The sequence below is a fragment of the Pseudomonas sp. N-137 genome (assembly GCF_034555295.1).
Lineage (GTDB): Bacteria > Pseudomonadota > Gammaproteobacteria > Pseudomonadales > Pseudomonadaceae > Aquipseudomonas > Aquipseudomonas rhizophila.
Genome location: NZ_JAXUDQ010000032.1, coordinates 171,467 through 227,334 on the forward strand (window position 1 = coordinate 171,467; position 55,868 = coordinate 227,334).

The window sequence follows — 55,868 nt, forward strand, 5'->3', positions numbered from 1 at the left end:
AGGAACAGCTCCATATCGAATGGCTTGCTCATGCTCGTCCCCCGATATACGCCGATACTACGTCGATACGACCATGCCCGAGTTCATAGCTGATTTGGTCTCGGGCCGCCTGATCGAGGCGTCGGTCGAGCTGGTAGCAACTGCCACCGTTGATGGGCGCAGGATGCTGGGTGATTTGCTCATATCGTTCGCACGCATAGGCTGCCCGCAGTTCGTGGAAGCCTTTTAGGTTGTGCGCATGAAGGGTGTCCCGGGCTGGACGGACGATTCGCTTTTGGAAATCGAGGTAGCTTTCGTTCGGTGCAAGCAGGTTGCGGCTGCCGTCGGGCGAGACCTGATCGGCAAACTTCAGCGCGTCACGAATCTGATCATCTACCGTAATCCAACGAGGAGCTGATGCGCCCGAGCGGCCACCTTTGGTGCCGTCCTGAATGTTGATCTTACCGAATTGCTTGGCTTCACGTTTTAGACGGGGTAGGTCCGCCAAAATGGCCTCACGTAAGCGCATGCCGGTGGCTCGCGCTAACTGAGCGATGGCCGCGGCGCGCGGCTTCTGGTGTTCGTAAAGTACGTCGACGATCCGCTGCACGTGTTCGCGGTCTTGGCCTTGTGGAACTGTCGTGCGGATGGTGGTGCGCTGCATTTCCAACGCCTTGCTCGGACTCGGCACATTCACATACTGATCACCGCGAAGTGCCGCCATGGTTCGATTCACACTGGACAACCGGTTTTGCGCAGTGGCGATGGCCAACTCACCTTGTTCAACTTGTTGGCGCAGATGCTCGGCGTAGTCCAGTAAGGTCTGCCAATTAATCTGCCGCGCATCGTTAAACATCGGCCCTTCCTCCGACCGACACCAGCGTACAAACGCCTGCCAGCGATCACTGTGCGCCTTGACCGTGCCGTAATGCCCGCCACCAAACAGATCGCGCAACGCCTGTGGCCCGGCATAACTCAATTGCCGGCCATAGCCAAAATTCCGCCCATCCCGTCTGCCTACCAATGCCATGATCAATCTCCTCTCGAAGCCAAAACCTTTGAAACCTTCCCCACGTCATCCCGCCACGAATGTTGAGTGTTATCAGGGATCAAGGCCCCTGCGACCTGTGAGGGTTGTCCACTAACGCGGGATTGGCGGCTCTTTACGACCGGGAGCTTGGGCATCTCATGATCTGGCCTCCTGAACACTTCTGAGGAAGTGGGCGGGTGGAGGCTGCACTGGCTGACGAGACCGGCGCGGCGAGATCCTGAGTGAGAGAATGCAGTGATGCGATGACAGGGGCATGCCTGACTGTCAGTCAGGTGCAGTCCATTTCCTTGGGCTGCGGCACCATCATCTGCATCGCTGTTGCTGGTGACATTGGTGTTTGTCACGCCGATTGTCACGAGGGGGAATGCCGCAATGCCTTGTACGAGTTGGGCTGCAGCAGCGGTAGGAGCGCCCGTCTCTTTCCGGAAGAAAGAGACGGGCGCAGGTTGGCGCAATGAAATGGCCAAGCGGATAGGTTGCTGCAGGGCAGCTATGAAAGGGGATGAGTTGCCGCAGCGGGCACACTGGTAAAAGTAGGCATCCATCACATTGCTGTGACCGTGCGAGCCGCCGGACGCTAATCGCACTTTGGGAGAACCACCACCGTGTGGCGTAGCCTTAAAGGTTCTGGCTACCTGGGTTGCTGTCAACGACAGCGCTTTGCCTGATCTTTTCTACGCCTGTGGATAATTCGGGTCAAGGCTTGAATTTTCGGGAGCTCTGCGGCTGTGGATGAAATTATCCACCGGTGGAAATCAGTGGTTTTCCACAGACAGTTGCGTGGGCTTTAGATTTTTTTAAGTGAGGTCCATCCAAGCAGGGCGGCTTTGCAGCCCTGTTTGGATGGACCCGCGTGGCAGAGCAGATTGCGAGAGTCTTACGGATGTACGCTTGCTTTACTGCGGCACTTTAAAAGCCAAAGCAGTGTTAGCACCGTCGGCCAAAACAACGTGTTGAGAACGTCGTGAGCGCTTGCCTGCCAGCGCCAGTATCCGAAGCTTCCAATATCGTCTCGCCGATCTACCCACTCGCCAGCACACGCAATGATGAAAACAACCAGCCAGCCAAGGTATGGCCTGAATCGTCGGGTGCCAACGATCAACGTTAAATAGACCGCCATGCCCAAATAGACATGCAGCGCGTCTTTTGACAGTCCGGTTGCCGACACAATGGCGAGCTTGATGCTTTGTGCGGTTGAGATATCCATATCAATTCCTCCTCTCTGCGCCAATGCCAGGCTTCGCCTTTATCCGAGTAACGTTATCCCCAATCTGGTTCGCGAATTCGTGTGGAGTGACATGCTCCTGCCGGTTGGCCTCCAGGTACCGGCTCCACCAGTTCATGATCAGCCTGCGCTCCTCGATGAACTCGGCCTTGTGGATGTAAGCGGCGCGGACGTTGTTGCGCTCCTTGTGGCTCATCTGCCGCTCAATGGCTGTCTCCGACCACAATCCTGACTCGATCAGTGCGCTGCAGGCCATCGAACGAAATCCATGCCCGCAGATATCGGTTTTGGTGTCGTATCCCATCGTCCGAAGCGCGTTGTTCACGGTATTTTCGGACATGGGCTTCCAGGGTTTGGCATCCCCTGCGAAGACCAATGCGAATTTACCGGTGAGGGCGTGGATCTGTTCAAGCAGAGTCACCGCTTGCGGCGATAAGGGTACTAAATGGATATCCCCTGCCATCTTCGTACCCCTTGTGGAAAAGGGTACTCCCTCCAACGCGGGTCGAGTGTCCGGTATCTCCCAGGTGCCCCGTTTGAGGTCGAACTCGCTCCAGCGTGCGAAACGCAGTTCGCTGGATCGTACAAACACATGCAGCGACAGCATCACCGTCAAGCGGGTAAGTGCCCGGCCTTTATAGGTGTCGATCCGCTCCTGCAGTTCCGGCAGTCGCGATAAGGGTAGAGCGGGGCGATGCACCACCCGCGGGGCCTTGATCGAGCCTTCGAGGTCGTAAGCAGGGTTTGCGGTGATAAGCCGGAGGCGTTTTGCCTCGCGCATGATGCTCTGCAGGTAGTTTTGTACCCTTAAAGCGACGTCTATCGTTCCGCGCTTCTTGATCGCTTCCAAGGGCTGCATGAGGTCATGGGTGTCGAGGTCGACAATGGCGCGGGCGCCGATCAGCGGGAACACGTGGGTTTTGAGGCGGCTCATCACTGTCTTGGAATGGCCTGGTGCCCACTTGGCCGACATTTCCGTATGCCAGTCGAGCGCAACACTTTCAAAGGTTCGGCCTTTGATTACGGCTTCCGCCTTAGCTTGGTGCTTGGTCTCTATAGGATCAACGCCATCCGCCAGCATCCGCTTCACTTCCAAGCGCTTTCGGCGCGCATCGGCGAGGCCAATGACGGGGTAGTTGCCGAACGAGGTCAGTCCTTCGCGTCCGTCAGGTTTGACGTAACGGAGCCGCCAGCCTTTGCGGCCATTGGGTTGGACTAGGAGGTAGAGGCCATCGCCGTCGAAAAGCTTGTAGGCGCGGTCTGTAGGTTTTGCCAAGCGGCAAGCTGCGTCGGAGAGCGGAGCTGTGGTGCGCGACATAAGGGTACTCCCTTTTATCGAAGTGACCTGTATCCCAAACTCTACCCTTAAAACGGTTGGAATCCACCAGTTTCTGACGGAAACCGATGGAATGCCAAAACGAAAAAACCCGCCAAAAGGCGGGTTTTTCGGGGGTTCCAGAGATTTTGAAAGCTTTCTATGGAACCTTGGATGGTGCCGGCACCAGGAGTCGAACCCGGGACCTACTGATTACAAGTCAGTTGCTCTACCAACTGAGCTATACCGGCGTGTGGGCGACGATTATAGCGATTGGATGCGTTCTGTAAACCCCTGAATTCTGACTATTTTTGCAGGACCTCGGCTCAGGCGCGGCGCACGAGGTTGCGCACTTTCTGTAAGGTTCGCCAGGTACGGCTGTTTTGCAGGGCATGGAGTTGGGCTTCGGCCCGTTCGGCGCGTTGCAGGGCGGCGGTGAGTTGCTGGTCTGGTTCGCTCAGGGGGTGGCTGAATTTGTGGCCTTTGCAGAATTGGAACCCGTCGAGGTTGCACGGGGGGATGTCGAAAGCGGGTTTGAGCGCCAGGTGTTCTTCGGCGAGGTAAAAGGTGTTGAGGCCGTCGAACAGGATGGAGTGATAGCCGGCTTCGGTGACGAGGGTTTCCCAGGTCTGGTCGCGGGCCCATGGGGTTTCGATGAGGATGATCCAGGGGCGCCAGCGGGTGAAGTCCATGCCGCGCAGCACGGTTTCTTCGTGGCCTTCGACGTCGATTTTCAGAAAGTGGATGGGGCGGTCCTGGGCGTATTGCTCGCAGATCGAAGTCAGGGTGCGGGACTGGACGGTCTGCTTGCTTACCTTCATGCCCGCGTCGCGGTGCTGTTGGGCGACGCTGGCTTCGACGGTGGACAGGCCCGTGTCGGCGATGGTGTAGAAGGTCAGGCTGTCGGCGTTTTCGCCGGCTACGCATTGCAGGTTGATGTCGTTTGGCCGTTCTTGGCAGAGAGCGTCGTAGTAGGCCTGCACCGGTTCGATGTTGATCCCGTGCCAGCCGTGATCGTAGAACGCCCGGGTCACGGAATCATCTGTTGGATGATTGGCGCCTACGTCCAGATAAAAGCCGTTTTCCACCGATTGAAGGGCGCGCCACAGGCGTATGTCTTCGAAGTTCTGTGCGTAGGAAATGAACGTCACGGCCAGTCCTTGTGTGTGTCGGCATTGTGTCAATCACGATACGAAAGGCTGTTGTACTGCACAGGCGCGATGGGCGCAATTGCTGGCGTGTGGGAGCACTGAGTTCGGCGGTTATGTCGTTTTGCTTGAACGCTTATGCACAACGGGCGGGGTGGGGCGACTGCCATCTTGCGATTTTGTGACAGCTTTCTCGTTTGCTCGCAAATGCCTGTTTTAATGGTTTTTTATCCATATGAACAAAAAATGACCAGCCTCGCTTCCAGCAGAAAATCGCGGATTAATTGGATCCAAGACAATTTCATCAACAGAGTTATCCACAGGCTGTTTCATGTCAGCGACGTTCGGCCAGCAGCATCAGATTTCGCGGCGTGAGGGGCGTTTCGCAGAAGGTGCCGAGGTGGACGTGGTAGTTTTTCTGGCTGAGGAAAAGCGCCCGATCCAGCACCAGCCACAGCTCAAGAGGCCGCCGGAAAAGGCCTCGGACCAATTCCAGGTTGCGCACTTGGGCCAGACGTTGATGGCCGGCCGCTTCCAGTGCCGACCAGTCAGGCGAGCCGACTGTGGATAAGTCTTTCAGGGCTGCCAGATCGGTGCAGTACTCGATGAAGGATTTTTCCAGCCAGGCGCTGGGGAGCGAGGGGGTGGGCAGATAGTCGTCGCGGCCCCGGATCTGTCGTTGCAGCAGGTCAAAACTCAGGCGCCGAGCCATGGACTGGTCCCGTTGCCGCCGGATGCGGGCGCCGGCGGTGACGGTTTCGGTCAGTGGCAGGCTGAGATCATCGAGCGTTAGCTGTAGGACCGAACCCTTGGCGACGTCGGACAGCGGTTGATAACGTTCAGCACTGATGCGGTTGTAGCAGCACGGGGCGATTGCCAGTTGAGTGCAGCCAGCGGCGCTCGCCAACTGCATCAGGCGCACATGCAGGTCGCCGCAGGCGTGCAGGGCTACCGGCGTGTGTTCAGGGCGGATCGCCAGGCCTGCCTCTGCCGCCAGCACGTCTTGCTGCAAGTGCGTGGCGGGCAGACGGTGGCGTTGGCTTAGTTGCTGGCCGCTGGCGACCAGGGCTGGGTCGTATTCCAGGCAAGTCAGTTGTTGTTCAGCCTGCAGCAAGCGTCGGCCAAGATGACCTTTGCCGGCGCACCAATCGAGCCAGTGGGTCGGTTTGGTAGCGAAGTGCAGGCGGCTGGCGAAGGCTTCGATTTGCTGCCATTTGCGCCCTGGCACGTCGACGCTGAGGCGATGGGCGGTGGTTTCGAGCTCTTTGCCCGGCAGTTCTGCGACGACGCTCAACGCATGGGAAATGCCCGCCAGTTCTGGGAATGGCGCGGGTGCATGTTGAATCAGCCAGGGTTGGTGATGGTCGTTTTCCGCGTCTTCCAGCGAACGCTGGCGTAGCCATTGGGCCAGCTCAGGGTAGGACCGTTCCCATGGCAGCTGCAGATGGGTGAACGGACGCGGTTTCCACAATGCCTGGTGCGTTGTGAGAAAAGCATCCAGCGCGGTGAAACGGGCGAGTAACGCCTCGCCCGTCAACACGCCGCTGTCAGCGTCCTTGGCAGGCATCGACGCGCAACCAGCGCTCCAGCTGCTTGAAGCCCTGCACCAGCATGAACGCCATCAGCAGGTAGAACATGCCGGCCGCGAAGAAGATTTCCACCGGCAGGTAGGTCCGGGCAATGATGGTCCGGGCCATACCGGTCAGCTCCAGCAGGGTCACGGTGCTCGCCAGTGCGCTGGCCTTGAGCATCAGGATCACTTCGTTGCTGTAGGCCGGCAGGCCGATGCGCGCGGCGCGAGGCAGGATGATGTAGAACAACGCCTTGGGTCGGGACATGCCCAGGGCTCGCGCGGCTTCGATTTCACCACGAGGGATGGCCTGGATCGCGCCGCGCAGGATCTCGGCGATGTAGGCGGCGGTGTGCAGGGTCATGGTGGCCGTGGCGCACCAAAACGGATCCCGCAGATAGGGCCACAGCGAACTGCTGCGCACGGCGTCGAACTGCGCCAGACCGTAGTAGACCAGGAACAGCTGAACCAATAACGGCGTGCCACGGAAAAAGAAAATGTAGGCGTAGGGTAACGCCCGCACGTACCACAGGCGTGAGGAGCGGGCGATGCCCAGCGGAATCGCCAGCAGCAGACCGGCGATCACGGCGATGGCGACCAGCTCCAGGGTCAGTGTCGCGCCTTGGGCCAGTTTCGGCAGCCACTTGATGATGACTTCCCAGTTCATTGGGTGCTCCTGGCAAAGCCGCGAGCGGCACGTCGTTCCAGAAAATGCATGCCGATCATGGCGAGCACGGTAAGGCCCAGGTACATGAACGCGGCCACCATATAGAAGGTGAACGGTTGCTTGGACACGGTCACGCCGATTTGCGCGTGCCGCATGATTTCTTCCAGGCCGATCACCGACACCAGTGCGGTGTCTTTCATCAGGATCATGAACAGGTTGCCCAGCCCGGGCAGGGCGATGCGCCACATCTGCGGCATGATCAGTCGAGTGAAGATCCGCCACTTGGACAACCCCAGCGCCACGCCAGCTTCGCGATGGCCCTTGGGAATGGCCAGGATCGCGCCGCGAAATACTTCCGTGGCGTAGGCGCCAAAGCACAGGCCCAGGGCGATGACGCCAGCGGCGAAGGCGTTGAGGGAAAGGTCCGGGTTACCGAAGTATTCGCCCAGGGCACGCATGAGATTGACGGTGCCGAAGTAGATCAGCAGCACCCAGAGCAATTCGGGGATGCCGCGAACCAGTGTCGAATAAGTGCCGCCCAGCCATTGCAGCGGCTTGTACGGGGAAGTCTTGGCCAAGGCGCCGAGCAAGCCGAGCACCAGCCCCAGGCAGAGGGCCGAGAGCGCCAGTTTGACGGTCATCAGCGCGCCAGCGGCGAGCGCCGGGCCGAATCCGTAGAGATCGATCATCATGGGTGTGTGTTCATATCGCGGCAGGCTTTGCTAAGGGCCGGCGCCGCAATGAAGCGGCGCCGGCCAGGCACGTCAGTATCAATAAATGCTGAACGGGAAGTACTTGTCGTTGATCTTTTTATAGGTGCCGTCGGCAACGATTTCCTTGAGCGCGGCGTTCAGCTTGTTGCGCAGTTCGTCGTCACCCTTGCGCACGGCGATACCGATCTTGTCGCTTTCCACCACTGGGTCGCCTTTGAATTCGAAGGCGGCGCCGTCTTTGCTCTTGAGCCATTCGTATTGCACGTATTTGTCCGCCAGGATGGCGTCAACGCGGCCCGAGAGCAGGTCCAGGTAAGCGTTTTCCTGGGTATCGTAGAGCGTGACCTTTACGTTGTAGTCATCTTCCATGTTGCGGTCTTCCAGCCAGGTGCCGGCCAGCGTGGCGCGTTGTGCGCCAATGGTCTTGCCGCTCAGGTAGGCCTTGTCGGTCTTGAAGTCTTCGGTGGCCTTCGGTGCGATGAATTGCAGCTTGTTGGAGTAGTACGGTTCGGTGAAGTCCACGGCCTGCTTGCGTTCCTCGGTAATCGACAACGAGGAGATCAGGAAGTCGAACTTCTTGGCGTTCAGGGCCGGAATGATGCCGTCCCAGTCGGAGGTCACCACGCTGCATTCGACTTTCATCTTGGCGCACAGGGCGTCGCCAATGTCCTTGTCGAAGCCGACCACGTTGCCGCTGGCATCTTTGTTATTGAACGGCGGGTAGGCCGCTTCGATGCCCATCTTCAGTGTTTCCGCGGCCATGGCGCTGGCCGAGAAGACCAGACTGGCGGCAGCGGCCAGGAGAAATTTCTTGTAGGTCTGCATATGTACTGCTCCGTTAGCGGTTGCTGGACATGAATTGTTTGCAGCGCGCCGAAAGCGGGTTTTCGAAGACCTGCTGTGGCGATCCTTGCTCCTCGACCAAGCCTTGATGAAGGAACACCACTTCGCTGGAAACCTGACGGGCGAAGCCCATTTCGTGAGTCACCAGCAGCATGGTGCGGCCTTCTTCGGCCAGGGCGCGGATCACACTAAGTACTTCCTGGACCATTTCCGGGTCAAGGGCAGAGGTGGGTTCGTCGAACAGAATCACTTTAGGCTGCATCGCCAGAGTGCGGGCGATGGCGGCGCGCTGCTGCTGACCACCGGAAAGCTCGGCAGGGTAGGCATGACGCTTGTCGGCGATGCCGACCTTGGCCAGCAGGGCTTCAGCCACTTCCACGGCCTCGGCCTTGCTCTGGCCGAGCACCCGGCGCGGGGCTTCGATGATGTTGTCGAGCACGCTCATGTGCGGCCAGAGGTTAAAGTTTTGAAACACAAAACCGATTTCGCTGCGCATGCGGTTGATCTGTTTGCCATCGGCGGCCACCAGTTCACCGTTTTTCGCGGCCTTGAGCTTGAGTTCTTCGCCGGCCACCAGGATCTGGCCCTGGTTGGGATTTTCCAGCAGGTTGATGCAGCGCAGGAATGTGGACTTGCCGGAACCGGAGGAACCCAGGATCGAGATCACATCGCCGTCGCGGGCGGTCAGCGAGACGCCTTTGAGCACCTCCAGCTTTCCGTAGCGTTTGTGCAGGTTGCGGATTTCAAGCGCGGGCGTGGCCTGGGCCATGTGCGGTCCTCATGGTGTGTGCTCCCTTGCTGTTGGCGGCCTTCCTGGCGAGGCGGCCAAGCTAGCATAGCGTCCGAATGGCAGCCAACAGCGCTACGGGTGGTAAACCGCGAATGTGCGGCAGGTTGTCGCATCGGCGCAGCAGACTGTCGCGCCATCAACAACCGAACGGCCGTTCGAACTCTGTTTACCGGTAAAAATCCCGGGGAGTCGCGTAAAAAAAGGCGCGATGGTGCCAGCTTTGGCTGGGGGTTGGAAGGGTTAATCGGATGAGTGTTGCCGTTGTGCGTTTTTATCGTCCATAGGAAGTTTTAGCTGGCTGTCCTCTTCTCCGTGAGGCTGATCGCGTTCTATTCGCTGGCGGGCTCTTCCATCAACTGACGATAACGATCCAGCGCCTCGCTGAAGTCCTTGATGAACTCCGGGGTGCTGAGCCAGCGCTGGGCCGTCTCGCGATCCATGTCGTCGGCCCACATGCGGTAGTCGACCAGCATGTCCGCGGCCAGGTTGGTGGCGGCCATGCTTTCGTTCTCGGCGTTTTTCAGATCCAGCAGGCCGGGGCGTTCGCTGATCATCACGCTCAGGGACGCGAGCAGCGTGTCGAGCATCTCGCTGCGGCTGATGGCCTCGGCTTCGCGTAGCTTGGCGAACAGCTCAAGAACGTAGACCGGTGGCTGGGCGGTGGCGTGGGCCGGGTCGCCATACATGGGGATGGATTTACGTCCGCTCATGCGGATTTGCTTGGCTTTGTCTTTGGCACGCTTGGCGCGTTTTTGCTGTTTGTTCAGTGAGGCCATTGGGCTTCGGTTTCCAGTTTGTTAGGGGGCGATGCCCGGCTCAGTTGATTTTCGGCACGGTAAAGCTGAATTCGCTGCCCTTGCCTGGCTGGCTTTCGGCGTGCAGTTTACCGCCATGGGCCTGGACAATCCCCTTGGAAATATACAAACCCAGTCCGGTGCCGTTCGGGTTGCCTTCCTTGACTGTCCAGTAGCGGTCAAACACGTGAGGCAACTGCTCCGGTTTGATTCCTTCGCCGGTATCACGAACGCTGAACACGATCTCGTCACCCACCGACATCGCGCTGATGCCCACGCTGCCTTGCTGGGGGGTGAACTTGATGGCGTTTCCGATCAGGTTCGACAGCACCTGGAACAACCGCTCGGGGTCGGCATTGATCTTGAGATTGGGTTCGGCGTGGAACGAAATATCGATGGCCTTGGCGGTTGCCAGCGGCGTCAGCAGCGAGCAGGCGTCTTCGAATATCTGGCTGACGTCCAGCGGCTGGGGATGGATGGTGTAGCGCCCGGCGTCGATGCGCGAAGTGTCCAGCAGGTCTTCGAGCAGAACGTTCATGCGGCTGGCAGCCTGTTGCATGGTGTCGATGGCTGAAGCAATTCGTTTGGAGCTATGGGAGCCGTCGGAGCTGAAGGACTTTTGCATCATGCCGCAGAGCATGGATATGACCGTCATCGGGTTGCGCAGGTCATGGGACACCACCGCCACCAGTTCATCACGCGCCTGCACCGCCTGACGCTCCTTGTGGACTTGCCGGGCCAGATCGTTTTCCAGCGCTGAGCGGCGCAGGTCGTTGGCGGCAAACAGATCGCCGTGGGTCCATTTGGTACTGATGCCGGCCATTTCGACTTTCCAGATTTCGAAAGACGTTCGCGGTCGCAGGCGCAAACCTGTCTCGCTGCTTTCCAGGTCCAGGGGTTTTTGCGGGTCGCCGCTCCACTGGATGGTTTGCTTCACCTCGGGGCGGAACCACAGCACGCCATTTTCCACAGGCTTGGGCAGGTGGATCGCCAGCACACCGCTCGCCACGTCCTGATAGGCCTGGGCCGGAGCGAAAACGCTGCTCAGGTTGTGGTGGGAGAAAACGGGCTGGTCGGTCTCCAGCATCCATTTATGCAGCTCGCGGATCTGCTCCGCTTCCGGGCACTGGCCATGGCGGTGCAGCTTGTTGTCCTCGAGGATCGCGACGCCGGTGGCGCCGGTCAGGTCCATCAGCCGTTGGGGTTCGTGGGACAAGCCGTCAAAGACATTGTCGCTGGACTCGGCCATGGCCGTGGCGAGAACCTTGAGGTCCTCAAGCTTGGCATCCCGTTGACGGGTCAGATCCAGTGCTTCCATGGCGCTGATCTGCAGCGACAGCACTTGGCCGATGGTCTGGCAGGCCATGCGCATTTCATGGGGCACGAGCAGGGGTTGACGGTTGCCGCAACTGATCAGGCCCCACAGCCGGTCGCCTTCTATCAGGGAAATACTCATGGACGACAGCACACCCATGTTTTTCATGTATTGGCGGTGGATCGGCGAGACGCTACGCAGGGTGGAAAAGCTCAGGTCCAGGGGTGTCTGAGTGTCGGGACGCAACTGCGGGACCAGCGGTACCGGCGTGTAGTCAGCGTTGGGGATGATTCGCAGCCAGTTGGTGCGATACAGCTCCCGGGCCTGTTCAGGGATATCCGATGCCGGAAAAAACAGGCCTTTGTAGAGCTCCATCGACGGCGCGCTGGCCTCGGCGATCACCTGGCCGTGGCCTTCTTCTTCGAAGCGATAGATCAGCACCCGGTCGTAACCGGTCATGGCCTGAATTTCCCGAACGCTGATTTCGTACAGAGCCTGAAGGCTTTTCGCGCTTTGCAGGCGTTGCAGCATGCGCCCCAGGTTGGCTTCGCCGCTGACACCTTCGGGACGGTAGTCGCTCAGGTGCTGTTCCAGTTCGACGATCAGGGCGCCTTGATGGCGGTGGACCAGGGCGTCAAAACGCAACTGGTTCACGACAATCTCCACGGGCGCGTTGTCCCCGTCCGCATCGGCGCGACAGGCCTTGAGGACGGCTTGGGCCTGCTGCTGCCCGAACAGTGCGTCCAGCGTCTGGCCGGGGAGACCGTGAGGATCGTGCCCCATCAATTGCAATACGTTGGCGCTGACCTGTCGGATGACGAAGTCGGGTTCGGACAGCATCAGTAGCACGCCATGAGGCTGGATGGCCCCGGGGAAGCGAATCGGTTCGTCTGCACAATTGGCCAGCAGTTCTTCGAAGGCTTCCTGGTTTTCCGGGGTCATAACAATACCTTTTGGCTGTCCAGCCAGTGTTCAAAATGAGTAAACGTCGCTTTGGCGGCACGTGTGACTTCGAGCGTTTGGGCGTCGCCAAGGTTCCTGTCGCCCAAATACTGAAGGAAGTCCTTCCAACGCCGACCGGTGAGTTCGCCATACACATTGAGAAACGCCGCGCCGCTGGAGGCATCAAGACCGAGCTGTTCGGCGACTCTGCGCCGCAGGATCTGCCCCCCGAGAGTTGCACCTTCCAGCACATAGGAAACCCCCAGGGCGGCGGCACGGGAATCGATCTGCGGCAGGTCCCGGCAGGTGGGCAGTGCCTCGATAGCGTGGTCATCCAGGCCCAGTGCCGTGAGATCCGCCCGCAGTACGGGAAGCTTGATCCGCAGGGATTGGTCCAACCCCGTCGGTGTCAGCGTCAGGACATGAAGTCGCTGTTCCAGCGGTTTATAAAAACCGTAGTAGGCGGCCATCAGGCGCCGGTACAGGTCGAGGTCCAACTGTTCGGAGAAAAACGGCAAGCGTTTTTCCAGGGCGACGTGCAGCTCAGCGGTTTCGGTCCGCAATGCCTGAATCAGAGAAGGGGGAGGCGCGGCCGGTGACATGCGGGATAGAGCTCGTTGACTGGAGCGTTGCTGGAAAAAAAGCGCATCAATCTTACACAGATTTTTCGGCCAGAGCGGCCATCAGCTGTTGGCTTTCAGTTCGCCCGTCGTCAGGCTTGGTTGTCGAGCCTCAAGGCTTGCTCCAGGTCGGTTTCCAGCAAAGCGCCGACATTGGGCATTCCGAGGAACTCCAAAACTACGGGGTCCCTGACGATGTTCCTCGGGCTGAGATTGAGCCTTTCAATATGGCTGGTCGCTTCCTGTTTCACCGCCGGGCGGTCTTGGCTGGCCAGCAGACGTTCGTAGTAGAGGGTGCCGATCTGACGTTCCAGGGCGCGGGTGGACCAGTTTTGGATGGCTACCTCGTTCATGTACCAATGGCGGGCGTTTGGGTCTTCTACCCGCAGAAGTGTGCGGTAATGGGTCCAGCTCAATTCGGAACGCACTGCGTTCCAAATTGGAAACGATTGATAAAAGTCCCGCATGTGGCGCAGGTTGCGTTCATCAAAGCCTTTCCCAAATGGGGGGACCAAAAGGATGCTCTGGACGACGTTTCGATGATGCAGGGCGAGTCTGATTAGGTGGGAGGAAAGCCGTCCGATTCTTGCAGGACGGGTTTGACGCCGCCTGATCTTGGCTGACCCTGGCTTGTAGGAGCTATCCCGGGATGGCGTCATCCACTGCCGACGTCCTCATAAGGAGGACGATCATCAGATCGGATCTTGGGCTAGCGCCTTGGACGCGGCGACATAATCGGCCTGGAACTGCTCACTCTCCACCCAATCCAGTGCGGTCTGCTCATCGACGCCTTTGGTCAGGCGACGGTATTCGATCAATGCAGTAATGATGAAGTCGGTCGCTTCGTCCTCACCTTCCTGTTCCAGCACCAGCGTCAACAGTGGATAGGCCAGGAACGCTTCGCACATCGCCTTCTGGCTGACCTTTTCAGCTGAGCTCATGATTTGGAACAGCTCCGTCAGGTCCACGGATTCCAGATCGATGCGCTCATCGTTCGGGTCCAGGAAATCGTTCGGCGCAGCAGCACGCTGAATGCGGTTCTTCTTGGCTTTCGCCTTGGCGCGCTGGTTTCGTTTCTGCTGTTTGTTTGCCGATGACATGGGGGGGGCAGACTCCTGGCATGAAAATAAGGCGATCTATCCTACAGCTTCAGGGCAACCACTTCGAATCTCAATCCACCACAAACAATTGTGGCACCCAGTGAGGTTGAAGAACTCGCCGCGCCGTCACAGCTCCCGTAAATCCCAGGCAATAAAAAAACCCGATCAATTTCTTGATCGGGGTTTTCGGTATTTGGTGCCCAGAGACGGAATCGAACCGCCGACACGGGGATTTTCAATCCCCTGCTCTACCGACTGAGCTATCTGGGCAACGGGGCGCATTAAACGGGTTTTTCAGGGGGTCGTCAAGCACGTTATCAAAAAATATTTAATTATTACCGTCGCTTACGATCCGCCCCGGTTCTGGGTGGCCTATTCGGACGGCGGCACGTAGCCTTCGGCCTTGGCGTATTCTTCGCCGGAAAAGAACTTTTCCATTTCGCCTTGAAGGTATTTGCGGTCTTCGGCGTTCATCATGTTCAGGCGTTTTTCGTTGATCAGCAGGGTCTGGTGTTTTTGCCAGTCCGCCCAGGCCTTGGCCGAGACATTGTCGTAGATGTCCTGGCCTTTGACGCCCGGGAACGGCGCGCGCTCCAGGCCTTCCAGTTGTTCTTTGTACTTGCGGCACATCACGGTGCGGATCATTGCAACTCTCCTGCGTTCAATACGGCGGCCGCGCGTTCGAGCAAGGTCTTGACCGGGGCGGCGAGGCCCAGGCGCGGCGGGGTGGCGAGGTTATACCAGAGCCAGTCGGCCTCGGCCACGTGATGGCCGGTTTCCCGGACCCGGACCAGCCAGGGTTCGATCGCCAACTGAAAGTGGCTGAAAGTGTGTACCAGGCTCGGCATCTGCTGATGATTGCCCAGCTCCAGCGAGTGTTGCAGGGCCAGGTGTTGCAGGTCGTCGAGGTCGTCGAGTTCCGGCAGGCTCCATAAACCGCCCCACAGGCCCGTGGAGGGGCGACGATAAAGCAGAATCGCGCCTTCGCGGTTGGCCAGCATCGGCATCAAGGTGCGTTTTTTGGGCACATCCTTGCGTGGCTTGGGGATCGGGTAGCGGGTCTCCAGGCCGAGCATGTGGGCTTGGCAGCCTTTTTTAAGCGGGCAAAGCAGGCAGCTGGGTTTGCTGCGGGTACAGAGCGTGGCGCCCAGGTCCATCATCGCCTGGGTGTAGGCGTTGACCCGGTCTTGAGGCGTGAAGCGCTCGGCAGTCGCCCACAGTTGCTTCGCGACCTTCGGTTCGCCCGGGTAACCTTCCTGGGCGGTGAAGCGCGCCAGCACCCGCTTGACGTTGCCATCGAGGATCGGTGCCCGCAGGCCCATGCTGATGCTGGCGATGGCGCCGGCTGTGGACAGGCCGATCCCCGGTAATTCGGTGAGTTTTTCCACGTCGCGGGGGAATTCACCGCCATATTGGTCGACTACGATCTTCGCGGTTTTCTGCAGATTACGGGCGCGGGTGTAGTAGCCCAGGCCGGTCCACAGGTGCAGCACTTCGTCTTCCGGCGCGGCGGCCAGGGCTTGCACGGTGGGCAGCGAGGCCATGAACCGGTCGAAATAATTGAGCACGGTGCTGACCTGGGTCTGCTGCAGCATGATTTCCGAGACCCACACCCGATACGCAGTGATGTCTTGCTGCCAAGGCAAGTCGTGGCGCCCGTGGCGGTCGAACCAGTCCAGTACGGCGCTGGAAAACTGCTCGGCTGTCATCGCTTGAACAACCCCTTGAGCGCGTCCTTCAGCTCGGGGCTGACCTTGTCGCCGAGCTTCTCGTCGATCTTCTCATTGAGCTTGTCGCCGAGGCGGTCGCCGGCCAGTTTCGCGGCGACTTTGCCCAGCCCCTCGTTGTCCAGCCGGCATGCCTTCGCGCCCAGCTCCAGCGGACCGCGGCAGCGCAACGGCCATTCGACATCGACGTAACGTTCGTTGACCTGGCAAGCCGGGTCGGGCATGTCGCTCTTGTCGCCTTCGATGATGATGCCGACGCGGTAGTCCATGCCCAGCACACGCAGGTCGATATCGCCGTTGCCGTTGACGGTCATGCCAGGGATACGGACCTTCAGGTCCGGGTTGTTGGCCACGCCGCTGCGGAAGGTGAGATTGCCGTTGAGTTGCTCGAATGGGGTGTCCTTGCCCCGGGGCTCGCCACTGAGGGTTTTACGATTGAGGGTGGCGATGCCCCTGCACAACTGCTGCTCGAGGTTGGCATTGAGCAGGACGCCGTCGTTGATGACGAACCCGGCAGTACCGTTGAGGCTGTCGATCAGGGCCTTTTGGCTGTTGCCACTGGCGGTCACGGCGCTGTTGAGTGTCACCAGGCCTTTGACGGGCGGATTCTTGCCCTGGCTTTCGATGATTTTCTCGGCCGGTACCCGGTTGATGCGAGTTTGCAGGCTCAACTGCGGCGTGGGCTGGCGCACGTCCAGCGTGCCTTTGACTTCGAAGTTGCCGTTGTACAAATCGCCCCGCAGGTTTTCCAGGGTCAGCAGGCCGCCCTGGCCGGTGGCCTTGAGCGCGGCATTCTGGATCGGCAGTTTATCGAGGGTCAGTTGGCCGAAGGTCAGGTCGGCATCCAGGTCCAGTTTGCCCAGGCGTTCGACCGGAAACAGCCGGTCGTTGCTCCAGGCGCCCTGGGTGGGCGCGCTCGGCAACGGTGTGCTGCCGGCGCCCGCCATGGCACTGGCTTCGGTGTTGCTGACCTCCGCCTCTCGGGCCGCCTTGGAACTGTCGGCCTCGGCGGATTTTGGCGGCAGGTAGCGGTCAACGTTGAAGGTATCGGCCTTGAGCTGCGCACGCAGTGACTGCTTGGCAAAGTCTTCCACGGCGATACGACCGCTGAAGGTGCTGTCGTCGATTTTCAGATTGATACTATTGAATTCGGCGCTGGTCGGCGTGGCCGCAATACGGGTGACCAGTTCGACTTTGCTCAAGCTGCCTTCGGCCATGGCCGGCAGTTTCTGACCGACGCCGTCGACGAATTTCGCCAGGTCGAATTGGGCGATCGACATGCCGCCGCTCAGTTGCGGGGTCTTGTCCAGATCATTGACCTTCAGTTCGCCCAACGCCCGCAGTTGATTGATGGAAAGCTTGATGCCGGTCCATTCGGCGACGTTCGCCGCTTTATCCAGGAGTAGCTGCCCGTGTGCCGCGAACGTCACGGTCTTGCCTTGCAAAGGGTCGCCCGTGGCTTCGCCGGACAGCTTCAGGTCTTCGAACTTGTAGCGCTGCAAGGCGCGCTCGAAGCGCAGCTCGCCCGTGACCTCGGTGCGCACCCGCACGGCTGGCTGGTTGCTGGCCAGGAATGCGGTGAGAGTGACCGGAATGTTGGTGGAATCATGGATCGGGCCAGTGCTCAGTTGGATGCTTTCGGCGGTGAACTGCCGGCCGGCCTGCTCGTCGGTGTATTCGACCCGGGCGTTGTTCACGGTCAGGCTGTCGATGTCCAGGCGGGTTGGCTGGGCCGGTTTCTGCGCCGGGGCGCTGTCCCCAGGGGCAGGCTGTTCGGCCGGTGCCGGGGCGTTTGCCGTGGTTTTAGAGGCGGGTGCCTTGCCGATGTCTTCCCAATTGCCGTGGCCGTTCTTGTCACGGTTGAGTCGCAGGTTCAGGCCTTCGACGCGCACGTCGCTCATCTGCACTTCGCGGCGCAGCAGTGGAATCACGCGCACGGAAAGGCCGAGCATCTGCAGGTCGGCGAACGGTTGTGTCGGGTTTGCCAGGGTGGCGACACTGGCTTCGTGCAATTCCAGACCCAGCCACGGGAAAAGGCTCCAGCCGATGTCGCCATTGAGGGTCAGCTCAATGTGGGCCTTGTCGCGGGCTATCTGGCGGATCTCTTCTTTATAGTCGTTGGGATCGAAGAGGTGGGTCAGGGCAAAGCCCAAGGCCACAATGACCAGCAACAGCCCGAGAAGTACCAGACCCAGGATTTTGCCGAACGCTTTCATGGGCGAGTCCTTGTAGGTTGAGTTCAAAATTTAGCCTGGGAGTATAACGCCCTGACCTAGTGGCGCGTTGGGTGATCGTTCTTTCTGACAGGCCTGTGGGCCATGGAACCGTGGCGAGGGCCGCGCTGAGCTCCCGGATCTAGGCCTGCTCCAGTGCCAGTTTCAATTTGGCCGCCAGCGCCTGGGCTTCCAGATGACCGGATGGGGCCAAGAGCTTCAGTTCGGCACCGTGTTGCGTAGCCATTTTCCGGGCTTCGCTGACCAATCGTTCCGCCACCCCACGACGACGGGTGACGTTTCGCACGCACATTTGGGACAAGTGCCAGACGTCCTGGTGCCGTTGCAGCCGTGCGGCACCGAGCAACCGGTCATTGAAGCGGGCTGCGATCAACGCGCCGTCCTCCAGGCATTTGTGTATCAATTGTGTGCCGTCAGTGAACGGCTCGAACAGCCAGGCCGGGGCATCCTGGTAGATTTTGTGCAGGTCCTGCCGGTCCCGACAGGTGGCGTCATTCAACTGCTCGACAACGATGGGCATATAAATTCCTGAAAAATAAACGATTCACGCCCTACAGAAAACGTGCAATGGCGCGATAAGACAGAAGATGTAAAAAAGGTGATAGCACTTTGGCTTTTCTGTCATAAGCAAATGGTAACCTTTACCCGTTCGCCCGTCCTTCTGCGACTCAATGTCGCACCAAAATGAAGCTTCACCAGAAAATACAGTCGCGCTTTGCGTGCAATAAGGCTGAGGGTGATGCATGGCTGGCGAGCCATACCAATAACTGGGGGATACATAATGAGCACGAGCATCACGGCGGACGGCTTTGCCGCCCAGCCTGCGTTCCTCTCCAAGGAACGCATTATCGCCAAGCCCGGATTCAACCGGTGGCTGGTTCCACCGGCCGCACTGGCCATCCACCTTTGCATCGGCATGGCCTACGGCTTTTCGGTGTTCTGGTTGCCGTTGTCCAAGGCACTGGGCGTCACCAAGCCTGTAGCCTGTGCACCGGACATGAGCTTCATCGCACAAGTCTTTTCATCCCAATGTGACTGGCCGATCTCGATGCTCGGCTGGATCTACACCCTGTTCTTCATCTTCCTGGGTTGCTCGGCAGCCATCTGGGGCGGCTGGCTGGAACACGCCGGGCCACGTAAGGCTGGCGTTGTATCGGCCTTGTGCTGGTGCGGCGGTCTGCTGATTTCCGCGCTGGGTATTTACACTCACCAGATATGGCTGATGTGGGTCGGCTCCGGGGTAATCGGTGGTATCGGCTTGGGGCTGGGCTACATCTCCCCGGTTTCGACGCTGATCAAGTGGTTCCCGGACAAGCGTGGCATGGCCACCGGCATGGCGATCATGGGCTTCGGCGGCGGCGCGATGGTAGGTGCACCGCTGGCTGCAGCGCTGATGAGCCATTTCTCTTCGCCGACTGAAGTGGGCGTATGGCAAAGCTTCCTGGTCATGGCCGCGATCTACTTCGTGTTCATGGTCGGTGGCGCCCTGTCGTACCGCGTCCCGCCGACCGGCTGGAAGCCTGAAGGCTGGACCCCGGCACCGAAGAAAGCTGCGAACGCGATGATCACCCATCGTCACGTTCACGTGAACGTGGCCTGGAAAACCCCGCAGTTCCGTCTGGTATGGCTGGTGCTGTGCCTGAACGTATCCGCCGGTATCGGCATCATCGGCATGGCATCGCCACTGTTGCAGGAAGTGTTCGGCGGCAAGTTGCTCGGCAATGACTTGCCTTTCGGTCAGTTGGATGCTGCGCAACTGGGTCAGATCGCGGCCATTGCGGCCGGTTTCACTGGTCTGCTGAGCCTGTTCAACATCGGTGGGCGGTTCTTCTGGGCATCCTGCTCGGATTACCTGGGTCGCAAGAACACCTACTTCGTGTTCTTCGCCCTGGGCTTTGCCCTGTACGCGCTGATCCCGAACCTGGGTCATCTGGGCAGCGTCGCGCTGTTCGTGGCGGCGTTCTGCATCATCCTGTCGATGTACGGCGGCGGTTTTGCCACCGTGCCGGCCTACCTGGCGGACCTGTTCGGTACGCAAATGGTCGGCGCGATCCACGGTCGGCTGTTGACCGCTTGGGCCGCAGCAGGCGTGCTGGGTCCGGTACTGGTGAACTACCTGCGTGAATATCAGCTGAGCATCGGCGTTGAACGCGCTGCGGCCTATGACATCACCTTGTACATCCTCGCCGGCCTGCTGGTACTGGGCTTCCTGTGCAACCTGATGGTCCGTCCGGTCGCCGACAAGTACTTCATGACCGACGCCGAACTGGCCGCCGAACAGGCGCTGGGCCATGACAAGGGCGCTGACAGCACCACTTCGCTGGAGTGGAAAGCCGCGCCGGGCACCAAGCCTTTGGCGATCGCCGCCTGGTTGGTGGTGGGCATTCCGTTGGCGTGGGGTGTCTGGGTAACCCTGCAGAAGACGGCGGTGTTGTTCCAGTAATACGCTAGCCCGAACCCGCTGGGGTGAGGGCGAATCTTGTGGGAGCGAGCCTGCTCGCGATGAGGGAGGGTCAGCCGGCATCATTGTCGGCTGATCCACCGCTATCGCGAGCAGGCTCGCTCCCACATTTGTTTTGGGTGATGGCCACAATTGCTTGTACGGACATGTCTATCGCCGACAACCCGTCAGGGATATCACCTCCCGTGTTTCTGTTTGCCGCTCGCGCCCCTATAATGGCTGCCTTTTTCGCCCAATGATTTTGCGGAGCTGGTGATGGCCGAACGTAAGGCGTCTGTCGAGCGCGACACTCTGGAAACCCAGATCAAAGCCTCGATCAACCTGGATGGCACCGGAAAGGCCCGGTTTGATATCGGCGTGCCTTTTCTTGAGCACATGCTGGACCAGATCGCCCGTCATGGGCTGATCGACCTGGATATCGTCAGCAAGGGCGACCTGCACATCGACGACCACCACACGGTGGAAGACGTCGGTATCACCCTGGGGCAGGCTTTCACCAAAGCCATCGGCGACAAGAAAGGCATCCGTCGCTACGGCCACGCCTACGTGCCGCTCGATGAGGCGCTGTCGCGTGTGGTCATCGACTTCTCCGGTCGTCCGGGCCTGCAAATGCATGTGCCGTACACCCGTGCCACCGTTGGCGGCTTCGACGTGGACCTGTTCCAGGAATTTTTCCAGGGCTTCGTCAACCACGCCAATGTGACCCTGCACATCGACAACCTGCGCGGGCACAACACCCACCACCAGATCGAAACCGTGTTCAAGGCTTTCGGCCGCGCGCTGCGCATGGCCGTGGAGCTCGATGACCGCATGGCCGGGCAAATGCCCTCCACCAAGGGCGTCCTGTAATGCAGACGGTCGCGGTTATCGATTACGGCATGGGCAACCTGCACTCGGTGGCCAAGGCCCTCGAGCACGTGGGCGCCGGCAAGGTACTGATCACCAGCGATGCCGACGTGATTCGCGAAGCCGACCGGGTGGTCTTTCCCGGTGTTGGTGCGATTCGTGACTGCATGGCCGAGATCCGTCGCCTGGGCTTCGATTCACTGGTGCATGAAGTCAGTCAGGATCGTCCGTTCCTTGGCATTTGCGTGGGCATGCAGGCCTTGCTCGAGAGCAGCGAGGAGAACGACGGCGTCGATTGCATCGCGATGTTTCCAGGCCAGGTGAAGTTTTTCGGCAAGGATCTGCACGAAGACGGCGAGCACCTGAAAGTCCCGCACATGGGCTGGAACGAGGTGAAGCAGACGGTGGATCACCCGCTGTGGCACAACATTCCGGACCTGGCGCGCTTCTACTTCGTGCACAGCTACTACATCGCGGCCGGTAACGCCCGGCAGGTGGTGGGCGGCGGTCACTATGGCGTCGACTTCGCCGCGGCCCTGGCCGATGGTTCGCGCTTCGCCGTGCAGTTCCACCCGGAGAAGAGCCATACCCATGGCCTGCAGTTGCTGCAGAACTTCGCCGCGTGGGACGGGCGCTGGTAATGGCCCGCAAGAAACCGCCGATCCTCACCCTCACGCCCGAGCAGGAAAGTGAGGCGAACCTCAAGATCCAACGGTTCATGGAGGATCGTTTCGAACTGGACCTGGGTTCGTTCGAAGCGGCGGAAATTCTTGAGTTGTTTACCCGCGAAATTGCTCCGCACTATTACAACAGGGCGATTTTCGATGTGCAGGCGCACCTTAAAGAAAGGTTCGAAAGCATCGAAAGCGACTTGTGGGCGCTCGAGAAAAACTGATTTCCGAGTCAAGCTGAACATTCGAATTTGAAGGTTTGCCAGATGCTGATTATCCCCGCTATCGATCTCAAGGACGGCGCTTGCGTACGTCTGCGTCAGGGCCGGATGGAAGACTCCACGGTGTTCTCCGATGACCCGGTGAGCATGGCCGCCAAGTGGGTGGAGGGCGGCTGCCGTCGCCTGCATCTGGTTGACCTGAACGGTGCCTTCGAAGGGCAGCCGGTGAACGGCGAAGTGGTCACGGCCATTGCCAAGCGCTACCCGAACCTGCCGATCCAGATCGGCGGCGGTATCCGCTCGCTGGAAACCATCGAACACTACGTCAAGGCTGGCGTGAGCTATGTGATCATCGGCACCAAGGCGGTGAAAGACCCGGCGTTTGTCGCTGAGGCTTGCCGCGCCTTCCCGGGCAAGGTCATCGTTGGCCTCGATGCCAAGGACGGTTTCGTCGCCACTGACGGTTGGGCTGAAGTCAGCACCGTGCAGGTGATTGACCTGGCCAAGCGTTTCGAGGCCGACGGGGTGTCTGCCATCGTCTACACCGACATCGCCAAAGACGGCATGATGCAGGGCTGCAACGTTCCGTTCACCGCCGCCCTGGCCGCCGCCACGAAGATTCCGGTGATCGCCTCCGGCGGCATCCATAACCTGGGCGACATCAAGGCGCTGCTCGACGCCAAGGCGCCTGGCATCATCGGCGCGATCACCGGTCGCGCGATCTACGAAGGCACGCTGGATGTCGCTGAGGCCCAGGCCTTCTGCGATTCCTACAAAGGCTGAGGACTGACCATGGCGCTGGCCAAACGCATCATCCCTTGCCTGGACGTGGACAACGGCCGGGTGGTCAAGGGCGTCAAGTTCGAGAACATCCGCGACGCCGGCGACCCGGTGGAAATCGCCCGTCGCTATGACGAGCAGGGCGCGGACGAGATTACCTTCCTCGACATCACGGCCAGCGTCGACGGCCGCGATACCACGCTGCATACCGTCGAGCGCATGGCCAGCCAGGTGTTCATCCCGCTGACCGTGGGCGGTGGCGTGCGCACCGTGCAGGACATCCGCAACCTGCTCAACGCCGGTGCGGACAAGGTGTCGATCAACACCGCCGCGGTGTTCAACCCGGAATTCGTCGGCGAAGCGGCCCAGCGTTTTGGTTCGCAGTGCATTGTCGTGGCCATCGATGCCAAGAAAGTGTCCGGCCCGGGCGAAACCCTGCGCTGGGAGATCTTCACCCACGGTGGGCGCAAACCCACCGGCCTGGACGCCGTGGAATGGGCGAAGAAGATGGAAGGCCTGGGGGCCGGTGAGATCTTGCTGACCAGCATGGACCAGGACGGCATGAAAAACGGTTTCGACCTGGGCGTCACCCGCGCCATCAGCGATGCCTTGGGCATTCCGGTCATCGCCTCCGGCGGCGTCGGCAACCTGCAGCACCTGGCCGATGGCATCCTTGAAGGCCATGCCAGTGCGGTACTGGCGGCGAGCATTTTCCACTTCGGCGAATACACCGTGCCGGAAGCCAAGGCTTACATGGCGCAGCGCGGAATCGTCATTCGATAAGCGGGCACAACCGAGCCCCGATGCTCACCTCAGGGGGCGACGGGGGGTGTGTTCTGCGCCCCTGTCGCAGGGCTCAGTACGTCAATCCTCGGCTCGGATGCCTGGCCTGATTTGTCGTAGGCGATTGTGCAGAATTTCAGCGGCAGTTCTGCATCTGGAAACCAGAAATCCATGTAGGTGTGGGTCAGATACTGCTCATCCCTTGAGCAATCTGTGGTGTCCAGCGGGCCAAATTTGACGGCGTAGGTCCGGTACTCGCTACCGCGTGCCAGCTCCACGCCGACTCCGCTGCTGATCGACAAATCGGGCTGCGCCGTTGGCGTGTCATCAAGGACTTCCACCACAAGGGACAGTCCATTCTTGATGAGTCCGACCTGCGCTCCTTGAGTCGCGGAATCAACGCCAAGAATGCAAAGGAAATAGAAACCGGGCTGGGCGCCGATCTCGCTGTTGATAAACGCGTCGTTAGAACTTATTGCGTCGCTGTAATAATGGCCACTTTCGCAGTCCTTCGCAGTGCGCACGGTCTTGTGGCGATAAAAAGCGGTGCTGATGGAGAAATGGTAATCCCATGTCGGAATTTCCATCGTCCCGTCATCCCGTTTTTTGAGCCTCTTGTACCTTGCGGGCTCGTTGGCATCAGCACTCACGGTAAACGCTGGATAAAGCGGACAAGAGGAAGTTGCCTCATTGGCAATGTGGCCTTGTACAAAGCATCCGTTGAGAAAGATCGTCGGGTTCCCATAAACGTTTTTGGGAATGGCCTTATAGACATCCCCAACCCGCGTACAGGGTGCATGTTCGTCGCATGGAGCGAAACCGGCCGCCAGGTTACCGGTGCCTATTACGCCTATTATCTCGTTGGAGTAACGATCAAGAATCGGCCCCCCTGAACTGCCGCCGGCTATATCCTGACAGCGCGTCATCACGTTGTTTCGCCACACCCATGGGCCTTCCACTATTTCCCGAGCAGGCTGCAAAGTGCAGGCAGCCATGCGCAATGTGGCTTTGTCGAAACCCTGCGGGGCACTCACGATCAGCACATCAGTCCCGTCGGCAGGCTTTTGTCGGGCCAGCTCCAGGGGCTGTATACCTTCCTCAATGAGTTTCTGAAGGCTGACGTCCAATTCTATGATCGCCAGATCAACGCCTTGCATACTGCGCCATGCCACCTTTTTCAGCGCGTAGGTTTTGAATAACTCGGTGTCGGCGAAGTAATCGAACTGCATGACCCCGCTGACCGGTTTATCCGTCACGATGTTGCCGTTGCCTTTTTCGATACAGTGTCCTGAAGTGAGTACATAGGCGGGTGTTGGTTGGGGTACCGAGGCATCCTGAGTGTCGAGGAGCGTCGCGGTACAAGAGCCGTCGATAAACAGGCGTCCGACGCCCCGCCAGTGGTTGTGTGATCCATCCGCGTTTTCAAGAACCTTTGAGGCCGTAAAATTTTGCATGCCTTCGCCAAAGTCCTGGCTGTGGGCGATACCCTGCAAACTCAGCGAGCAGAGCAGGCCGGTCAGCAGAAAGGAGATCGATTTCATCGAGTAGTACCTTTGGTTAGTTGAATGAAAACCGGCAGTGGCCGGTGTTCTCCAATTAATCAGGTAGGGGCTGACGGTTGGCGGTAAATAGTTACCTCAACGGTGAGAGTGCTCTTTTATATTTTGAGTCGTTGAGCAGCCTGGGCAGCAAAGGGCTGTGGACATGCTCGCAGGCCCGAGGCACTCTTGGGCACGCCATGGATTCGGGTAGCAGACATGTTCAGACGCATTCTTTTGGTTCTTGCCAGTGCCTCTTTGTTGTTCGTCAACGGGGCGCAGGCTCAAGATCGCCGTGACGTCGGCCTGGTGTTGCTGACGGAAAACTTCCCGCCCTACAACATGGCCAAGAATGGCAAAAACTTCGCTCAGGACGAGAACATCAATGGCATCGCGGTGGATATTGTCCGCGAGATATTCAAACGTGCCGATATCAGCTACAGCCTGACACTGCGTTTCCCGTGGGAGCGAATTTATAAACTGGCCCTGGATAATCCCGGGTACGGCGTGTTTGTCACGGCGCGATTGCCCGAGCGTGAAAAACTCTTCAAATGGGTCGGCCCGATTGGCCCGGACGACTGGATCATGCTCGCCAAGGCCGACAGCAAGATTTCCCTGGACTCGTTGGAGCAGGCGCGTCAATACAGGATCGGGGCTTACAAGGGTGACGCGATTGCCGAGACCTTGGCCAAGCAAGGGCTGAACCCGATTGTCGTGTTGCGCGATCAGGACAACGCCAGGAAGCTGGTCAATGGTCAAATCGATCTGTGGGCCACCGGGGATCCGGCCGGGCGCTATCTGGCGCGTGAGGAAGGGGTGAGCGATCTCAAGACCGTGCTACGGTTCAACAGTGCCGAGTTGTACCTGGCGTTGAACAAAAACGTGCCCGACGACGTGGTCGCCCGCCTTCAAGCGGCCCTGGATGAACTGCGCAAGGAAGGTGCGGTGGACGCGATCATGGCGCGGTATCTCTGATCGCCGATTCGGTTCCGAATGCGCAAATCTGTGGGAGCGAGCTTGCTCGCGAAAGCGGTGGGTCAGCTTGAAGAGATGTTGAATGTACAGCCGTCATCGCGAGCAAGCTCGCTCCCACAGGTATTGTGGGTGTCTGCAAATAATGTGTTCACCATGGATCACTGTGGGAGCGAGCCTGCTCGCGATAGCGGCGCCGCGGTTTGAGATCGAGCCCAACCGCTACCGATAAACCCCATCTTTGCCATGCCCAGCCATCGCCCGATTGCTGCGCAAGCTGATCATCGACTTGATGTCGATCCATTCGATGCCCTGAGCCTTGAGCCTGGGCAGTTCGCGTTCGAGCACGGCCAGGGTCTGCGGATAGGGATGGCCAATCATCACCGCAGAACCCTGCTGGCGAGCCAGCTCTATGGCGACCTGAAGCTGATGGGCGATGGCCGCTTCGGTGCGCTCATCGTCCAGGAACACATCGCGCGACACGCTGGCGAGGCCGATTTTTTGCGCCTCGGCGGCGGCGACTGTCTGGGCGCTGGTGCGGCTGTCGACAAAGAACTTGTGTCGCTGCTGCAAGTTCGCCATCAACCACGCCATGGCCCGCGGCTGGGAAGTCATGCGGCTGCCCATGTGGTTATTGATCCCGCTGGTGAAGGGCACGGCGGCGAATGCGGCGTCGAGGCGTTTTCCCAACTCTTCAAGGGGCAGTTCCGGATGCCAGGCGAACGGCCCGGTGGCCGGGTCCATGGGCATGTGCAGCATGACGACCTTGCCGGCGCGATGGGCTTCGCGGGCGAGTTCGGCAGCGTGTGGCGTGTCGGGCATGATCGCCGCAGTGACCGGGCCGGGCAGGGCCAGCACGCGGCGATCCCGGGGCAGGTTCTGCCCCAGGTCATCGATGATCAGGCTCAGGTAGGCCTTGTGCGGTGCCGGTGCCGGTGTGGCGGGCGCGGCAAAGGCCGCGCCAGCCAGGCAGCACACCAGGCCCACCAGGATGAAGCGCAGGCCCATCTCAGCGGCCGGAGGTGATGTTCAGTCCTTTGAGCAGGCTCAGGGCCTGAGCCAACTGATAATCATCATCCTGCGGCATGGGCTTGGCCTTGGCGCCGGAACCGGTCGGTTTGTCGGCGCCGCCGTTGCCATTGCCCAAGTGACCCTGCAAGTCAGCTTCCTTGAAGTACTCGCTGTCCTGCTCGCTGGTGATCTTGGCCTTGCGCACCTCGATGTCCGGGACGATGCCCTGGGCCTGGATGGATCGGCCGTTAGGGGTGTAGTACAGCGCAGTAGTGATCTTCAGGGCGCGGTCATTGTTGAGCGGCAAGACGGTCTGCACCGAGCCTTTGCCAAAACTGGTGGTGCCCATGACGACACCGCGTTTCTGGTCCTGCAGGGCGCCGGCGACGATTTCCGATGCCGAAGCGCTGCCACCGTTGATCAGTACCACCAGCGGCACGGCTTCGCTCAGGTCGTTGCCGGTGGCCGAAAAGCGCAGCTCGGAATTGGCGATGCGGCCCTTGGTGTAGACGATCAGGCCCTTGGTGATGAAATGGTCCACCACCTCCACGGCCGATTGCAGCACGCCGCCGGGGTTGTTACGCAGGTCCAGGACCATGCCGTTGAGCTTCTTGCCGTTGTCCTTGCGCAGCTTGGCCAGGGCCTTGGCGACTTCTTCGCCGGTCTTGACCTGGAACTGGGTGATGCGGATGTAGCCGTAGCCCGACTCCAGCAACTGGCTCTTCACGCTTTTGACCTGGATGATCGCGCGGGTCAGGGTCACGTCGAACGGCGTGCCGCCATCGCGCACCAGGGTCAGGGTAATCTTCTGGCCGATCTTGCCGCGCATCTTGTCCACGGCTTCGGTCATGCTCTGGCCGCGAGTCGGCTGGCCGTTGATCTTGACGATGAAGTCACCGGCCTGGATGCCGGCCTTGGAAGCAGGCGTGTCGTCGATGGGCGAAACCACTTTGACGAAGCCGTCTTCGCTGCCGACCTCGATGCCCAGGCCGCCGAACTCGCCGCTGGTGCTTTCCTGCAGCTCGGCGAAATCTTCCGGCCCCAGGTAGGCCGAGTGGGGGTCAAGGTTGCTGAGCATGCCCTTGATGGCGTTCTCCAGCAGCAGCTTGTCGTCCACCGGTTCCACGTAAGCGGCCTTGATCCGGTCCATGACTTCGGCAAAGGTGCGCAGTTCGTCCAGCGGCAGCGGGGCCTTGGTGGTCGCGGCCGTAGCGGCGGTCGACGAGGGGGCCGGTTCAGCGGCGAACGCCAGGGGCGCACCGATCACCAGGGCGATCGTCAGGGCCAGCGAGGTGAGGCGGGACAAATGCAGCATGTCGAACGAACTCCTGAGTTGGATGGGCGCGCTTATCCTTGCGCACGACACCATTGGGTCGGGTCACTGGGGCGACCCTGCTGACGAATAGCGAAATACAGCGCTGGCGTATCCTGCCCGCCACTGTTACCAACCGTAGAGATGGACTCGCCGGCCTTGACTACATCGCCGGCCGCCTTGAGCAGCGTCTGGTTATGGCCGTACAGGCTCAAATAGCCGTTACCGTGATCCAGGATCACCAGCAGGCCGGCGCCGCGAAGCCAGTCGGCGAACACCACACGACCGCCATGCACGGCATGCACCTGGCTGCCGGCAGTGGCGCTGATCATCACGCCGTCCCATTTGGTGCGGGTATCATCGCCGCGGGTTTGGCCGAAGCGTGCAAGCAATCGACCATTGACCGGCCATGGAAGTTTGCCCCGTGCCGAAGCAAAGGCGCCGCCGAAGGTTTCACCCCCTGCCGAAACCAGGGGGCCAGGGCTTGATCGGGCAGGTTTGCGCGGTGCATCGCTGGCGTCGGCCTGGGCCTCACGCAAGCGCTTTTTTTCGGCTTCCTGCTGGGCGATCAGCGCCTTCTGGCGCGCTTCTTCCGCCTCTCGAGCCTGGCGTGCCAGGGTTTCTTCGATGGTCTTCAAGACTTTTGCCAGTTGAGCCTGGTCCTGCTCGCGAGCCTTGAGCTTGCTGTCGCGGGCCTTCACGTCCTCATTGAGCTTGGCCAGGGCGACCTGACGCTCCTTGCGAACCTTCTCGAGTTCTTCGCGCTGGGTGTCGAGGCTGCTTTTCTGCACCAGCAACTGGGCCTGCTGCAATTCAATCTCTTTTTCGACATTGGCCAGCTGGCGCAGGGTTTCGTTAAAGCTCTTGAGTTGCTCCAGGCGTGCCTGGCTCAGGTAATCGTAGTACGTGAGTGTGCGAGCGAATTTCTCGGGGTTCTGCTGGTTGAGCAACAGCTTGAGGTACTCCTGACGGCCGTTCTGGTAGGCCGCGCGGGCCTGGATGGCGATCAGCTTTTGCTGTTCAGTGCGCGCGCTCTGGAGTTTTTTTTTCTCCGTATCGAGTCGCTGCAACTCGGATTCACTTTTCTTCAGCTCTTGTTGCAGGGCGTCGACCTGCTTTTCCAGCTTGCCCATCTCGGTCTCGGTACCGCGCAGATCTTTCTGCACGCCGGACTTCTCTTCCTGCAACTTGCCCAGCAGCTTTTTCAGCTCGGCAATGTCCTGACGCGTGGCGTCCAACTGCTGTTGGGTTTGTGCGCGCTCGTCAGCGAAGGCCGGTTGGAGCAGGCAGGTCAGAGCGAGGGCTATCAGAACGCGAAGCATAGAGGCGGGCGACACCAGGGAAAGGGACGGCCTAGTATGCCCGCCCCACGCTGCAAAAAAAACGCCCATTTGGGGCTGTGTGATAACTGGCCCAAAAAACACCAAAAACCAATGTGGGAGCGAGCTTGCTCGCGATGGCGCCAGCACATTCAACAAAGATGTTGATTGGAAGATCGCTATCGCGAGCAAGCTCGCTCCCACAGGGTTTGCGGTGATTGATGGATCAATCAGACCAGGATCGACGTCCCGGTCATCTCCGCCGGCTTCTCCATCCCCAGCAACATCAGCATCGTCGGCGCCACGTCAGCCAGTACGCCGCCATCGCGGACCTTGAAGTCACGCTTGCCGACATAGATGAATGGCACCGGCTCGGTGGTGTGGGCGGTGTGGGCCTGGCCGGTGGACTCGTCGGACATCTGCTCGACATTCCCGTGGTCGGCGGTGATCAGCGCTTCACCGCCGACTTTTTCCAGCGCCTCGACGATGCGCCCGACGCAGGTGTCCAGGCATTCCACCGCTTTGACCGCGGCGTCGAACACCCCGCTGTGGCCGACCATGTCGCCGTTGGCGTAGTTGACCACGATCACGTCGTAGCGCTGGTGCTCGATGGCATCGACGATGCGGTCGGTGACCTCCGGTGCGCTCATCTCCGGTTGCAGGTCATAGGTGGCGACTTTCGGCGACGGGATCAGGATGCGTTCTTCGCCGGGGAAGGGCTCTTCACGGCCACCGGAGAAGAAGAACGTCACGTGGGCATACTTCTCGGTTTCAGCGATGCGCAGTTGGGTCTTGCCGTTCTTCGCCAGGTAGTCGCCCAGCACGTTTTCCAGGCTGCCGGCGGCGAAGGCCGACGGCGCGGGGATGCTGGCGGCGTATTGGGTCAGCATCACGAAGCCGGCCAGTTTCGGCTGGCGGGCGCGTTCGAACTCCTTGAAATCGTCTTCGACAAACACGCGGGTCAGCTCGCGGGCACGGTCGGCGCGGAAGTTCATGAACACCACGGCATCGCCGTCCTCGACTTTGACCGGTTCACCGATGGTGGTGGCCTTGACGAATTCGTCGCTTTCACCCCGCTCGTAGGCGGCTTGCAGGCCTTCCTGGGCCGTGGCGGCGTTGAACTCGGCGTTGCCGTCGACGATCAGGTTGTAGGCCTGGGACACCCGGTCCCAGCGGTTATCGCGGTCCATGGCGTAGTAACGGCCGACGATGCTGGCGATACGGCCCTTGCCGAGAGCCTGGAAGGTGCTGTCGAGCAGTTCGATCGACGAAGTGGCGCTTTTTGGTGGCGTGTCGCGGCCATCGAGGAACGCGTGCAGGTAGATTTTTTCGGCACCGCGCTTGAAGGCCAGTTCGGCCATGGCGATCAGGTGGTCCTGGTGGCTGTGCACGCCGCCATCGGACAGCAGGCCCATGAAGTGCACGGCTTTGCCAGCAGCCACGGCTTTATCCACAGCAGCGCAGATGGTCGGGTTTTCAAAGAACTCGCCGTCGCGGATCGCTTTGGTCACGCGGGTGAAGTCCTGGTACACCACGCGGCCCGCGCCGAGGTTCATGTGGCCGACTTCGGAGTTGCCCATCTGTCCGTCGGGCAGGCCGACGTCCATGCCGCTGCCGGAGATCAGGCCGTTCGGCACGGTGGCCCACAGACGGTCCAGCACAGGCTTGCGGGCCGCGTACACGGCATTGGATTCGTGGCTGTCACTGTGACCGAAGCCGTCGAGAATCATCAGGACCAAAGGTTTAGGCGTGGTAGTCATGGAATCCACTCGTGGCTGATTAAAAGAAGGCGATGGAAAAGGGACGGGCAGTTTAAAGGTAAGTTCCGGTGCCGTCACCGCCGGGCGGGGTTTGGCCGGCCTTGTGTGCTGTGTATACTGGCCGACATTTTAACGCCCTGGAACCTCCTTCGATGGTTGCTCACCTGATTGAATTTGCCACTAACCACTACCTTCTCGTCGGTATCTTCGTCGTACTGCTGGCGTTGCTGGTTGCCCATACGATGCAGGGCGGCGGTCGCAGTCTCAGTACTGGCGAGCTGACGGCACTGGTCAACAAGGACGCCGGCGTGGTGGTAGACATCCGCCCGAGCAAGGATTTCGCCGCTGGTCACATTGTCGGCGCGGTGAACATTCCCCAGGACAAACTGATCGCTCGTATCGGTGAACTGGAAAAACACAAGGCCAAGACGCTGATCCTGGTGGATGCTCAGGGCCAGCACGCAGGCACTCATGCCCGCGAGCTGATGAAGTCCGGCTTTACCGCCGCCAAACTGTCCGGTGGCGTTGCAAGCTGGAAAGCCGACAATCTGCCCCTGGTGAAGTGATATGACCCACGTTGTTGTCTATTCCAGCGATTACTGCCCCTATTGCTCCCGAGCCAAGTTCCTGCTCAAGAACAAAGGTGTGGCTTTCGAAGAGATCAAGGTCGACGGCAAGCCGCAACTGCGCGCCGAAATGACTCAAAAGGCCGGACGTACCTCCGTGCCGCAGATCTGGATCGGCAGCACCCACGTGGGCGGTTGCGATGATCTGTTTGCCCTGGATCGCGCCGGCAAGCTCGATGCGATGCTCAAGGCCTGAATTCCCCACTAAGAACCTGAAAGTAAGAAGGATCTGCGATGACTGACCAACAGAACACAGCTGCCAGCGAAGAAGAAACCGCACCGCAATTCTCCTTGCAGCGTATTTATGTGCGTGACCTGTCCTTCGAAGCCCCGAAAAGCCCGGCGATCTTTCGCCAGCAGTGGGAGCCGAGCGTAGGCCTGGACCTGAATACTCGCCAGAAAGCCCTGGAAGATGATTTCCACGAAGTGGTGCTGACCCTGTCGGTGACCGTGAAGAACGGTGACGAAGTGGCGTTCATTGCCGAAGTGCAGCAAGCCGGGATCTTCCTGATCAAGAACCTGGATGCCGCTTCGATGAGCCACACCCTGGGTGCCTTCTGCCCCAACATCCTGTTCCCGTACGCCCGCGAAACCCTGGACAGCCTGGTGACCCGCGGTTCGTTCCCGGCCCTGATGCTGGCCCCGGTGAACTTCGATGCCCTGTACGCGCAAGAACTGCAGCGCATGCAGCAAGAAGGCGCCGCGACCGTTCAGTAAACGGCGCTGCCAGCCTGGCACAAACCCTGTGGGAGCGAGCCCTGTGGGAGCCGAGCTTGCTCGCGATGAACGATGACGCGGTTTTGCAGTTGAACCGTGTCGACCTCATCGCGAGCAAGCTCGGCTCCCACAGGCTCGCTCCCACAGGTGTTTCTGGCTGACAGGAAGGGGTTCAGGCGAAACCGTTCTGCCGCCAGGCCTCGTAAACGGCCACTGCCACGGTGTTGGACAGGTTCAGGCTGCGACAGCCTTCGCGCATCGGCAGGCGCAGACGCTGGTCGGCGGGCAGGGCTTCCAGTACCTCGGCCGGCAGGCCACGGCTTTCCGGGCCGAACAGGAACGCATCGCCCGCGACGAAGCTGGCATCATGGAATGGCCGCGAACCCTTGGTGGTGAAGGCAAACAAGCGCGGATGCCCCAGGCTCTCCAGACAGCTGGCGAGGTCGGCGTGGCGCTGCAGGGTGGCATACTCGTGGTAATCGAGACCGGCACGGCGCAGGCGCTTGTCGTCCATCTCGAAGCCCAGTGGTTCGATCAGATGCAGGTGGCAGCCGCTGTTGGCGCACAGCCTGATGACGTTGCCGGTGTTCGGCGGAATTTCCGGTTGAAAAAGGATGACGTGAAACATGCACGGCTCCGCAGATAAAGATGAGCGGCATTCTACGCCGCAAACCGATCAGCGTTCGAAGCTATTACCTCGAGTGATGGGGTCTTTGGCGATCTTCGGTCTGATGGTCGGCCTGATGATCGGTCGCCTGACCACGCCCGAGCCGAGCGTGCTGCAACAGGTCGAAGTGATCGACGGGACGCTGGTGGCCTGGTTCAACAACGAGCCCAAGCTGCACGGGGAAATCATCGACGGCTCAGTGGCGCTGTTGCTCCAGGCAGAGGGCCGTCCGCAGAAGGGCCAGCTCAAACTCAATGGCAAGGACGTGAACTGGCGGGTGCGTTTGAGTGACAAAGGGTTGTTGCTGACGCTGGTGGCGGCGCGTCCATTGCGGGGGGAGTGGGCCGGCAGCGAGGTCGATGACCGCTGGCGGCTGGAGATCCGTCTCCAAGAGCAATAAAAGAGGGAATCCCCGGCCTGCCTGTACCAAGGTCCCCAAACGGGAGGGGCTTGCGTTAAACGCGCAGCCCCGGGTGTAAAGAAGGGAAACCTTGACCTGCCTGTATCAAGGCCCCCAAAACAGTGGGCTCGATGAGCCCGATGTAAAATGGGGAATCCCCGGCCTGCCTGTACCAAGGTCCCCGAAACTGGGTAGTGAATGAGTTATTGCAGGGGGCGTGCCAGTTTTAAATGGCTTGTCACAAAAAATCTGCTGATGATGCGCAAAGCCCCGTATTTCGGGGCTTTTGCTTTTGTTTGTGCGGTTTCTTCGAGTTGGGCTGATTGGTTTTGACGGGGGGGCGCATGTGCCATTGCGGTTCTCAGTGCATCGATGCGGTGCATCAAGCCTTCAAAAGCATCGCGAGCAGGCTCGCTCCCACAAGATAGTCGCGACACCGCAAACCTTTGTGGGAGCGAGCCTGCTCGCGATTGGCCTTCAAGATCAGTGAAGGGCTAAAGGCTGCTCAGCCCTCATCCCCCTCATCATCATCCCCGCCATCAACCTTCATCCCCAATTCCTTGATCTTGCGGGTCAAGGTATTGCGGCCCCAGCCCAGCAGCACCGCGGCGTCGCGACGGCGGCCGGCGGTGTGCTTGAGGGCGGTCTCGATCATGATGCGTTCGAAACTCGGTACGGCGCTGTCCAGCAGGTTCGATTGGCCGCGGGCCAGGGCCTGGTCGGCCCACTGGCGCAGGGCCTGTTCCCAGTTGGTCACCGGGGCCGAGTCCTGCGGCAGGCTGAGCAGCTCCGGTGGAAGATCGCTGATGTGCACTTCGCGACCGGACGCCATCACCGTGATCCAGCGGCAGGTGTTCTCCAGCTGGCGCACGTTGCCGGGCCACGGCAGGTTCTTGAGGTATTCCTCGGTTTCGCTCTTGAGCAGTTTGGGCTCTACCGCCAGCTCCTGGGCCGCGCGGCTGAGGAAGTGCCGGGCCAGGGTCGGGATGTCTTCGCGACGGTCCGCCAGGCGCGGGATATGAATGCGGATCACATTCAGGCGATGGAACAAGTCTTCGCGGAATTTGCCCGCGTGGACCAGGGTTTCCAGGTTCTGGTGGGTCGCGGCGATGATGCGTACATCGACCTTGACCGGTGTATGGCCGCCCACCCGATAGAACTCGCCGTCCGCCAGCACGCGTAACAGCCGGGTCTGGGTGTCAGCCGGCATGTCGCCGATTTCGTCGAGGAACAAGGTGCCGCCGTCGGCTTGTTCGAAGCGCCCGCGCCGCAGGTTGGCGGCGCCGGTGAACGCGCCTTTCTCGTGACCGAACAGCTCGGACTCCATCAGGTCCTTGGGAATCGCCGCCATGTTCAGCGCAATGAACGGTGAGGCCGCCCGTGGACTGTGGCGGTGCAGGGCATGGGCGACCAGTTCTTTACCGGTGCCCGATTCGCCGTTGATCAACACGGTGATGTTGGAGTGGCTCAAACGCCCAATGGCGCGAAACACTTCCTGCATTGCCGGCGCTTCACCGATGATTTCCGGGGTGCGCGCCAGCGCAGGCACCTCTTCCATGCCCTGTTGTTCCTGGGCGTGCTGGTTGGCGCGCTTGACCAGTGACACGGCCTCATCGACGTCGAAGGGCTTGGGCAGGTACTCGAAAGCACCCCCCTGATAGGACGCCACAGCGCTGTCCAGGTCCGAATGGGCGGTCATGATGATCACCGGCAGCCGTGGGTGCTGCTCGCGAATCCGCGCCAGCAGGTCCAGACCGCTAGCGCCGGGCATGCGGATGTCGGAGATGATGACGTCCGGTTGCTGACGGGCCAGGCGGCTCATCACTCCGTCGGCGCTGTCGAAGCTCTGGGTGGTCATGCCTTCCTGTTGCAAGGCTTTTTCCAGGACCCAACGGATAGAACGGTCGTCATCGACGATCCACACGGTTTCACTACGGCTCATGTCGATGTGGCTCCTTGTTCCAGTGGCAGGAAGATCGAAAAGGTGGTGTGGCCGGGATGGCTCTCACATTCGATCAAGCCCTGATGCTGACTGATGATGTTTTGGGTAATGGACAGGCCCAGCCCGGTACCGTCAGGGCGGCCGCTGACCATGGGAAAGAAGATGGTTTCCTGCAACTCCGCGGGAATGCCCGGGCCGTTGTCGATGATTTCGATCTTGGTCACCAGGCGATGACGCACATGGCCGATGGTGAACTGGCGCATGGCGCGGGTGCGCAGGCTGATGCGGCCCAGGCGCAGCTCGTTCTGGCTGCTGATGGCCTGCATGGCGTTGCGCACGATGTTCAGCACCGCCTGGATCATCTGCTCGCGATCGATCAAAACATCGGGAATGCTCGGGTCGTAGTCGCGCACCAAGGTGATGCACCCCTGGCTCTCGGCTTCCACCAGGCTGCTGACGCGCTCCAGCACTTCGTGAACGTTGCACATCGCCAGGGACGGCAGCTTGTTGGAGCCGAGCATGCGATCCACCAGATTGCGCAAGCGGTCGGCTTCTTCAATGATGACGTTGGTGTAGTCCTTGAGACTTTCTTCGGGTAGCTCCCGGGCCAACAGTTGCGCCGCGCCGCGAATCCCGCCGAGGGGGTTCTTGATCTCATGGGCCAGGCCGCGCACCAGCATCTTGCTGGTTTCCTGCTTGGACAACTGAGCCTCTTCCTTGGTGATGCGCAGCAGGCGATCACGGGGATGCACCTCCAGCAGCAACAGCGTGGCACCGTTGTTCAGGATCGGTGTTACCGCGTAATCCACGGTCAGTGTCTGGCCAGTCAGGGCGGTGAGCATCGCTTCGCGCTTGGTGAACGGGTGCGCCTGTTCCACTGCCTGGCGCAAGGAGTTGAGCGCCTCGGCCGATTCGGTGAACAGCTCGCTGATGAACTGCCCGTGGCTGCGCTGGCCGCTGACGGCCAGCAGCATCTCTGCCGCCGGGTTCATGTACTCGAGCCGCAGTTCGGCATCGAGCAGGATGGTTGCGGTGGTGAGGTTATCGAGTAGCAAGCGGTGTAGTGCGTCGCTAATGGTCATCAGGACCTCTTTTGGAGCGTAAGCAAGCACGCGTATGACGCGCCGATACAAGGAAAATGCAAAAACCAAACCAAGGCTCCGAAAAGAAGCGTTTAGAGCCTCAAACGAACCTTTTTCGCCCGATTGCGTGGCGTTCTGCCAGCTTTTTCGGGTACTTTCGAACCAAAATGGGCTGGAATTTGAGTAGGGTGCAGACACTTGCACCAATATAGTGCGCCATCTGGGTAGGTGTTAGAAGAACGGCAGGATGCTGCTTTGCTCTTCTGCGGGCTTGTCGGTGAGGGGGCATTCGGGACGCTGGCCGTAGTCGGCGGTGGCGCAGGGTTTGATGCGGCGTTTCTGCGCCAGGGAAATGCGCTGCATGTGGAAGGGCTGGTTGGCGGTACGTTCGACGATACGGCCCTGCTCATCGAGAATCTCTACCGCCAGATGATGGCTGCCCCGATCAATGTTGCTCAGCGCGAACACTGGGCTGGGTCCCGGTTCGCCTGTGGGGTTGCCATCCAGTAGCAGGCGGTAGCGGTGGCCTTTTTGCAAACCGGGTTCGCTGGTGACCGTGACGATCAGTTCCCCCGCTGTGCTGCGTATCGTGGCATCCGGTTCAGGGATCAACAGTCGCAGCATTTCGTAACGGAACATGGGATCGGGCTTTTTTTCAGGCGCCGACGCCGAGGCTGCGCCGGAGGGCGGTGTCGCCATCCGGTTGGCGGGCGGCAGTTGGACTTTCTGGGCGTTGCCGGGACGCGGTTGATCGGTGAAGACGCGATTGCCCTGGGCATCGATGTAGGTATAGACCTGCGCTGCCCCCAGCCCCGGCAGCACGGCCAGGCACAGCACGAGCAGCCAGCGGATCATGGGCGGTGCACCCGTTGCACGGTGAAGATGACGGTTTCGCTCTGTTGCACAAGATGTTCGCCGTCGATGACCTGTACCGCCAGGCTGTGCTCGCCCCGGTCGATATTCACCAATTGCAGGCGCGGCACGTTGCTCGGCTGGCCATAGGGCTGGCCGTCCAGCAACAACCTGAACAGATGGGGGCTTTGCAGACGCGGCCGAGCCAGGACGCCAACGGTGAAGGTGCCGTTGTTGGCGCGCAGGGCCTCTTCGCTGGGGATGTCTGTCAGCTCCAGAGTTTCGTAGGCGTTGCCTGGCTCGTCCCGGTTCGCGGCGGGCGCAGCAGCGTTCGGGTTGGTCGGGGGCTGGGGTTCGACACTGTTGAGTGGCGGCAGCTCCACTGCCTGGGCCGGTATGCCATCGGGCGGCTGGTTGCTATAGGCGGTGTTACCGTCGGCGTCGGTGTATTTGTAGATCTGTGCGGCGGCTGGCAGCGCCAACAGCAACAACAGCATTCCTGGAAAGCCACGACCCATAAAATCAACCGAAAACCGAAAGTGTTGGATTGCAGCATAGGTCAGGGGAGGCGGTTGGCCCAAGTTGTTGCACGCCATCCCTTGTGGGAGCGGTGTTCACAGCCTCCAGGTTCGACACTGGACCCCTGTGGGAGCGAGCCGGCTCGCGATGACGGAGTGTCAGTCACACAAGTGGTAGATGGGCTGGCCTCATCGCGAGCAGGCTCGCTCCCACAGGGGAAAGATGTGTGGGCTCAGGATTTTGTGAGGACGCATAGCTCTGCGGTCGCCCGAACCAGCGCCATTTGCCGCAACGGGTCGTTACTGACGGTATGGGTGGCCTGGGCCAGCCATTGCGGGCATTGCGGGTCGGTGCGGTAGGGGCTGAAGTCGGCCAGTTGTTGCAGCAGGCGTTTTTGCAGTTGATCCAGTTGCGGGCGGATCTGCCCAACCAGGTCCGGGCGCGGTGCGTCCGGGGCTTTGCCTTGCAGTTGCCAGTCGGACAGATGCGCGTATTGCACCAGTTTGTTGGCTTCTATTTGTGCGGCGAAAAACGCCTCTACCGCTTCACTGCTCAGTTTGTAAGCCGGTGCCTGGGCGACGGCAGCGGCGATCACCTCGCGTTCGCGCTGGCGATCTTCCACCGGTTTGCGGCTGTCCCACTTGCTCAGGGCGACCTGATCGGCAATGGCCAGGCGCTCGCCTATGGTGCCGAGCAGTGGGGCGAGGGTGGTGGGTGCGGTGGCGGCCTGGGCGGCGGTGCCCAACAACGCGGCAGACAGAGCAAGGCAGAATGAAACGCGCGAAGTCATGGGTGATCTCGTCTTCGAATAGTGGAGGGCGCAGACAATCATGCACGTAACCTGCGCCCATAAAAAAGGCCTCCCGAAGGAGGCCTCTTTTTATTCACGCCGCGTGGGGCGACGCTACCGGATCAGCAGCTGTAGTACAGCTCATATTCCAGTGGGTGTACGAAGGTGCGAACCTTGATTTCTTCTTCGCTTTTCAGTGCGATGTAAGCGTCGATGAAGTCATCGCTGAATACGCCGCCCTTGGTCAGGAACGCACGGCCCTTGTCCAGCTCTTCCAGGGCTTCTTTCAGGCTGCCACAAACCTGTGGGATTTCCTTGGCCTCTTCAGGCGGCAGGTCATACAGGTTTTTGTCGGCGGCATCGCCAGGGTGGATCTTGTTCTGAATACCGTCCAGACCGGCCATCATCAGTGCAGCGAAGGCCAGGTACGGGTTGGCAGCCGGATCCGGGAAACGGGCTTCGATACGGCGAGCCTTAGGGCTGTTGACGTAAGGAATACGGATCGAGGCGGAACGGTTACGAGCCGAGTAGGCCAGCATGACCGGTGCTTCGAAGCCTGGTACCAGACGCTTGTAGGAGTTGGTCGACGGGTTGGTGAAGCCGTTCAGGGCCTTACCGTGCTTGATGATACCGCCGATGAAGTACAGAGCGGTGTCCGACAGGCCGGCATAACCTTCGCCAGCGAAGGTGTTCTTGCCGTCTTTGGAGATCGACATGTGCACGTGCATGCCCGAACCGTTGTCGCCGTACAGAGGCTTCGGCATGAAGGTCGCGGTGCGGCCGTATGCATCAGCAACGTTGTGTACGCAGTACTTCAGGGTCTGGACTTCGTCAGCTTTCTTGACCAGCGTGTTGAATTTCACGCCGATTTCGTTCTGGCCGGCAGTCGCCACTTCGTGGTGGTGAACTTCGACGGTCTGGCCCATCTCTTCCAGTGCGTTGCACATGGAGGTACGGATCTCGTGGTCGAAGTCGAACGGTGGAACCGGGAAGTAGCCGCCCTTGATACCAGGACGGTGGCCTTTGTTACCGCCTTCCACGTCCTGATCGGACATCCACGAACCTTGTTCGGAGAAGATCTTGAACATGGAGCCGGAGATGTCGGACTTGAACTTGACCGAGTCGAAGATGAAGAACTCAGGCTCAGGGCCGAAGAAAGCGGTGTCGCCGATACCGGTGGACTTCAGGTATTCCTCGGCACGGTGGGCGATGGCGCGTGGGTCGCGGTCATAGCCTTGCATGGTCGAAGGTTCGATGATGTCGCAGACCAGGATCAGGGTCGGCTCTTCGGTGAACGGGTCCAGGACGGCAGTTTCGTCGTCCGGCATCAGGATCATGTCGGAGGCTTCGATGCCTTTCCAGCCAGAGATGGAGGAACCGTCGAACATCTTTCCGATTTCAAAGAATTCGTCGTCCAGCGCATCACGGGCCGGCATGGTCACGTGATGTTGAGTGCCTTTGGTGTCAGTGAAGCGCAGATCAATCCACTTGACGTCATGATCTTTGATGAGTTGAACCGACTTCGACATATGTCCTCCGGGTGGCTTCGGGCGGGTAATGGTGTGCCCTTAGATATGGGTGATGCCGGCGCGAATACTCTGCCAAGGCAACCTGCCTCACAAGGGAGCAATTTGCATGCCAGTGCCCCAGCATGGGTTTTTTGCACCAAATCCACGCTTTTATAGCCTGTATTCGCGGATTGTCGAACAATTGCGCACTGCAATGTGGCGTAACTTACGAGAGATGACCTGTTTTGGTGCGTTGAAAACCAAGTGCACATTAACTGGTTAAACCTTGAGCAATTTCCGCTATAATCCGCGCCCCCCTTTTTCGGCTGGCCGTTCGCGCGCTGTTTTCATGAAACTAATCGTAAAAGTCTTCCCCGAGATCACCATCAAGAGCCGCCCGGTACGGATGCGTTTCATCCGCCAGTTGGCCAAGAACATCCGTGCCGTGCTCCGCGATCTGGACCCGGCTGTGGTGGTGAACGGCGTGTGGGACAACCTCGAACTGGAAACCCGCGTCAGCGAACCCAAGATTCTCAAGGAAATGACCGAGCGCCTGAGCTGCATGCCGGGCATCGCGCATTTCCTGCAGGTCGACGAATACCCGCTGGGGGATTTCGACGACATCCTCGCCAAGTGCAAGCTGCATTATGGTGATGCCCTGGCCGGCAAGATTTTCTCGGTGCGCTGCAAGCGCGCCGGCAAACACCCGTTCAGCTCGATGGACGTGGAGAGATACGTCGGCAGCCAGTTGCGCAAGCAGTGTGGCGCCGCCGGAATTTCATTGAAAGACCCGCAAATTGAAGTGCGCATCGAAATTCGCGACCAGCGGTTGTTCGTGATCCACAGTCAGCACGACAGCATTGGCGGGTATCCGCTGGGTTCGCTGGAACAGACCCTGGTGCTGATGTCCGGCGGCTTCGATTCCACGGTCGCGGCCTACCAGATCATGCGTCGCGGGCTGATGAGCCATTTCTGCTTCTTCAATCTTGGCGGGCGCGCCCATGAACTGGGCGTAATGGAAGTGGCGCACTTCATCTGGAAGAAGTATGGCAGCTCCCAACGCGTGTTATTTGTGAGCGTACCGTTCGAGGAAGTCCTGGGCGAGATTCTCGGCAAAGTCGATAACAGTCATATGGGCGTCATTTTGAAGCGTATGATGTTGCGTGCCGCATCCAGCATCGCCGATCGGCTGCACATCGATGCGCTGGTCACCGGCGAGGCGATCTCCCAGGTGTCGAGCCAGACGCTGCCGAACCTGTCAGTGATCGACTGCGTGACCGAAAAGCTGGTGCTGCGCCCGCTGATCGCCAGCCACAAGCAGGACATCATCGACACGGCCAACGAGATCGGCACCGCCGATTTTGCCCGGCACATGCCGGAATACTGCGGGGTCATCTCGGTCAATCCGAAGACTGCGGCCAAGCGCGGGCGTGTGGAGCATGAAGAGAAAGAATTCGACATGGCGGTGCTCGAGCGTGCGCTCGAAAACGCCAGGCTGGTGCCAATCGATCGGGTGATCGATGAATTGGGCCAGGACATACAGATTGAAGAAGTCGGCGAAGCGCTGGCCGGTCAGATCATCATCGACATCCGTCACCCGGACGACGCTGAAGACGACCCGCTGAGTATCGCCGGTATCGAGGTACAAACGATGCCGTTCTATGCAGTGAACGCGCGTTTCAAGGAACTGGACCCTACTCGCCAGTACCTGTTGTATTGCGACAAAGGCGTGATGAGTCGCCTGCATGCCCACCATTTGCTCAGTGAGGGGCATGCCAATGTGCGCGTTTATCGACCGAGCTAAGTGCCCGGGGCTGTTTGCCTGTGGCCTGCGTCACCGGCCCCCCGACGCCGCCGACAGGCTGTAACGGCTTTGTCGGACTCAACGTAAATCGCTGCCACGACCTGTCAGCACACCGAATCCTCTGATCGAGATACACAAGTGATCGAAAATCTACGCAACATCGCCATCATTGCTCACGTTGACCATGGTAAAACCACCCTGGTAGACAAACTCTTGCGTCAATCCGGCACTCTGGAGCGCAACGAGCTCAACGACGAGCGCGTGATGGACTCCAACGACCAGGAAAAAGAGCGCGGTATTACCATCCTGGCGAAAAACACCGCCATCAACTGGAATGGCTACCACATCAACATCGTGGACACCCCGGGCCACGCCGACTTCGGTGGTGAAGTAGAGCGCGTAATGTCGATGGTCGACTCCGTGCTGCTGCTGGTCGATGCCCAGGACGGCCCTATGCCGCAAACCCGTTTCGTGACCAAGAAGGCTTTCGAAGCCGGCCTGCGTCCGATCGTGGTCATCAACAAGGTTGACCGTCCAGGCGCGCGTCCGGACTGGGTTCTGGACCAGATTTTCGACCTGTTCGACAACCTGGGCGCCACCGAAGAACAGCTGGACTTCAAAGTCGTCTACGCCTCGGCCCTGAACGGTATTGCCGGTCTGGACCACACCAACATGGCCGAAGACATGACCCCGCTGTACCAGTCGATTGTCGACGACGTACCTGCGCCGAAAGTCGACCGTGACGGTCCGTTCCAGATGCAAATCTCGGCCCTGGACTACAACAGCTTCCTGGGTGTGATCGGTGTTGGCCGTATCGCCCGTGGTCGCATCAAGCCGAACACGCCGGTCGTGGCTATCGACGCCGACGGCAAGAAGCGCAACGGTCGTATCCTCAAGCTGATGGGTCACCACGGCCTGCACCGTATCGACGTTGAAGAAGCAGCTGCCGGCGACATCGTCTGCATCAGCGGCTTCGAGCAACTGTTCATCTCCGACACTCTGTGCGACCCACTGAACGTCGAAGCGATGAAGCCGTTGACCGTCGATGAGCCAACCGTTTCCATGACCTTCCAGGTCAACGACTCGCCATTCTGCGGTAAAGAAGGCAAGTTCGTGACCAGCCGTAACATCAAGGAGCGTCTGGACAAGGAGCTGCTCTACAACGTGGCACTGCGCGTTGAAGAAGGCGACTCGGCCGACAAGTTCAAGGTTTCCGGCCGTGGTGAGCTGCACCTCTCGGTTCTGATCGAAACCATGCGTCGCGAAGGCTTCGAAATGGGCGTAGGTCGTCCTGAAGTGATCATCCGTATGGTTGATGGCGTCAAGCACGAACCGTACGAAAACGTGACCATCGACCTGCCGGAAGAATCCCAGGGCGCGATCATGGAACAAATGGGCCTGCGCAAAGGCGACCTGACCAACATGGTTCCGGATGGCAAGGGCCGTGTGCGCCTTGAGTACAACATCCCGGCCCGTGGCCTGATCGGTTTCCGTAACGAGTTCCTGACCCTGACCTCCGGTGGCGGCATCCTGACTTCGATCTTCGATCGTTATGACGTGATGAAGTCCGGCGACATGTCCGGCCGTCAGAACGGTGTTCTGGTATCGGTTGCGACCGGCAAGGCACTGACCTACTCGCTGGAAACCCTGCAAGCGCGCGGCAAGCTGTTCGTCGAGCACGGCCAGGACATCTACGAAGGTCAAATCGTCGGCCTCAACAGCCGTGACAACGACCTGGGCGTGAACCCGACCAAAGGCAAGAAGCTCGACAACATGCGTGCTTCGGGCAAAGACGAAACCATCGCATTGGTTCCGCCTGTCAAGTTCACCCTGGAGCAAGCGCTGGAGTTCGTGCAGGAAGACGAACTGTGCGAAGTGACGCCTAAGTCGATTCGCCTGCGTAAGAAGATCCTTGGCGAAAGCGAGCGTACCCGCGCTGCCAAGAAAAGCGGTAACTGAGTTTCGACTTAGTTAATGGCTGAAAAAAACGCCCCCGGTCGTGAGATCGGGGGCGTTTTTTTATGCCTGGAAGTTATGTAGTGGCTGTCAGGGCGCCATCGCGAGCAAGCTCGCTCCCACAAGGGATTCAGGTCGGACACAAAATCTGTATCCACCGCAAATCCCCTGTGGGAGCGAGCTTGCTCGCGATGGCGATGTTCCAGGCGCAGCTAAAACATCATTCGATCAGAATTTGTCCAACGTCCGCGGATTACGCTCGCGCTCCACTTCCTTGGGCTTGTAGGCGCAGTACCCCGGGCGCGGCCCGACCCGCGGATGGTTGCGGCAGGTATCCGGGCGCTTCTCATAAATGGTGCACAACCGGCTCTTGCGATCCAGATACAGGCAATCGTTGTTGCTCATGCGCTGGAGCGTGAAGATTTCGGACTTCTGGTTATAGCGCTCGACGATCCCTTCCTTTTGCAGGCGCTTGGCGATGTTTTTCGGCGGGTCGCCCAGTTCGAATTCGTCGACGATACCGATCCGGATCAGGTCCTTGATCTTGACCTCCACCGGCAGTGTGCAGCAGCTCGACACGCAGGAACCGCACATTGGCGCGGAGTACTTGGCCCAGGTATCGATTCGGTCGATCTCCGCGGCGGCGATCAGGTTGGGCTTCATCATCAAGGTTTACCAGCATGCATCAGGGCGCGCGATCATACCGGGACTGGTGAAATTTTGAACGACCATCTGCCGGTTTTTTTTCGAGCCCGGTAAAACTCTCCCAGGACCGGCACGGCCCCTGCATTCATTCACCCATACGGCAATTCCCTGGCGGCGATTCTCCGTCGCCATGGAAAAACCAACGAACCTGCGCCTGTAGTGCCTGTCAGACCGTCTAGGCTCAGACAATTTCATGCTCGTTCGAGGTCTCATCAATGACTCAAGAACCACTTGTTCGCGAAGCCGAAGTGGCTGCATTTCGCGATGCCGTGTTGACCAAACTCACTTACGCCGTCGGCAAGGACCCGGATCATGCGTTTGATCACGACTGGTTCGAAGCCATTGCCCTGGCCGCCCGCGACCATATGGTCGAGCACTGGATGGATCACACGCGGCAGATTTACCGCAAGGGCCAGAAGCGCGTTTATTACCTCTCCCTGGAATTTCTCATCGGCCGCTTGCTCTATGACAGCCTGAGCAACCTCGGCCTGCTGGACACTGCGCGCGAAGCCTTGACCGAACTGGGCGTGGATCTGGAGCGCATTCGCCTGCTCGAACCCGATGCGGCGTTGGGCAACGGCGGCCTCGGCCGGTTGGCGGCATGTTTCATGGAAAGCATGTCCACCTTGGGCATTGCCGGCCATGGCTACGGCATTCGTTACGAGCACGGCCTGTTTCGCCAGGCCATCGTTGATGGCTGGCAGCAGGAGCAAACCGAACACTGGCTGGATTTCGGCAACCCCTGGGAGTTCGAGCGGCCGGAAGTGGTTTACCCGATCGGCTTCGGCGGCAGCGTCGAGACCGTGACCGACGCCTCCGGCAATACCAAGCAAGTCTGGTCTCCGGGTGAAACCGTGCGAGCCATCGCCTATGACACCCCCGTGGTGGGTTGGCGCGGTGCCAGCGTCAACACCCTGCGTCTGTGGCGCGCCCGTGCCATGGAAGAGCTGCACCTGGAACGCTTCAACGCCGGCGACCATTTGGGTGCCGTGGCGGAAGTGGCCCGGGCCGAGAGTATCTCCCGCGTGCTGTACCCGGCCGACAGCACCGAGGCGGGCCAGGAATTGCGCCTGCGCCAGGAGTATTTCTTCGTCGCCGCCTCGCTGCAGGATTTGTTGCGCCGTCATCGCAACATGCACACCTCGGTATTGACCTTGGGCGACCACGCGGCGATCCAGCTCAACGACACTCACCCGTCGATCGCCGTGGCCGAGTTGATGCGCCAATTGGTGGACGTCTACGACGTGGCCTGGGACGCCGCCTGGCAGATCACCCAGGACACGCTCTCCTACACCAACCACACGCTGCTGCCCGAAGCCCTGGAAACCTGGCCAGTGGGGCTGATGGAGCGCATGTTGCCCCGACACATGCAGATCATTTACCTGATCAACGCCCAGCACATCGATGCTCTGCGGTCCAAGGGGGTGCACGATTTCGACGTGCTGCGCGCGGTGTCGCTGATCGAAGAAGACAACGGCCGCCGGGTGCGCATGGGCAACCTCGCCTTTCTCGGTTCCCACAGCGTCAACGGTGTGTCCGGATTGCACACGCAACTGATGCGCAGCACGGTGTTCTCCGAGCTGCACAAGCTCTACCCCGAGCGGATCAACAACAAAACCAACGGCATCACGTTCCGCCGCTGGCTGTTTCAGGCCAACGCTGAACTGACTTCGATGATGGTCGATGCCCTGGGCCCGAGTGTGCTCGACAACCCCGAGGAGCGCCTGATCGAGCTGGAGCCGTTCGCGGATCAACCGGCGTTCCGCAAACAGTTCGCCGAACAGCGCCTGCACAGCAAAAAGGCCTTGGCGCATCTGATTCACGAGCGGTTGGGGGTTGCCGTGAACCCGGCGGCGATGTTCGACGTGCAAGTCAAACGGATCCATGAATACAAGCGTCAGTTGCTCAACCTGATGCACACGGTGGCGCTGTACCAGGCGATCCGCGCCGAACCGGAAGTGGACTGGGTGCCACGGGTGAAAATCTTCGCTGGCAAGGCCGCCGCCAGTTATCACCAGGCCAAGTTGATCATCAAGTTGACCAACGATATCGCCCGTGTGGTGAACAACGACCCGACCGTGCGTGGCCTGCTCAAAGTGGTGTTCCTGCCCAACTACAACGTCAGCCTGGCCGAGAGCATCATCCCGGCGGCGGACCTTTCCGAGCAGATATCCACGGCCGGTTTTGAAGCGTCAGGCACCAGTAACATGAAGTTCGGTCTTAACGGTGCGCTGACTATCGGCACCATGGACGGCGCCAACGTGGAGATGCATGAGCGCGTGGGCGGTGAGCACATGTTCATTTTCGGCCTGACGGCCGAGCAGGTGGAGGCCCGCAAGCAGAACGGCGAGTTCAGTGCCGCGCCGGACATTGCCGCGTCCCATCGCCTCAACGATGTGTTGCAGGCTATTCGCGGCGGGGTGTTTTCGCCGGACGATCCGATGCGCTACACCGGGCTTGTCGATTCGCTGGTGGATTACGATCGCTTTCTGGTCTGCGCCGACTTCGACTCTTACTGGGATGCCCAGGCCAGGGTCGAAGAACGTTGGCACGACGCCCAGCACTGGTGGCGTTCGGCGGTGCTCAACACCGCGCGCATGGGCTGGTTTTCCTCCGACCGGACCATTCGGGAATACGCCACCGACATCTGGAAAGCCCTGGAGTAGCAGTTGCAGGAAATGTGAGCGAAGCCCAACGGTGGTTGGGCTTGGTCGATATACTAAGCGCCAGTTTCGCCGGGCTGTGTGGCCGGTTTAGTGCTTGAGGCGCCAGCAATCCATTGTGGGAGCGAGCCTGCTCGCGATAACGGTGTGTCAGCCAACCTGTTTGGTAACTGACGGACCGCTATCGCGAGCAGGCTCGCTCCCACAAGGTTTGTGTGGTTCCACTAGACTGAACCAGGCACCGCTTCACCCCGGTTACGCCCGCAAAGGGCCGCTTAGGGATATCGACCATGCAATGGATTTTGATGCTGTTGGGCCTGGCATTTGGCTGGGTGGTGGATGAGTCGTTCGCCGATGCGCTGATAGGCGCGTTACTGGGCCTTGGCATCGCTCAGGGGATTGGTCTGCGTCGCCTCGGCGCCCACGCCGCCGAACAGCAGAACCAGTTGCAAACGGCCCAGCGCACCTTGAGCGCACTGGAGCAGCGGCTGATCGCGCTTGAGCGCAGCACGGTCGCAGCCTCCGAACCGCCGCCATCGCCCGAGATCGTCGTGGCCCAGGCACCGGAATCCGAAATCCCACCTGAGCCGGAGCTGGTTTGGGAACTGCCGCCTGACCTTGAAGCCCTTCCGGCGATGACCACACAAGCCAGTCAGCCGTTGCCCGACGACGTATGGAAGTCTGCGCCGGCCGCCCCCAAACCGGTCCAGCCGGAACCGGCTGCCCCTCGTGGTCCGAATCTGTTCGAGCGTGCCGTCGCGGGGGCGCGTAACTGGCTGTTTGGCGGTAATACCGTATTGCGGGTCGGGGTCGTGCTGTTGTTCCTCGGCCTGGCGTTTCTGCTGCGCTATGCCACTGAAGGCATGGTCGTGCCCATCGAGTTGCGTTATGCCGGCGTCGCGGCCAGTGCGTTGGGCCTGTTAGGCCTGGGCTGGTGGCTGCGCCAGCGCAACAGCAACTACGCGCTGATGTTGCAGGGCACCGGGATCGCCGTGCTGTACCTGACCGTGTTCGCCGCCATGCGCCTGCATCCGCTGCTCGACTCGAAAGCGGCCTTGGGCTTGCTGGTGGCGGTCACGGTGTTCTCGGCGATTCTGGCGGTCACCCAAAATGCCCTCGGCCTGGCTGCGGTGGCAGCGTTGGGCGGGTTTGCCGCGCCGATCCTGACTTCCACCGGCAGCGGTAACCATGTCGCGCTGTTCAGCTACTTCATCCTGCTCAATGCCGGCATTCTGGCGATTGCCTGGTTCAAGGCCTGGCGCCTGCTCAACCTGATTGGTTTTGTCGGCACCTTCGGCATCGGTTTCGCCTGGGGCTTGCGCTCTTATGGGCCGGAACTGCTCTGGAGCACCGAGCCGTTCCTGATTGTTTTCTTCCTGATGTACCTGGCGATCGGCTTGTTGTTTACCCGACGCAAGCTGCTGGAAATGGGCGACGGGCCCGAGGACGAAGGCCGCGATGCGCTATTGCGCTGGTCGGCCCGCAAGGGCGACTACGTGGACGGCACCCTGTTGTTCGGCCCGCCCCTGGTGGGGTTCGGTCTGCAGTTCGCGCTGGTGCAGCATCTGGAGTTCGCCGCAGCGTTCAGCGCCCTGGCCCTGGGCATCATCTACATGGGGCTGGCGCGGGTATTGATGGGGGGGCGCGCCGTCCTGTTGGCCGAAACCTGCCTGGCCTTGGGGGTGATTTTTGCCAGCCTGGCGATTCCCCTGGGCCTCGATGCTCGGTGGACCGCGGCGGCATGGGCCGTGGAAGGGGCGGGGATTTTCTGGCTGGGCCTGCGTCAGCAGCGGCCTTTGGCTCGGGCTTTTGCCTTGCTGCTGCAACTGGGCTCGGCGTTGGCTTTTGTCAGCGAGTTGCGTCAGGGCGACAGCAGCCTGATCGATGGCGCCCCGCTGGGGGCGTTGATGCTGGGTGGCGCCTTGCTGTTCAGTTTCTACCAGTTGCGCAAGACCGCGCCTGAGCACGCCACACGCTGGGAGCGCCAAGGCCTGCCGGTGCTGGCAGTGCTGGGCTTGAGTTTTCTCTATCTGCTGGCGCCGTTGTTCTTCTTCACTCACGGCACTGCCATCGCTTGGGCCTTGGCCGGTCTGGCGACGCTGTTCGCGGGCCTGCGCCTGCAATCGCGCAGCTTCCTGTTTACGGCGTTCGCAGTACAACTGCTGGGTGGCGCGTTGTTTCTGTTGCGTTTGCAGGGGGCCGAAGGGGATTCGACCGCCGTGTTCAGCGCTGGCTGGAGCGGTTTGCTCAGCGCCTCCCTGATCGGCCTGGCGCTGATTGGCGGCATGCTGTTGGCGGCACGCGATGACATGGTGCGCAACGATGTCCGATTGCTGCGCGGGCTGTCGGTGGTGCTGCTGGCTGGGTTGGTGCTGATCAACCTTGCCGTGCTCTTCGTCCTGCCCTGGCAAACGGCGAGCGGTGTATGGGCGGCCAGCGGCCTGCTGATCATCTGGCTGAGCCTGTACCTGAAGCAGCGCGTGAGTTTCGTGTTTGGCCTGTTGTTGCAGTTGATCGGCGGCGCGGCGTTCCTTGCCGCCGGATCGGCGCTGCTCGGGCCGCTGAGTGCCGAGGATCTGCGGCCCCTGGCCCACAGCGGGTTCTGGACGCCGCTGGTGCTGGGACTGGCGGCACTGGTGGGCGCATGGCGATTGCAGCGCGGCCATCCGTCGGCGGTGTTCCAGGCCTTGAGCTTGCAGCGGTTGTCCGAGTTGCTGCTGGTCTGGGGCGCAGGCTGGTGGGCACTGGCGTGGGGCAGCGAAGTGCTGCGCTTTGCACCGCAGCACCTGCAAGGTCATTTGATGCTGATCGTCGCGGCAATCAGTGTGGCGCTGTGGGCATTGCTGGCGCTGCGTTTGAAATGGCCGGCGATGGGGTTGCTATGCACCTTGCTGATACCTGTGGCCGGCTGTGTGCTGGTCGCGACCGGCCAGAGTCGTTATCACCCGGCGGCGGATTTCGGCTGGCTGGCCTGGTTGGCCGTGTTCGCCGTGCATTTGCTTTCCCTGAAACGTCTGGCACCGCTGCTACCGACCCGGGCGCGCAGCACCGCCCATGTGCTCGGTTGCTGGCTGCTGATCGGTGTGCTGGCGCTGGAGGTGCGCTACGGCCTGCTGCTGTTGTCCGAGCAGTACAACGCCTGGCGCTGGCTGGGTTGGGCGATTCTGCCGAGCCTGTACCTGGTGCTGATGGCCGCGCCACGGGCCTGGCCGTGGCCGGTCTCGGCCCATTCGCGCGAATATCGTGTGTACGCGGCGGCACCCCTGGCCCTGTTGATGCTGGGCTGGTTCTGGCTGGCCAACACCTTCAGCGACGGCAGCGCCGAGCCGTTGCCCTATGTGCCGCTGCTCAACCCGTTGGAGCTGGGCTTGCTGTTCGCCTTGTTTGGCGTCTACGCGTGGGCCCGCAGCGCGGTGGCGCAACTGGCAATCCGGTGGGGTCATGCCGGACACGTCGCCCAGTTGATCGCCGGCGTGTCGCTGTTCGCGTTCTTCACCGCCGTGGTGATGCGCAGTGCCCACCATTGGATCGGCGTGCCGTTCGAGCTGGATGCGTTGCTCGAATCCATGTTTGTGCAGGCCGGGCTGTCCATCGTCTGGACCCTGATTGCCCTGGGCCTGATGATCGGCGGGCATCTGCGCCATCGTCGTGAGGTCTGGCTGATCGGTGCGGCGTTGATCGCCGTGGTGGTGGCCAAGCTGTTCTTTGTCGAATTGAGCAACCGTGGCGGTCTGGCGCGGATCGTGTCGTTTATCGGCGTGGGTGTATTGCTGTTGGTGGTGGGCTACTTCGCGCCGCTGCCGCCAAAACGCCCGGAAGGGGGCTCGCGGACCGAGTCGCCAATACCTGTCAGTGAGGGAGTGTCGTCTTGAGTCACAAGTTGAGTCGCATCGGGTTGGGCGTGGTGGGGTTGTGGGTGGCCTTGTCGGTGACGGCCCAGGAACAGCCGGCGGACTTTGCCCATCAGGTGCCATTGGCCTTGAGCGGCGAGGGACCTTGGTATCGCCTGGCGTTGCCCCTGGAGATTCAGTTGCAAGCGCGCCAGACCGATCTGAGCGACCTGCGGGTGTTCAACGCCGCCGGGCAGGCCCAGGCCTACGCATTGGTTCGCGAGACGGCCCGGAGCCGGGAAAACAGCACCACCGACGTGAAGTGGTTCCCGTTGTACAACGCCGCCGATGACAACGAGCGCGCGCCCAGCGTACGGGTGCAATCGAGCGCCAACGGCACGCTGGTGCAGGTGCAACCGTCCAGCCGGCTCGAGGCGGGGGAGGAGGAACTGCGCGGCTGGCTGCTGGATGCCAGTGCGATCAAGGCGCCCTTGCAGCAGCTGATCCTCGACTGGACCAGCGAGCGCGACGGCTTCCAGCGCTTCACCATCGAAGCCAGTGACGACCTGCAACACTGGCAGGCGTGGGGCGAAGGCCAGGTGGCGCGGCTGACCTTTGCTGATGAGCGGGTGGAGCAGCATGAGGTCAGCTTGCCAGGACAGCCGGCGCGTTATCTGCGGTTGTTGTGGGAATCGCCGTCATCGGCGCCGGTGTTGACCTCGGCCCAGTTGCAGAGCGGCAGTCGCGAAAGCCTGCCGTTGCCGTTGGTCTGGTCGCAGCCTTTGGCCGGTAGCACCACGAAGGCTGGGCAATACACTTGGCAGTTGCCCATGGGGTTGAATGTCGAACAGGTGCAGGTCGAACTGAGCCAGGCCAACAGCCTGGCACCGGTGACCCTGGCCGGACGGCGTGAAAGCAGCCAGCCGTGGCAATCGCTGGGCAGCGGCTTGCTGTATCGCCTGACCCAGAACGGCCAGGATGTGCTGCAAAACCAACTGCAGCTGTCGGGGCAGACCGTGCAGCAATTGAAGCTGACGGTGGACGAGCGAGGCGGCGGCCTCGGTGCCCAAGCGCCAGCCTTGCGTTTTGCCGTGCGCCCGACCCAGGTGGTGTTCCTGGCGCGGGGCGAGGGGCCCTACAGCCTGGCGCTGGGCAATGCGACGATGAAAGCGGCCAGCCTGCCACTGGCCACGCTGGTGCCCGATTACAAGCCGTCACGCCTGGCGACCCTGGGTACGGCGAAGACCGATGGTGTGGCGACCTCGGCATCGGCTGCCGCAACGCCCTCTGCGACCGTCGAGACCAACTGGAAGAAGATCGGCTTGTGGGCGGTGTTGCTGATCAGCGTACTGGTCCTCGCGGGGATGGCATTGAGCTTGCTGCGCAAGCCGCCGGTCAAAAACTGAGGTGCTGCACACCCATCGCGAGCAGGCTCGCTCCCACACTGGATTTATGTCGTATACAAAAACTGTGTCCGCAGAAGATCAAATGTGGGAGCGAGCCTGCTCGCGATAGCGTCCTCTCGACAACAGAAATACCCAAGCGAGGCGCGACCCCGTGAACTCAATCCTCCATTCCCCGTCTCATAGGAGGAATTAAGTCCCGACTCGCGCTAAACTGCGCAGGTTTTTCCGCCCCCTATTCTTCGGAGCCGTCCATGTCCCGCGTTACCTTGAGTCGCTATTTGATTGAGCAGACCCGCAGCAACAACACCCCTGCCGATCTGCGCTTTTTGATCGAAGTGGTGGCGCGTGCATGCAAGGAGATCAGCCACGCCGTATCCAAAGGCGCCCTGGGTGGTGTCCTGGGCAGCATGGGCACCGAAAACGTGCAGGGTGAAGTGCAGAAGAAGCTCGACGTGCTCTCTAACGAAATCCTGCTCGAAGCCAACGAATGGGGCGGCCACCTGGCCGGCATGGCGTCCGAGGAAATGGACAACGCCTACCAGATCCCAGGCAAATACCCCAAGGGTGCTTACCTGCTGGTGTTCGACCCACTGGACGGTTCGTCGAACATCGATATCAACGCGCCAGTGGGCACCATCTTCTCGGTATTGCGTTGCCCGAACGAATACCTGAGCCAGAATGAAGCCTTGAATGAAAAGGCGTTCCTGCAGCCAGGCACCGAACAGGTCGCCGCCGGTTATGCCATCTATGGCCCGCAGACCATGCTGGTGCTGACCCTGGGCGACGGCGTCAAAGGCTTCACGCTGGACCGTGAGATGGGCAGCTTCGTTCTGACCCACGAAGACATCACCATTCCTGAAACCACCCAGGAATTCGCCATCAACATGTCCAATCAGCGTCACTGGGAAGCCCCGGTACAACGCTACGTGGGCGAATTGCTGGCCGGTGAAGAAGGTCCGCTGAAAAAGAACTACAACATGCGCTGGGTCGCCGCGATGGTCGCGGACGTACACCGCATCCTGACCCGTGGCGGTCTGTTCATGTACCCGCGCGACAGCCGCGAGCCGTCCAAGCCGGGCAAACTGCGTCTGATGTACGAAGCCAACCCGATGTCGTTCCTGGTGGAACAGGCTGGCGGTGCGTCCACTGACGGTCACCAGCGTATTCTCGACATCCAGCCCGAAGGCCTGCACCAGCGTGTGGCGGTGTTCCTTGGCTCGAAGGAAGAAGTCGCCCGCGCCACGGCCTACCACAAGGAATAAATCATGGCCCAGCCCTGGCAGCCGTTGCTCGATTGGTGGTTTGGCTCAGCCAAATCGCCGGACGAAATAGCCGCTGACAAGGGCAAGCTGTGGTTCGGCAAACGGCATGATCGCCAAGCGCACGAGCGCTTCGGCGATCAGGTCGAGCAGGCACTGGCCGGCGGATTGACCGACTGGGCGCAACGCCCCGAAGGCTGGCTGGCCCTGGTGCTGCTGCTTGATCAGCTCCCGCGGATGATCTTTCGCGACTCCCCCAAGGCTTTTTCCGGTGACCTGCGTGCCCAAGCGCTGGTGGCCCAGGGCATGGCGGCGGGTTTCGACCGGCAACTCGAACCTATCCAGCGGGTGTTCATCTACCTGGTGCTCGAACATTGCGAAAACCTGGCAGTGCAGAATGAAGCGGTGTCCCGTTTCATCGAACTGACCCGCGAGCAGCCCGAGGCGGATCGGGCGGTGTTCGAAGACAACCTGGATTACGCCGAGCGGCATCAGAAGATCATTGCGCAGTTTGGACGTTTCCCCCATCGCAATGCGGTGTTGGGGCGTGAGTCCACGGCTGATGAAATCGAGTTTTTGAACAGGCCTGGGTCCAGGTTCTGATTTTGCTGTGAGGCTGATGCCGCCATCGCGAGCAAGCTCGCTCCCACAGGGATCTTTGTGGCAAAGAGATCTACTGTGGGAGCGAGCTTGCTCGCGATGGGCCCCGCCCGGGCACTAGATTCGGAAACTACCCACCAACTGCTTCAACCGCGCCGCTTGCTGTTCAAGGTCGGCACAGGCCCGCAATGTCGCTTGCAGGTTTTCCACACCTTCCTGGTTCAGCGTGTTGATTTCGGTGATGTCGACGTTGATCGATTCCACCACGGCGGTCTGCTCTTCTGTGGCGGTGGCCACGGACTGGTTCATGCCGTCGATTTCACCGATGCGCTGGGTCACGCTGCCCAGGCGTTCGCCGGCCTGGTTGGCGATGCCGACGCTGCTTTCGCTCTGGCGCTGGCTGTCGGTCATGGTCAGGACCGCTTCCCGGGCGCCGACTTGCAGCTCCTCGATCATCTTCTGCACCTGCTGCGCCGAATCCTGGGTGCGATGAGCCAGGTTGCGCACTTCATCGGCCACCACCGCGAAGCCGCGACCGGCTTCACCGGCCCGGGCGGCTTCGATGGCGGCGTTCAGGGCGAGCAGGTTGGTCTGCTGGGAAATGCTGGTAATCACCTCAAGGATCTGGCCGATGTTCACCGTATTGTTGTTCAGGGTTTCGATGTTGCCGCACGAATCGCTGATCTTGGCGGACAACTGCTGCATGGCGGTGATGGTTTTATCCACCACGTGTTGACCATCTTCGGCCAGACTGCGGGCATCGCTGGAATGTTGCGAGGCGAGGGCGGCGTTCTGGGCGATTTCCTGGGCGGCGGCACCGAGCTGGTTGATCGCC

51 protein-coding genes, 2 tRNA genes and 1 pseudogene (2 of these 54 running past the window's edge) are annotated in these 55,868 nt (G+C 60.4%); 18 read left to right on the forward strand and 36 right to left on the reverse strand.

From position 1 onward, the window contains the following. From T3A99_RS27305 to panM, 21 genes and pseudogenes are all read right to left on the reverse strand, one after another. Positions 1 to 32, reverse strand: partial view of a hypothetical protein gene (locus tag T3A99_RS27305; protein WP_322834984.1) — the 5' end (the start) only. Its footprint begins 265 nt before the window's first position; 32 of the gene's 297 nt are visible here — the first part of the coding sequence; it begins with the start codon at positions 30 to 32; its stop codon lies beyond the left edge, outside the window. Further along, complete coding sequence (locus T3A99_RS27310) at positions 29 to 1,009, reverse strand: integrase domain-containing protein (RefSeq protein ID WP_322834985.1); 981 nt, start codon at positions 1,007 to 1,009, stop codon at positions 29 to 31. The genes T3A99_RS27305 and T3A99_RS27310 overlap by 4 nt, the downstream gene beginning before the upstream one ends. Before the next feature lie 898 nt (positions 1,010 to 1,907). Continuing rightward, a complete protein-coding gene (locus tag T3A99_RS27315; RefSeq protein WP_322834986.1) occupies positions 1,908 to 2,237 on the reverse strand; it encodes a hypothetical protein in 330 nt (109 codons plus the stop codon). Between the two features lies 1 nt (position 2,238). Further along, positions 2,239 to 3,573 (reverse strand): tyrosine-type recombinase/integrase, encoded by a 1,335-nt coding sequence (locus tag T3A99_RS27320; protein WP_322834987.1) that lies wholly within the window; start codon positions 3,571 to 3,573, stop codon positions 2,239 to 2,241. 172 nt (positions 3,574 to 3,745) lie between these two features. After that, positions 3,746 to 3,821, reverse strand: a tRNA-Thr gene (locus T3A99_RS27325). A 75-nt stretch (positions 3,822 to 3,896) separates the two neighbouring features. Beyond that, complete coding sequence (locus tag T3A99_RS27330; RefSeq protein ID WP_322834988.1) at positions 3,897 to 4,721, reverse strand: FkbM family methyltransferase; 825 nt, start codon at positions 4,719 to 4,721, stop codon at positions 3,897 to 3,899. A gap of 331 nt (positions 4,722 to 5,052) precedes the next feature. Then, positions 5,053 to 6,285 carry a methyltransferase gene (locus T3A99_RS27335; RefSeq protein ID WP_281459749.1) on the reverse strand — a complete coding sequence of 411 codons (1,233 nt, stop codon included), beginning with the start codon at positions 6,283 to 6,285 and terminating at the stop codon, positions 5,053 to 5,055. Next, positions 6,266 to 6,955, reverse strand: coding sequence for an ABC transporter permease (locus T3A99_RS27340; protein WP_076383341.1), 690 nt, complete (start codon positions 6,953 to 6,955; stop codon positions 6,266 to 6,268). The genes T3A99_RS27335 and T3A99_RS27340 overlap by 20 nt, the downstream gene beginning before the upstream one ends. After that, complete coding sequence (locus T3A99_RS27345; RefSeq protein ID WP_076383342.1) at positions 6,952 to 7,647, reverse strand: ABC transporter permease; 696 nt, start codon at positions 7,645 to 7,647, stop codon at positions 6,952 to 6,954. Before T3A99_RS27345 ends, T3A99_RS27340 begins: the two co-directional genes overlap by 4 nt. A 78-nt stretch (positions 7,648 to 7,725) precedes the next feature. Next, positions 7,726 to 8,493, reverse strand: a complete 768-nt coding sequence (locus tag T3A99_RS27350) for an ABC transporter substrate-binding protein (RefSeq protein ID WP_047226887.1) — start codon at positions 8,491 to 8,493, stop codon at positions 7,726 to 7,728. Between the two features lie 13 nt (positions 8,494 to 8,506). Further along, positions 8,507 to 9,280 carry an ABC transporter ATP-binding protein gene (locus T3A99_RS27355; protein ID WP_047226888.1) on the reverse strand — a complete coding sequence of 258 codons (774 nt, stop codon included), beginning with the start codon at positions 9,278 to 9,280 and terminating at the stop codon, positions 8,507 to 8,509. Between the two features lie 350 nt (positions 9,281 to 9,630). Next, positions 9,631 to 10,077 carry a hypothetical protein gene (locus tag T3A99_RS27360; protein ID WP_047226889.1) on the reverse strand — a complete coding sequence of 149 codons (447 nt, stop codon included), beginning with the start codon at positions 10,075 to 10,077 and terminating at the stop codon, positions 9,631 to 9,633. Positions 10,078 to 10,117: 40 nt separating this feature from the next. Then, positions 10,118 to 12,352 carry an ATP-binding protein gene (locus T3A99_RS27365; RefSeq protein ID WP_322834989.1) on the reverse strand — a complete coding sequence of 745 codons (2,235 nt, stop codon included), beginning with the start codon at positions 12,350 to 12,352 and terminating at the stop codon, positions 10,118 to 10,120. Further along, the gene (locus tag T3A99_RS27370) at positions 12,349 to 12,954 is read right to left on the reverse strand and encodes a biliverdin-producing heme oxygenase (RefSeq protein ID WP_047226891.1); all 606 of its coding nucleotides are present in this window, start codon (positions 12,952 to 12,954) and stop codon (positions 12,349 to 12,351) included. The genes T3A99_RS27365 and T3A99_RS27370 overlap by 4 nt, the downstream gene beginning before the upstream one ends. A 131-nt stretch (positions 12,955 to 13,085) precedes the next feature. Further along, positions 13,086 to 13,490 (reverse strand): annotated as a pseudogene (locus T3A99_RS27375) (DUF1016 N-terminal domain-containing protein); the annotation flags it as partial. 174 nt (positions 13,491 to 13,664) lie between these two features. Then, positions 13,665 to 14,072, reverse strand: coding sequence for a hypothetical protein (locus tag T3A99_RS27380; RefSeq protein ID WP_047226892.1), 408 nt, complete (start codon positions 14,070 to 14,072; stop codon positions 13,665 to 13,667). Positions 14,073 to 14,266: 194 nt separating this feature from the next. Then, positions 14,267 to 14,342, reverse strand: a tRNA-Phe gene (locus tag T3A99_RS27385). 102 nt (positions 14,343 to 14,444) lie between these two features. Next, the gene (locus tag T3A99_RS27390) at positions 14,445 to 14,717 is read right to left on the reverse strand and encodes an oxidative damage protection protein (RefSeq protein WP_047226893.1); all 273 of its coding nucleotides are present in this window, start codon (positions 14,715 to 14,717) and stop codon (positions 14,445 to 14,447) included. After that, positions 14,714 to 15,781 carry an A/G-specific adenine glycosylase gene (gene mutY / locus T3A99_RS27395; protein ID WP_047226894.1) on the reverse strand — a complete coding sequence of 356 codons (1,068 nt, stop codon included), beginning with the start codon at positions 15,779 to 15,781 and terminating at the stop codon, positions 14,714 to 14,716. The genes T3A99_RS27390 and mutY overlap by 4 nt, the downstream gene beginning before the upstream one ends. Further along, positions 15,778 to 18,015 (reverse strand): AsmA family protein, encoded by a 2,238-nt coding sequence (locus T3A99_RS27400; protein ID WP_274090781.1) that lies wholly within the window; start codon positions 18,013 to 18,015, stop codon positions 15,778 to 15,780. The genes mutY and T3A99_RS27400 overlap by 4 nt, the downstream gene beginning before the upstream one ends. A gap of 139 nt (positions 18,016 to 18,154) precedes the next feature. Next, positions 18,155 to 18,553, reverse strand: coding sequence for an aspartate 1-decarboxylase autocleavage activator PanM (panM, locus tag T3A99_RS27405; RefSeq protein ID WP_047226896.1), 399 nt, complete (start codon positions 18,551 to 18,553; stop codon positions 18,155 to 18,157). A 261-nt stretch (positions 18,554 to 18,814) separates the two neighbouring features. Here panM and T3A99_RS27410 point away from each other — a divergent pair, with 261 nt between their 5' ends. From T3A99_RS27410 to hisF, 6 genes are all read left to right on the forward strand, one after another. Next, entirely contained in the window at positions 18,815 to 20,476 is a 1,662-nt protein-coding gene (locus T3A99_RS27410; RefSeq protein WP_047226897.1) for an OFA family MFS transporter, read from the forward strand. A gap of 273 nt (positions 20,477 to 20,749) precedes the next feature. Further along, positions 20,750 to 21,343, forward strand: coding sequence for an imidazoleglycerol-phosphate dehydratase HisB (gene hisB, locus T3A99_RS27415; protein WP_003186751.1), 594 nt, complete (start codon positions 20,750 to 20,752; stop codon positions 21,341 to 21,343). After that, positions 21,343 to 21,981: an imidazole glycerol phosphate synthase subunit HisH gene (hisH, locus tag T3A99_RS27420; RefSeq protein WP_047226898.1), complete on the forward strand. Its 639-nt coding sequence runs from the start codon at positions 21,343 to 21,345 to the stop codon at positions 21,979 to 21,981. Before hisB ends, hisH begins: the two co-directional genes overlap by 1 nt. Next, entirely contained in the window at positions 21,981 to 22,235 is a 255-nt protein-coding gene (locus tag T3A99_RS27425; RefSeq protein WP_076383347.1) for a DUF2164 domain-containing protein, read from the forward strand. Before hisH ends, T3A99_RS27425 begins: the two co-directional genes overlap by 1 nt. Positions 22,236 to 22,277: 42 nt before the next feature. Then, entirely contained in the window at positions 22,278 to 23,015 is a 738-nt protein-coding gene (gene hisA / locus T3A99_RS27430) for a 1-(5-phosphoribosyl)-5-[(5-phosphoribosylamino)methylideneamino]imidazole-4-carboxamide isomerase (RefSeq protein ID WP_047226900.1), read from the forward strand. Between the two features lie 9 nt (positions 23,016 to 23,024). Further along, positions 23,025 to 23,795, forward strand: a complete 771-nt coding sequence (gene hisF, locus T3A99_RS27435; protein WP_322834990.1) for an imidazole glycerol phosphate synthase subunit HisF — start codon at positions 23,025 to 23,027, stop codon at positions 23,793 to 23,795. A gap of 29 nt (positions 23,796 to 23,824) precedes the next feature. Here hisF and T3A99_RS27440 read toward each other — a convergent pair whose 3' ends face one another. Further along, positions 23,825 to 25,336 carry a trypsin-like serine peptidase gene (locus tag T3A99_RS27440; RefSeq protein ID WP_173406449.1) on the reverse strand — a complete coding sequence of 504 codons (1,512 nt, stop codon included), beginning with the start codon at positions 25,334 to 25,336 and terminating at the stop codon, positions 23,825 to 23,827. 216 nt (positions 25,337 to 25,552) lie between these two features. Here T3A99_RS27440 and T3A99_RS27445 point away from each other — a divergent pair, with 216 nt between their 5' ends. Beyond that, complete coding sequence (locus T3A99_RS27445) at positions 25,553 to 26,308, forward strand: ABC transporter substrate-binding protein (RefSeq protein ID WP_322834991.1); 756 nt, start codon at positions 25,553 to 25,555, stop codon at positions 26,306 to 26,308. Positions 26,309 to 26,527: 219 nt separating this feature from the next. Here the strand turns inward: T3A99_RS27445 and T3A99_RS27450 are convergent, their stop codons facing one another. The 4 genes from T3A99_RS27450 to gpmI all read right to left on the reverse strand — a co-directional run bounded on the left by T3A99_RS27450 (position 26,528) and on the right by gpmI (position 31,707). Further along, the gene (locus T3A99_RS27450; protein ID WP_047226904.1) at positions 26,528 to 27,313 is read right to left on the reverse strand and encodes a divergent polysaccharide deacetylase family protein; all 786 of its coding nucleotides are present in this window, start codon (positions 27,311 to 27,313) and stop codon (positions 26,528 to 26,530) included. Position 27,314: 1 nt separating this feature from the next. Further along, positions 27,315 to 28,631, reverse strand: coding sequence for a S41 family peptidase (locus T3A99_RS27455; RefSeq protein WP_047226905.1), 1,317 nt, complete (start codon positions 28,629 to 28,631; stop codon positions 27,315 to 27,317). A gap of 32 nt (positions 28,632 to 28,663) precedes the next feature. Beyond that, entirely contained in the window at positions 28,664 to 29,950 is a 1,287-nt protein-coding gene (locus T3A99_RS27460) for a murein hydrolase activator EnvC family protein (protein ID WP_047226906.1), read from the reverse strand. A gap of 227 nt (positions 29,951 to 30,177) precedes the next feature. Further along, a complete protein-coding gene (gpmI, locus tag T3A99_RS27465) occupies positions 30,178 to 31,707 on the reverse strand; it encodes a 2,3-bisphosphoglycerate-independent phosphoglycerate mutase (protein ID WP_076383352.1) in 1,530 nt (509 codons plus the stop codon). Positions 31,708 to 31,859: 152 nt separating this feature from the next. Between gpmI and T3A99_RS27470 the strand changes: the two genes are divergently transcribed. Genes T3A99_RS27470 through secB form a run of 3 tightly spaced genes read left to right on the forward strand, consistent with a single transcriptional unit; the run spans position 31,860 to position 33,050 of the window. Next, the gene (locus T3A99_RS27470; protein ID WP_305466911.1) at positions 31,860 to 32,273 is read left to right on the forward strand and encodes a rhodanese-like domain-containing protein; all 414 of its coding nucleotides are present in this window, start codon (positions 31,860 to 31,862) and stop codon (positions 32,271 to 32,273) included. 1 nt (position 32,274) lies between these two features. After that, positions 32,275 to 32,529: a glutaredoxin 3 gene (gene grxC, locus T3A99_RS27475; RefSeq protein ID WP_047226909.1), complete on the forward strand. Its 255-nt coding sequence runs from the start codon at positions 32,275 to 32,277 to the stop codon at positions 32,527 to 32,529. Positions 32,530 to 32,567: 38 nt separating this feature from the next. After that, positions 32,568 to 33,050: a protein-export chaperone SecB gene (secB, locus tag T3A99_RS27480; protein ID WP_047226910.1), complete on the forward strand. Its 483-nt coding sequence runs from the start codon at positions 32,568 to 32,570 to the stop codon at positions 33,048 to 33,050. Between the two features lie 172 nt (positions 33,051 to 33,222). Here secB and trmL read toward each other — a convergent pair whose 3' ends face one another. Beyond that, the gene (gene trmL, locus T3A99_RS27485) at positions 33,223 to 33,678 is read right to left on the reverse strand and encodes a tRNA (uridine(34)/cytosine(34)/5-carboxymethylaminomethyluridine(34)-2'-O)-methyltransferase TrmL (protein WP_322834992.1); all 456 of its coding nucleotides are present in this window, start codon (positions 33,676 to 33,678) and stop codon (positions 33,223 to 33,225) included. Here trmL and T3A99_RS27490 point away from each other — a divergent pair. After that, entirely contained in the window at positions 33,677 to 34,117 is a 441-nt protein-coding gene (locus T3A99_RS27490) for a hypothetical protein (protein ID WP_076383353.1), read from the forward strand. The two genes, trmL and T3A99_RS27490, sit on opposite strands and share 2 nt — an antisense overlap. 203 nt (positions 34,118 to 34,320) lie before the next feature. Here the strand turns inward: T3A99_RS27490 and T3A99_RS27495 are convergent, their stop codons facing one another. The 7 genes from T3A99_RS27495 to glnA form a co-directional block, all read right to left on the reverse strand. Then, positions 34,321 to 34,500 carry a hypothetical protein gene (locus tag T3A99_RS27495; protein ID WP_173406450.1) on the reverse strand — a complete coding sequence of 60 codons (180 nt, stop codon included), beginning with the start codon at positions 34,498 to 34,500 and terminating at the stop codon, positions 34,321 to 34,323. A gap of 122 nt (positions 34,501 to 34,622) precedes the next feature. Next, on the reverse strand, positions 34,623 to 36,059 hold the full coding sequence (gene ntrC, locus T3A99_RS27500) for a nitrogen regulation protein NR(I) (RefSeq protein ID WP_047226913.1): 1,437 nt from the start codon (positions 36,057 to 36,059) through the stop codon (positions 34,623 to 34,625). Continuing rightward, a complete protein-coding gene (gene glnL, locus T3A99_RS27505; protein ID WP_047226914.1) occupies positions 36,056 to 37,141 on the reverse strand; it encodes a nitrogen regulation protein NR(II) in 1,086 nt (361 codons plus the stop codon). Before glnL ends, ntrC begins: the two co-directional genes overlap by 4 nt. A gap of 231 nt (positions 37,142 to 37,372) precedes the next feature. Beyond that, a complete protein-coding gene (locus T3A99_RS27510; protein WP_047226915.1) occupies positions 37,373 to 37,996 on the reverse strand; it encodes a DUF4124 domain-containing protein in 624 nt (207 codons plus the stop codon). Then, positions 37,993 to 38,511, reverse strand: coding sequence for a DUF4124 domain-containing protein (locus T3A99_RS27515; RefSeq protein ID WP_047226964.1), 519 nt, complete (start codon positions 38,509 to 38,511; stop codon positions 37,993 to 37,995). The genes T3A99_RS27510 and T3A99_RS27515 overlap by 4 nt, the downstream gene beginning before the upstream one ends. A 233-nt stretch (positions 38,512 to 38,744) precedes the next feature. Further along, on the reverse strand, positions 38,745 to 39,302 hold the full coding sequence (locus T3A99_RS27520) for a chorismate mutase (protein WP_047226916.1): 558 nt from the start codon (positions 39,300 to 39,302) through the stop codon (positions 38,745 to 38,747). Positions 39,303 to 39,424: 122 nt separating this feature from the next. Continuing rightward, complete coding sequence (glnA, locus tag T3A99_RS27525; protein ID WP_014336114.1) at positions 39,425 to 40,831, reverse strand: type I glutamate--ammonia ligase; 1,407 nt, start codon at positions 40,829 to 40,831, stop codon at positions 39,425 to 39,427. Between the two features lie 328 nt (positions 40,832 to 41,159). On the opposite strand from glnA, the gene thiI reads away from it, so the two are divergent. Next, the gene (gene thiI / locus T3A99_RS27530; RefSeq protein WP_047226917.1) at positions 41,160 to 42,614 is read left to right on the forward strand and encodes a tRNA uracil 4-sulfurtransferase ThiI; all 1,455 of its coding nucleotides are present in this window, start codon (positions 41,160 to 41,162) and stop codon (positions 42,612 to 42,614) included. A gap of 138 nt (positions 42,615 to 42,752) precedes the next feature. Beyond that, a complete protein-coding gene (typA, locus tag T3A99_RS27535) occupies positions 42,753 to 44,573 on the forward strand; it encodes a translational GTPase TypA (protein ID WP_047226918.1) in 1,821 nt (606 codons plus the stop codon). Positions 44,574 to 44,798: 225 nt separating this feature from the next. Here the strand turns inward: typA and T3A99_RS27540 are convergent, their stop codons facing one another. Next, on the reverse strand, positions 44,799 to 45,236 hold the full coding sequence (locus tag T3A99_RS27540) for a YkgJ family cysteine cluster protein (RefSeq protein WP_047226919.1): 438 nt from the start codon (positions 45,234 to 45,236) through the stop codon (positions 44,799 to 44,801). 254 nt (positions 45,237 to 45,490) lie between these two features. On the opposite strand from T3A99_RS27540, the gene T3A99_RS27545 reads away from it, so the two are divergent. From T3A99_RS27545 to T3A99_RS27565, 5 genes are all read left to right on the forward strand, one after another. Further along, the gene (locus tag T3A99_RS27545) at positions 45,491 to 47,941 is read left to right on the forward strand and encodes a glycogen/starch/alpha-glucan phosphorylase (protein ID WP_076383354.1); all 2,451 of its coding nucleotides are present in this window, start codon (positions 45,491 to 45,493) and stop codon (positions 47,939 to 47,941) included. Positions 47,942 to 48,228: 287 nt separating this feature from the next. Continuing rightward, positions 48,229 to 51,810: a DUF2339 domain-containing protein gene (locus T3A99_RS27550; protein WP_322834993.1), complete on the forward strand. Its 3,582-nt coding sequence runs from the start codon at positions 48,229 to 48,231 to the stop codon at positions 51,808 to 51,810. After that, complete coding sequence (locus T3A99_RS27555) at positions 51,807 to 53,174, forward strand: DUF3999 domain-containing protein (RefSeq protein WP_322834994.1); 1,368 nt, start codon at positions 51,807 to 51,809, stop codon at positions 53,172 to 53,174. The genes T3A99_RS27550 and T3A99_RS27555 overlap by 4 nt, the downstream gene beginning before the upstream one ends. 251 nt (positions 53,175 to 53,425) lie before the next feature. Next, the gene (locus T3A99_RS27560) at positions 53,426 to 54,436 is read left to right on the forward strand and encodes a class 1 fructose-bisphosphatase (protein WP_047226923.1); all 1,011 of its coding nucleotides are present in this window, start codon (positions 53,426 to 53,428) and stop codon (positions 54,434 to 54,436) included. Between the two features lie 3 nt (positions 54,437 to 54,439). Further along, positions 54,440 to 55,036 carry a DUF924 family protein gene (locus T3A99_RS27565; protein ID WP_160893996.1) on the forward strand — a complete coding sequence of 199 codons (597 nt, stop codon included), beginning with the start codon at positions 54,440 to 54,442 and terminating at the stop codon, positions 55,034 to 55,036. Between the two features lie 114 nt (positions 55,037 to 55,150). On the opposite strand, the gene T3A99_RS27570 is transcribed toward T3A99_RS27565, so the two are convergent. Further along, on the reverse strand, positions 55,151 to 55,868 hold the 3' end of the coding sequence (locus T3A99_RS27570) for a methyl-accepting chemotaxis protein (protein WP_197685214.1). It continues 1,175 nt past the right edge of the window; only the last 718 of its 1,893 coding nucleotides appear in the window; the start codon falls outside the window, past its right edge; the stop codon is at positions 55,151 to 55,153.

What these genes read in the sequence shown, in the direction of transcription:
- T3A99_RS27310 (WP_322834985.1), bottom strand. Translation starts at nt 1,009, where the DNA reads ATGGCATTGGTAGGCAGACGGGATGGGCGGAATTTTGGCTATGGCCGG.
- T3A99_RS27315 (WP_322834986.1), bottom strand. Translation starts at nt 2,237, where the DNA reads ATGGATATCTCAACCGCACAAAGCATCAAGCTCGCCATTGTGTCGGCA.
- T3A99_RS27320 (WP_322834987.1), bottom strand. Translation starts at nt 3,573, where the DNA reads ATGTCGCGCACCACAGCTCCGCTCTCCGACGCAGCTTGCCGCTTGGCA.
- T3A99_RS27335 (WP_281459749.1), bottom strand. Translation starts at nt 6,285, where the DNA reads ATGCCTGCCAAGGACGCTGACAGCGGCGTGTTGACGGGCGAGGCGTTA.
- T3A99_RS27340 (WP_076383341.1), bottom strand. Translation starts at nt 6,955, where the DNA reads ATGAACTGGGAAGTCATCATCAAGTGGCTGCCGAAACTGGCCCAAGGC.
- T3A99_RS27345 (WP_076383342.1), bottom strand. Translation starts at nt 7,647, where the DNA reads ATGATGATCGATCTCTACGGATTCGGCCCGGCGCTCGCCGCTGGCGCG.
- T3A99_RS27350 (WP_047226887.1), bottom strand. Translation starts at nt 8,493, where the DNA reads ATGCAGACCTACAAGAAATTTCTCCTGGCCGCTGCCGCCAGTCTGGTC.
- T3A99_RS27355 (WP_047226888.1), bottom strand. Translation starts at nt 9,280, where the DNA reads ATGGCCCAGGCCACGCCCGCGCTTGAAATCCGCAACCTGCACAAACGC.
- T3A99_RS27360 (WP_047226889.1), bottom strand. Translation starts at nt 10,077, where the DNA reads ATGGCCTCACTGAACAAACAGCAAAAACGCGCCAAGCGTGCCAAAGAC.
- T3A99_RS27365 (WP_322834989.1), bottom strand. Translation starts at nt 12,352, where the DNA reads ATGACCCCGGAAAACCAGGAAGCCTTCGAAGAACTGCTGGCCAATTGT.
- T3A99_RS27370 (WP_047226891.1), bottom strand. Translation starts at nt 12,954, where the DNA reads ATGTCACCGGCCGCGCCTCCCCCTTCTCTGATTCAGGCATTGCGGACC.
- T3A99_RS27380 (WP_047226892.1), bottom strand. Translation starts at nt 14,072, where the DNA reads ATGTCATCGGCAAACAAACAGCAGAAACGAAACCAGCGCGCCAAGGCG.
- T3A99_RS27390 (WP_047226893.1), bottom strand. Translation starts at nt 14,717, where the DNA reads ATGATCCGCACCGTGATGTGCCGCAAGTACAAAGAACAACTGGAAGGC.
- mutY (WP_047226894.1), bottom strand. Translation starts at nt 15,781, where the DNA reads ATGACAGCCGAGCAGTTTTCCAGCGCCGTACTGGACTGGTTCGACCGC.
- T3A99_RS27400 (WP_274090781.1), bottom strand. Translation starts at nt 18,015, where the DNA reads ATGAAAGCGTTCGGCAAAATCCTGGGTCTGGTACTTCTCGGGCTGTTG.
- panM (WP_047226896.1), bottom strand. Translation starts at nt 18,553, where the DNA reads ATGCCCATCGTTGTCGAGCAGTTGAATGACGCCACCTGTCGGGACCGG.
- T3A99_RS27410 (WP_047226897.1), top strand. Translation starts at nt 18,815, where the DNA reads ATGAGCACGAGCATCACGGCGGACGGCTTTGCCGCCCAGCCTGCGTTC.
- hisB (WP_003186751.1), top strand. Translation starts at nt 20,750, where the DNA reads ATGGCCGAACGTAAGGCGTCTGTCGAGCGCGACACTCTGGAAACCCAG.
- hisH (WP_047226898.1), top strand. Translation starts at nt 21,343, where the DNA reads ATGCAGACGGTCGCGGTTATCGATTACGGCATGGGCAACCTGCACTCG.
- T3A99_RS27425 (WP_076383347.1), top strand. Translation starts at nt 21,981, where the DNA reads ATGGCCCGCAAGAAACCGCCGATCCTCACCCTCACGCCCGAGCAGGAA.
- hisA (WP_047226900.1), top strand. Translation starts at nt 22,278, where the DNA reads ATGCTGATTATCCCCGCTATCGATCTCAAGGACGGCGCTTGCGTACGT.
- hisF (WP_322834990.1), top strand. Translation starts at nt 23,025, where the DNA reads ATGGCGCTGGCCAAACGCATCATCCCTTGCCTGGACGTGGACAACGGC.
- T3A99_RS27440 (WP_173406449.1), bottom strand. Translation starts at nt 25,336, where the DNA reads ATGAAATCGATCTCCTTTCTGCTGACCGGCCTGCTCTGCTCGCTGAGT.
- T3A99_RS27445 (WP_322834991.1), top strand. Translation starts at nt 25,553, where the DNA reads ATGTTCAGACGCATTCTTTTGGTTCTTGCCAGTGCCTCTTTGTTGTTC.
- T3A99_RS27450 (WP_047226904.1), bottom strand. Translation starts at nt 27,313, where the DNA reads ATGGGCCTGCGCTTCATCCTGGTGGGCCTGGTGTGCTGCCTGGCTGGC.
- T3A99_RS27455 (WP_047226905.1), bottom strand. Translation starts at nt 28,631, where the DNA reads ATGCTGCATTTGTCCCGCCTCACCTCGCTGGCCCTGACGATCGCCCTG.
- T3A99_RS27460 (WP_047226906.1), bottom strand. Translation starts at nt 29,950, where the DNA reads ATGCTTCGCGTTCTGATAGCCCTCGCTCTGACCTGCCTGCTCCAACCG.
- gpmI (WP_076383352.1), bottom strand. Translation starts at nt 31,707, where the DNA reads ATGACTACCACGCCTAAACCTTTGGTCCTGATGATTCTCGACGGCTTC.
- T3A99_RS27470 (WP_305466911.1), top strand. Translation starts at nt 31,860, where the DNA reads ATGGTTGCTCACCTGATTGAATTTGCCACTAACCACTACCTTCTCGTC.
- grxC (WP_047226909.1), top strand. Translation starts at nt 32,275, where the DNA reads ATGACCCACGTTGTTGTCTATTCCAGCGATTACTGCCCCTATTGCTCC.
- secB (WP_047226910.1), top strand. Translation starts at nt 32,568, where the DNA reads ATGACTGACCAACAGAACACAGCTGCCAGCGAAGAAGAAACCGCACCG.
- T3A99_RS27490 (WP_076383353.1), top strand. Translation starts at nt 33,677, where the DNA reads ATGCACGGCTCCGCAGATAAAGATGAGCGGCATTCTACGCCGCAAACC.
- trmL (WP_322834992.1), bottom strand. Translation starts at nt 33,678, where the DNA reads ATGTTTCACGTCATCCTTTTTCAACCGGAAATTCCGCCGAACACCGGC.
- T3A99_RS27495 (WP_173406450.1), bottom strand. Translation starts at nt 34,500, where the DNA reads ATGCACCGCATCGATGCACTGAGAACCGCAATGGCACATGCGCCCCCC.
- ntrC (WP_047226913.1), bottom strand. Translation starts at nt 36,059, where the DNA reads ATGAGCCGTAGTGAAACCGTGTGGATCGTCGATGACGACCGTTCTATC.
- glnL (WP_047226914.1), bottom strand. Translation starts at nt 37,141, where the DNA reads ATGACCATTAGCGACGCACTACACCGCTTGCTACTCGATAACCTCACC.
- T3A99_RS27510 (WP_047226915.1), bottom strand. Translation starts at nt 37,996, where the DNA reads ATGATCCGCTGGCTGCTCGTGCTGTGCCTGGCCGTGCTGCCGGGGCTG.
- T3A99_RS27515 (WP_047226964.1), bottom strand. Translation starts at nt 38,511, where the DNA reads ATGGGTCGTGGCTTTCCAGGAATGCTGTTGTTGCTGTTGGCGCTGCCA.
- T3A99_RS27520 (WP_047226916.1), bottom strand. Translation starts at nt 39,302, where the DNA reads ATGACTTCGCGCGTTTCATTCTGCCTTGCTCTGTCTGCCGCGTTGTTG.
- glnA (WP_014336114.1), bottom strand. Translation starts at nt 40,831, where the DNA reads ATGTCGAAGTCGGTTCAACTCATCAAAGATCATGACGTCAAGTGGATT.
- thiI (WP_047226917.1), top strand. Translation starts at nt 41,160, where the DNA reads ATGAAACTAATCGTAAAAGTCTTCCCCGAGATCACCATCAAGAGCCGC.
- T3A99_RS27540 (WP_047226919.1), bottom strand. Translation starts at nt 45,236, where the DNA reads ATGATGAAGCCCAACCTGATCGCCGCCGCGGAGATCGACCGAATCGAT.
- T3A99_RS27545 (WP_076383354.1), top strand. Translation starts at nt 45,491, where the DNA reads ATGACTCAAGAACCACTTGTTCGCGAAGCCGAAGTGGCTGCATTTCGC.
- T3A99_RS27550 (WP_322834993.1), top strand. Translation starts at nt 48,229, where the DNA reads ATGCAATGGATTTTGATGCTGTTGGGCCTGGCATTTGGCTGGGTGGTG.
- T3A99_RS27560 (WP_047226923.1), top strand. Translation starts at nt 53,426, where the DNA reads ATGTCCCGCGTTACCTTGAGTCGCTATTTGATTGAGCAGACCCGCAGC.
- T3A99_RS27565 (WP_160893996.1), top strand. Translation starts at nt 54,440, where the DNA reads ATGGCCCAGCCCTGGCAGCCGTTGCTCGATTGGTGGTTTGGCTCAGCC.